Source organism: Streptomyces sp. CNZ287 (genome assembly GCF_007827615.1).
Window position 1 is genome coordinate 252,220 of the sequence record NZ_VISV01000004.1, and the last position, 57,671, is coordinate 309,890.

The 57,671-nt window shown below is 70.7% G+C and carries 37 protein-coding genes, 1 other RNA gene and 5 pseudogenes (1 of these 43 running past the window's edge); 23 read left to right on the forward strand and 20 right to left on the reverse strand.

Annotated elements, in window-relative coordinates:
* The first annotated feature begins 25 nt into the window (after positions 1-25).
* Complete coding sequence (locus FB457_RS11160; protein ID WP_047015455.1) at positions 26-568, forward strand: MOSC domain-containing protein; 543 nt, start codon at positions 26-28, stop codon at positions 566-568.
* Positions 569-587: 19 nt separating this feature from the next.
* On the opposite strand, the gene FB457_RS11165 is transcribed toward FB457_RS11160, so the two are convergent.
* Positions 588-2,171 (reverse strand): arylsulfotransferase family protein, encoded by a 1,584-nt coding sequence (locus tag FB457_RS11165; RefSeq protein WP_347614020.1) that lies wholly within the window; start codon positions 2,169-2,171, stop codon positions 588-590.
* A gap of 132 nt (positions 2,172-2,303) precedes the next feature.
* Here FB457_RS11165 and FB457_RS11170 point away from each other — a divergent pair, with 132 nt between their 5' ends.
* A complete protein-coding gene (locus FB457_RS11170) occupies positions 2,304-3,989 on the forward strand; it encodes an RNB domain-containing ribonuclease (protein ID WP_145781698.1) in 1,686 nt (561 codons plus the stop codon).
* Positions 3,990-4,887: 898 nt separating this feature from the next.
* Here the strand turns inward: FB457_RS11170 and FB457_RS11180 are convergent.
* Complete coding sequence (locus FB457_RS11180) at positions 4,888-5,766, reverse strand: helix-turn-helix domain-containing protein (RefSeq protein ID WP_047015457.1); 879 nt, start codon at positions 5,764-5,766, stop codon at positions 4,888-4,890.
* A gap of 62 nt (positions 5,767-5,828) precedes the next feature.
* Positions 5,829-7,328: an aminotransferase class V-fold PLP-dependent enzyme gene (locus FB457_RS11185; protein WP_145781699.1), complete on the reverse strand. Its 1,500-nt coding sequence runs from the start codon at positions 7,326-7,328 to the stop codon at positions 5,829-5,831.
* 68 nt (positions 7,329-7,396) lie between these two features.
* On the opposite strand from FB457_RS11185, the gene FB457_RS11190 reads away from it, so the two are divergent.
* From FB457_RS11190 to rnpB, 3 genes and pseudogenes are all read left to right on the forward strand, one after another.
* Complete coding sequence (locus FB457_RS11190) at positions 7,397-8,227, forward strand: helix-turn-helix domain-containing protein (protein ID WP_047015459.1); 831 nt, start codon at positions 7,397-7,399, stop codon at positions 8,225-8,227.
* A 120-nt stretch (positions 8,228-8,347) separates the two neighbouring features.
* Positions 8,348-9,064: pseudogene (locus tag FB457_RS11195) on the forward strand (DMT family transporter); the annotation flags it as partial.
* A 155-nt stretch (positions 9,065-9,219) separates the two neighbouring features.
* Positions 9,220-9,621, forward strand: an RNA gene (rnpB, locus tag FB457_RS11200) — RNase P RNA component class A.
* Positions 9,622-9,808: 187 nt separating this feature from the next.
* Here the strand turns inward: rnpB and pglZ are convergent.
* Genes pglZ through pglW form a run of 4 tightly spaced genes read right to left on the reverse strand, consistent with a single transcriptional unit; the run spans position 9,809 to position 24,625 of the window.
* Entirely contained in the window at positions 9,809-12,613 is a 2,805-nt protein-coding gene (gene pglZ, locus FB457_RS11205) for a BREX-2 system phosphatase PglZ (protein WP_145781701.1), read from the reverse strand.
* Positions 12,613-16,467 (reverse strand): BREX-2 system ATPase PglY, encoded by a 3,855-nt coding sequence (gene pglY, locus FB457_RS11210; RefSeq protein ID WP_145781702.1) that lies wholly within the window; start codon positions 16,465-16,467, stop codon positions 12,613-12,615. Before pglY ends, pglZ begins: the two co-directional genes overlap by 1 nt.
* A gap of 26 nt (positions 16,468-16,493) precedes the next feature.
* Positions 16,494-20,108 (reverse strand): BREX-2 system adenine-specific DNA-methyltransferase PglX, encoded by a 3,615-nt coding sequence (gene pglX, locus FB457_RS11215; protein ID WP_145781704.1) that lies wholly within the window; start codon positions 20,106-20,108, stop codon positions 16,494-16,496.
* The gene (gene pglW, locus FB457_RS11220; protein ID WP_145781706.1) at positions 20,105-24,625 is read right to left on the reverse strand and encodes a BREX system serine/threonine kinase PglW; all 4,521 of its coding nucleotides are present in this window, start codon (positions 24,623-24,625) and stop codon (positions 20,105-20,107) included. The genes pglX and pglW overlap by 4 nt, the downstream gene beginning before the upstream one ends.
* A 270-nt stretch (positions 24,626-24,895) precedes the next feature.
* Here pglW and brxD point away from each other — a divergent pair, with 270 nt between their 5' ends.
* The 5 genes from brxD (at position 24,896) to FB457_RS11245 (ending at position 32,374) form a co-directional block, all read left to right on the forward strand.
* Positions 24,896-26,218 carry a BREX system ATP-binding protein BrxD gene (gene brxD / locus FB457_RS11225; RefSeq protein ID WP_145781708.1) on the forward strand — a complete coding sequence of 441 codons (1,323 nt, stop codon included), beginning with the start codon at positions 24,896-24,898 and terminating at the stop codon, positions 26,216-26,218.
* Entirely contained in the window at positions 26,218-28,356 is a 2,139-nt protein-coding gene (locus tag FB457_RS11230; protein WP_145781710.1) for a DEAD/DEAH box helicase, read from the forward strand. The genes brxD and FB457_RS11230 overlap by 1 nt, the downstream gene beginning before the upstream one ends.
* Positions 28,357-28,513: 157 nt before the next feature.
* Positions 28,514-28,795: a hypothetical protein gene (locus FB457_RS11235; protein ID WP_145781712.1), complete on the forward strand. Its 282-nt coding sequence runs from the start codon at positions 28,514-28,516 to the stop codon at positions 28,793-28,795.
* The gene (locus tag FB457_RS11240; protein WP_486588990.1) at positions 28,758-30,692 is read left to right on the forward strand and encodes an AAA family ATPase; all 1,935 of its coding nucleotides are present in this window, start codon (positions 28,758-28,760) and stop codon (positions 30,690-30,692) included. The genes FB457_RS11235 and FB457_RS11240 overlap by 38 nt, the downstream gene beginning before the upstream one ends.
* 590 nt (positions 30,693-31,282) lie before the next feature.
* Positions 31,283-32,374 carry a hypothetical protein gene (locus FB457_RS11245; protein WP_047015467.1) on the forward strand — a complete coding sequence of 364 codons (1,092 nt, stop codon included), beginning with the start codon at positions 31,283-31,285 and terminating at the stop codon, positions 32,372-32,374.
* Positions 32,375-32,613: 239 nt separating this feature from the next.
* Here FB457_RS11245 and FB457_RS11250 read toward each other — a convergent pair whose 3' ends face one another.
* The 3 genes from FB457_RS11250 to FB457_RS11260 all read right to left on the reverse strand — a co-directional run bounded on the left by FB457_RS11250 (position 32,614) and on the right by FB457_RS11260 (position 35,525).
* Entirely contained in the window at positions 32,614-33,495 is an 882-nt protein-coding gene (locus FB457_RS11250) for a universal stress protein (RefSeq protein ID WP_145781714.1), read from the reverse strand.
* A gap of 165 nt (positions 33,496-33,660) precedes the next feature.
* Complete coding sequence (locus FB457_RS11255; RefSeq protein ID WP_047015469.1) at positions 33,661-34,509, reverse strand: DMT family transporter; 849 nt, start codon at positions 34,507-34,509, stop codon at positions 33,661-33,663.
* A gap of 149 nt (positions 34,510-34,658) precedes the next feature.
* On the reverse strand, positions 34,659-35,525 hold the full coding sequence (locus FB457_RS11260; protein ID WP_253911185.1) for a universal stress protein: 867 nt from the start codon (positions 35,523-35,525) through the stop codon (positions 34,659-34,661).
* Between the two features lie 311 nt (positions 35,526-35,836).
* Between FB457_RS11260 and FB457_RS36055 the strand changes: the two are divergent.
* Together FB457_RS36055 and FB457_RS11270 are read left to right on the forward strand one after the other, a co-directional pair.
* A pseudogene (locus FB457_RS36055) lies at positions 35,837-36,061 on the forward strand (dsRBD fold-containing protein).
* Between the two features lie 53 nt (positions 36,062-36,114).
* Positions 36,115-36,559, forward strand: a pseudogene (locus FB457_RS11270) (transposase); the annotation flags it as partial.
* Between the two features lie 22 nt (positions 36,560-36,581).
* Here the strand turns inward: FB457_RS11270 and FB457_RS11275 are convergent.
* Entirely contained in the window at positions 36,582-36,899 is a 318-nt protein-coding gene (locus tag FB457_RS11275; protein WP_145781716.1) for an NIPSNAP family protein, read from the reverse strand.
* Positions 36,900-37,009: 110 nt separating this feature from the next.
* On the reverse strand, positions 37,010-37,480 hold the full coding sequence (locus FB457_RS11280; protein WP_145781718.1) for a nuclear transport factor 2 family protein: 471 nt from the start codon (positions 37,478-37,480) through the stop codon (positions 37,010-37,012).
* Between the two features lie 116 nt (positions 37,481-37,596).
* On the opposite strand from FB457_RS11280, the gene FB457_RS11285 reads away from it, so the two are divergent.
* Together FB457_RS11285 and FB457_RS11290 are read left to right on the forward strand one after the other, a co-directional pair.
* A complete protein-coding gene (locus FB457_RS11285; RefSeq protein ID WP_047015472.1) occupies positions 37,597-38,229 on the forward strand; it encodes a TetR/AcrR family transcriptional regulator in 633 nt (210 codons plus the stop codon).
* 135 nt (positions 38,230-38,364) lie between these two features.
* Positions 38,365-39,142: pseudogene (locus tag FB457_RS11290) on the forward strand (transposase).
* A 236-nt stretch (positions 39,143-39,378) separates the two neighbouring features.
* Here the strand turns inward: FB457_RS11290 and FB457_RS36060 are convergent.
* Positions 39,379-39,470: pseudogene (locus FB457_RS36060) on the reverse strand (DNA-binding protein); the annotation flags it as partial.
* Positions 39,452-39,736 (reverse strand): hypothetical protein, encoded by a 285-nt coding sequence (locus FB457_RS11300; RefSeq protein ID WP_145781720.1) that lies wholly within the window; start codon positions 39,734-39,736, stop codon positions 39,452-39,454. The gene FB457_RS11300 and the pseudogene FB457_RS36060, both read right to left, overlap by 19 nt.
* Positions 39,737-40,301: 565 nt before the next feature.
* Here FB457_RS11300 and FB457_RS11305 point away from each other — a divergent pair.
* A complete protein-coding gene (locus FB457_RS11305) occupies positions 40,302-41,012 on the forward strand; it encodes a helix-turn-helix domain-containing protein (protein WP_145781722.1) in 711 nt (236 codons plus the stop codon).
* Here the strand turns inward: FB457_RS11305 and FB457_RS11310 are convergent.
* Positions 40,994-41,572: a dihydrofolate reductase family protein gene (locus FB457_RS11310; RefSeq protein WP_145781723.1), complete on the reverse strand. Its 579-nt coding sequence runs from the start codon at positions 41,570-41,572 to the stop codon at positions 40,994-40,996. The two genes, FB457_RS11305 and FB457_RS11310, sit on opposite strands and share 19 nt — an antisense overlap.
* Positions 41,573-41,854: 282 nt before the next feature.
* On the opposite strand from FB457_RS11310, the gene FB457_RS11315 reads away from it, so the two are divergent.
* Complete coding sequence (locus FB457_RS11315; protein ID WP_347614038.1) at positions 41,855-42,064, forward strand: hypothetical protein; 210 nt, start codon at positions 41,855-41,857, stop codon at positions 42,062-42,064.
* A 73-nt stretch (positions 42,065-42,137) separates the two neighbouring features.
* Here FB457_RS11315 and FB457_RS11320 read toward each other — a convergent pair whose 3' ends face one another.
* The 3 genes from FB457_RS11320 to FB457_RS11330 form a co-directional block, all read right to left on the reverse strand.
* Positions 42,138-43,127: a squalene/phytoene synthase family protein gene (locus FB457_RS11320; RefSeq protein ID WP_186461960.1), complete on the reverse strand. Its 990-nt coding sequence runs from the start codon at positions 43,125-43,127 to the stop codon at positions 42,138-42,140.
* Positions 43,128-43,208: 81 nt separating this feature from the next.
* Positions 43,209-44,348, reverse strand: coding sequence for a tryptophan dimethylallyltransferase family protein (locus tag FB457_RS11325; RefSeq protein ID WP_486589001.1), 1,140 nt, complete (start codon positions 44,346-44,348; stop codon positions 43,209-43,211).
* A 93-nt stretch (positions 44,349-44,441) separates the two neighbouring features.
* On the reverse strand, positions 44,442-45,275 hold the full coding sequence (locus FB457_RS11330) for a methyltransferase domain-containing protein (protein ID WP_145781731.1): 834 nt from the start codon (positions 45,273-45,275) through the stop codon (positions 44,442-44,444).
* Between the two features lie 378 nt (positions 45,276-45,653).
* Here FB457_RS11330 and FB457_RS11335 point away from each other — a divergent pair, with 378 nt between their 5' ends.
* The 5 genes from FB457_RS11335 to FB457_RS11355 all read left to right on the forward strand — a co-directional run bounded on the left by FB457_RS11335 (position 45,654) and on the right by FB457_RS11355 (position 53,747).
* Positions 45,654-46,496, forward strand: a complete 843-nt coding sequence (locus FB457_RS11335; protein ID WP_047015478.1) for a phosphotransferase — start codon at positions 45,654-45,656, stop codon at positions 46,494-46,496.
* Positions 46,497-46,600: 104 nt separating this feature from the next.
* Entirely contained in the window at positions 46,601-51,130 is a 4,530-nt protein-coding gene (locus tag FB457_RS11340; RefSeq protein WP_145781733.1) for an RHS repeat-associated core domain-containing protein, read from the forward strand.
* Between the two features lie 4 nt (positions 51,131-51,134).
* Complete coding sequence (locus FB457_RS11345) at positions 51,135-51,707, forward strand: hypothetical protein (protein WP_145781735.1); 573 nt, start codon at positions 51,135-51,137, stop codon at positions 51,705-51,707.
* A 115-nt stretch (positions 51,708-51,822) separates the two neighbouring features.
* Positions 51,823-52,587, forward strand: a complete 765-nt coding sequence (locus FB457_RS11350) for a chitinase (RefSeq protein WP_145781737.1) — start codon at positions 51,823-51,825, stop codon at positions 52,585-52,587.
* A gap of 128 nt (positions 52,588-52,715) precedes the next feature.
* On the forward strand, positions 52,716-53,747 hold the full coding sequence (locus FB457_RS11355) for a chitinase (protein ID WP_145781739.1): 1,032 nt from the start codon (positions 52,716-52,718) through the stop codon (positions 53,745-53,747).
* A gap of 73 nt (positions 53,748-53,820) precedes the next feature.
* Here FB457_RS11355 and FB457_RS11360 read toward each other — a convergent pair whose 3' ends face one another.
* Entirely contained in the window at positions 53,821-55,785 is a 1,965-nt protein-coding gene (locus FB457_RS11360; RefSeq protein ID WP_145781740.1) for a right-handed parallel beta-helix repeat-containing protein, read from the reverse strand.
* A gap of 233 nt (positions 55,786-56,018) precedes the next feature.
* On the opposite strand from FB457_RS11360, the gene yaaA reads away from it, so the two are divergent.
* Entirely contained in the window at positions 56,019-56,816 is a 798-nt protein-coding gene (yaaA, locus tag FB457_RS11365; protein WP_145781742.1) for a peroxide stress protein YaaA, read from the forward strand.
* A gap of 143 nt (positions 56,817-56,959) precedes the next feature.
* On the forward strand, positions 56,960-57,616 hold the full coding sequence (gene eda, locus FB457_RS11370) for a bifunctional 4-hydroxy-2-oxoglutarate aldolase/2-dehydro-3-deoxy-phosphogluconate aldolase (protein ID WP_047015483.1): 657 nt from the start codon (positions 56,960-56,962) through the stop codon (positions 57,614-57,616).
* Between the two features lie 32 nt (positions 57,617-57,648).
* Here the strand turns inward: eda and FB457_RS11375 are convergent, their stop codons facing one another.
* Positions 57,649-57,671, reverse strand: partial view of a bifunctional RNase H/acid phosphatase gene (locus FB457_RS11375; protein WP_047015484.1) — the 3' end only. 1,201 nt of this gene lie beyond the right edge of the window; the window shows 23 of its 1,224 coding nt (coding positions 1,202-1,224); its start codon lies beyond the right edge, outside the window; the stop codon is at positions 57,649-57,651.

Below are 57,671 nucleotides of genomic sequence, written 5' to 3' on the forward strand. Positions count from 1 at the left end.
TCACGGCGGAGGGGGCCCGTACGGCATGAACGGCACGGTCACAGCGGTCTGCAGCAGCGGCGGGTATACCTTCCACAAGCCGGCCCGCGAGGCGATCACCCTGCTCGCCGGCCTCGGCGTGGAGGGCGACGCGCACGCCGGCGTCACGGTCAAACACCGCTCCCGGGTCGCCCGCGACCCGTCCCAGCCGAACCTGCGGCAGGTGCACCTGGTGCACGAGGAGCTCTTCGCCGAGGTCGCCGAGGCGGGCTTCGCCGTACGCCCCGGGGAGCTGGGCGAGAACGTCACCACCCGCGGCGTCGACCTGCTCGGCCTGCCCACCGGCACGCTGCTGCACCTCGGTGCCGAGGCGGTCGTGGAGGTCACCGGGCTGCGCAACCCCTGCCACCAGATCGACGACTTCCAGAGCGGGCTGCTGAAGCAGGTCGTCGGCCGGGACGCGGCGGGGAAGGTGGTACGCAAGGCGGGCGTGATGAGCGTGGTGCTGACGGGCGGCGTGGTACGTCCGGGAGACCCGGTCGTCGTGGTGCTGCCGGACGCGCCGCACCGCCCGCTGGAGAAGGTCTGAGCGCCCTTTCCCGAAGCGCTCAGCCCGCGCGGGTCTCCGTGACCGCGGACGCGCCGATGACCTCGCCGTCCGCGTCGAGCGCCTCCGCCTGCACGTAGGCCGCGTCCGCCGCGTCCGCCGGCAGGTCGACGTCCGTGTCGAGCCCGTCCCACGGCTCGCGGGCGACGGGCCGCAGGCCGTCCCGCGCGTCGCCGGCCAGCACCCGCCAGGCGGCGACCTCCGTGGCGCCGTTCCACACCGCGTGCGCGTCGCCGGACGCACCGTCGATCCGTACCTCCGGCGCGGTCCCGGGCTCGCCCTCCCACCCGTCGCGGTAGGTGCGGTACGAGCCGTACTCCTCCGGGAAGACGGCGTCGAACACCAGCCGCCCGGCCGCGTCGAACTCCGAGATCCGTCCCGCGGAACCCCAGCCGACCAGGGTGTTGCCGCTGGGCAGGCCCTGGCTGCCGCCGGTGACGGCGGTGGAGACGCGGTCGGGGTGCACGAGCTGGCGCTCCAGCTCTGCGGTGCCGCGGCGCGGGTCGATGCGCAGCCAGGCGACCCGGCTCTCGTAGCCGTCGGAGTGCAGGTTCTGGTTGTCGAACATGCGGTACGTGCCGTCGCCGACGGCCACGACGTCGTGCTGGGCGATGGTGCGCGCGCCCGCGCCGAGCCGGAAGTCGCTGTTCTTGCCGCCGAGCCGCCAGACGATCTCCCCCGTCTCCCGGTCGAGCTTGTAGACGGTGCTGGTGCCGACGGCGGAGACGAGGAGGTCGCCGTCGGTGTCGAGGGAGACCGAGTTGGTGTGCAGGTAGTCGAAGGGGCGGGTGCCGGCGCGTCCCGTGGGCCGCTCGTCGGACTCCTGCAGCGGTACGTGGTCGAGGCTGCGCCACTCCAGCAGCGGCTCCCCGGTGGCGAGGTCCAGCTCCCACACGACGCTCTCCAGCACGTCGCCGTCCGCGGGGCCGCCGACCGGGGTGAGGTCGTAGGGCCGCTCCTGGTAGCTGACGACCAGGGCGGTGCCCTGCGGGGTGAGCCGGAACTCGTGCAGGTCGATGCTCTGTTCCGGGTCGGGCGAGCGGACGGTGGCGATGATGTCGTAGTTCTCGTCGGCGATGTAGCCGACGCCCTCGCCGAGTCCCGCGCTGTCGCTCCTCCCCTGCCACCAGGTCAGCACCTTGCGGCCGCGGTACTCCTGCACGCGGAAGTCGGCGACGTACTCGTTCTGCGGGATGCGGTGGTACCAGACGGGGCGGCCCCGGTCGTCGAGTATCTGGGGTCCGCGGCCTGCCTCGGGCGGGGGTTCCTCGCCGGGCGGCCCGACCCGGCCGGGGTTCTTCTGCGGTCCGACGAACAGCAGTCCCTCGCCCGTGCCGGGGCGGCGCTCCAGCACGTCGAGGGGCGGGGGCGGCGGCTCGGGCGGCTCCTCGGCGGCGGGTACGGCCGCGCCGCGCACGGCGTCCGGTGCCACGGCCGGCGCCACGGCCTGCTCGGCGGTCTCTTCCGCGGCGGCCGCGGGCGGGAGGGTGGCGGCGAGAGCGCCGAGGACGATCGCGGTGCACGTACGCGACAGCCGACGGGACGCACGGCGGGATACGCGACGGGACGCATGAGGCGTGGGCATGTCTCTCCCGGAGGTGGGGGGCCCTCCACGTCTACCAACCGCGCGGTGACAGAGCGGTCACTCCTGGGGCGCGGGGGCGGCTCCGGCCGTGATGGCGCGCCTGGGGCGCCCGTCCGAATTAGGCTGATATGCGTGCCACAACGCATCCTGCACACCGCCGACGCCGAGGACGCCCCGCTCCACGCCGCCCTGCGCCGGCTGCGCGCCGCGGAGGACGTGTCCGCGGAGTTCCCGCCCGAGGTGCTCGCCGAGGCCGACCGCGCCGCGAAGGCGCCCCGGCTGCCCGAGCGGGACGCGACCGACATCCCGTTCTACACGGTCGACCCGCCCGGCTCCCGCGATCTGGACCAGGCCCTCCACGTCGCCCGCAGGGGCGGCGGCGGCTTCCGTATCCGGTACGCCCTCGCCGACGTCGCCGCCTTCGTGACCCCCGGCGGGGCCCTCGACGCCGAGGCCCACCGCCGCGTGACGACGCTCTACTTCCCCGACATCCGCGTCCCCCTCCACCCCGGGCAGCTCTCCGAGGGCGCCGCCAGCCTGCTCCCCGACCAGACGACCCCCGCGCTGCTCTGGGAGATCGATCTGGACTCCAGCGGCCAGGTCGCCGAGGCCACGGTCGCCCGCGCGCTGGTGCGCAGCCGCGCGCGGCTCGACTACGGCGCCGTCCAGCAGACGATCGACGAGGGCACGGCGGAGGAGCCGGTGGCGCTGCTGCGCGACGTCGGGCTGCTGCGCGAGGAGGTGGAGCGCGAACGCGGCGGGATCTCCCTGGGCGTACCGGAACAGGAGGTGGTGCGGCGCGACGGGCGCTACACGCTGGAGTACCGCGCCCCGCTGCCCGCGCACAGTTGGAACGCGCAGGTGTCCCTCCTCACCGGCATGGCTGCCGCCGATCTGATGCTCGCCTCCGGCACCGGCATCCTGCGTACGGTGCCGCCCGCGCGGCACAGCGCCCTGACGTATCTGCACCGGATCGCCCGCGCGCTGGACATCGACTGGCCCGAGGGCCTGGACTACCCCGAGCTGCTCCGCTCCCTCAACCCGCAGATGGCCAACCACGCGGCGTTCCTCCAGGACTGCACCACGCTGCTGCGCGGCGCCGGATACACGGTCTTCGACGGCGAGCCGCCGGCACGGCAGGACGCGGTGCACGCCGCGGTGGCCGACGAGTACGCGCACTGCACGGCGCCGCTGCGGCGGCTGGCCGACCGGTACGCCCTGGAGCTGTGCGTGGCGGCGGCGGCCGGCGAGCCCGCGCCGGAGTGGGTGCGCGAGGCGCTGGGCGGCCTCCCGGAGCTGATGGTGCGGGGCGCGCAGCGGGCGGCGCGGCTGGAGCGGGAGTGCGTGGACCTGGTGGAGGCGGCGCTGATGAGCGGGCGGATCGGGGAGGTCTTCGACGGGTACGTGGTCGCGGTGGACGAGCGCCGCCCGACGCGGGGGACGGTGCAGCTCTACGAGCCGGCGGTCATCGGCCGCGTCGATACGGAGGACGCGGAGGGCGGCCCGGTGTTCTCGGCGGCCGGGGAGGACGCGGAAGGCGCGGAGGGAGCTGAGGGCGCCGAACCCCCGGGAGGCACGGAACCCCCGGCGCCCGCGGCCGGTGCGCCACCCGCCGGCTCCGCGGAACCCGCGGAGTCCGCGGAGTCCGCGGAGTCCGCGGAGTCCGCGGACGGCGCGGAGCCCGCCGACGCCGCAGGTCCCCCTCTCCGCGCCTGGCCCGCCCCCGGCGAGCCGCTGCCGCTCGGCCACCGCGTACGGGTGCGGCTCACGGCGGCGGAGCCCGGGGTGTCCCCGGTGCGGTTCGCGCCCGAGCCCTGAGCGGGCAGCGGCGCACCACTGGGCTCCTCCTGCCCCTCCGTCCGCTCCCCCGCCTCCTCGCGCGCCGCCCGCGCCGCGCGCAGGGCGTCGACCACCGGCCGCGGGTCGTCCGCGTAGAACCGCAGCACCCGCGCCTCCGCGGGCTTCCCCAGCGGCCGCACGAACGGCAACGGCTCCGTCAGCTCGACGGTCACCGACGTCTGCCCGCCGACTGCAAGGTGCGCCGTGCCGTCGTCGTCCAGCCGCAGCAGCCCGCCCCCGTCGGGGAAGCGGCGGTCCACCCGGGCGTTCGCGATCAGCCCGGCCGGTACGGGGATGTCCAGCAGGACCCCGTACCGTACGCGCAGCGAGCCGTCCGCGCCGACGACGTGCGGCCGTACCACGCAGGCCGCCTGGAGCGCGAGGATGAAGTAGATCCCCCAGATGTCGAGGACGAGCACGACGGCGTGCACCACCGGCCAGGGGATGACGAGGGCGAGCGCCACGGTCTCGATGACCGAGACGAAGAGGAAGCCGTAGAACGTGAACGCCTGCCCGGAGGCGTACGGGACGGCGGTGTCGCCGGGGCCGATCCCGTGTTTCGGGCGGCGGGCGAGCCAGCGCAGGGTGGCGGTGAAGAGCTTCACCTCGTGCACGGTCAGCTTGCGCACGGCGGCGGGGACGCTGTCCCGTACGGCCTCCAGGCCCGCCGCGCGGGGCGCGAGTCCCGCGCCGCGGTGGCGGCGGTAGTCGGCGGCCAGGAGCGTGACCAGGGCGGCGGTGACCAGCAGGACGGCCACCTCGACGGCGACCATCACCGGGTCCGGGATGCGGACGCCCGAGGCGAGGCAGAGCACGAGCACCAGCTCGCCGGGTACGAGCGAGGCCAGGGCCCAGCGGACCGTACGGCGCAGCGCGTTCACGACGCACTCTCCCCGCGCCGCCGGTCCGCGCGCCCGGCCCCGCCCGCCTCGCCGGCCCCGCCCGACCGCTCTTCGAGCAGGGCCATCGCCCGGCGCATGACCTCGGCCTGCGCCGGGGGGAAGTCCGCGAAGAACATCTCCGCGAAGGCTTCCCGGCCTTCGTCGCCGTCCTCCGCCGCACCGGTGCCGGCCGCGTCGGGCCCCGCGGCCATCAGCGCCAGCGCCTCGTCCGACATGACCGCGACGACGTCCCGCGCCAGCTCCGCGACGCGCGGGTCCGTGACCTCGGCGTCGGCCAGTTCGTCGAGCCGGGCGTAGATCTCGTACGCGCGCGTCATCGCGTCCGGGTCGGCGCTGAGCGCGTGCAGCAGCGCGCCGAGCCAGCCCCGGTGCGCGTCGTCCGCGGTGGTGTCCAGCAGCGCGAGCAGCTCCCGCTCCTTCGCGGCGCTCGCCGGCTCCGGGACGCCGAGCGCCGCGGAGGTGCGGGACATGTCCGCGAACACCGCCGCCAGCTCCGGCGACACCGGGCCCTCGGCGGTCAGCCCGCCGCCCTCCGCGTGCCGCAGCAGCCCGGCGAGGCGGGCGCGGCGCTGCCGGAGGGCGGCCTCCTGCCGGGCCAGGTCGGCGTCCAGCTCGGCGAGGATCTCGTGCAGCTCCTTGCCGATGTCGTCGGCGAGCGCGTCGCGGACCTCGTCCAGGCTGAGGCCCAGCTCGGTGAGGCGGCGGACGCGGGCCAGCCCGACCGCGTCGCGCAGCGTGTAGACCCGGTAGCCGTTGGCGCGGCGGGCGGGCTCCGGCAGCAGCCCGATGCGGTGGTAATGCCGCACGGTCCGGGTGGTGACCCCGGCGAGCGCGGCGAGCTCTCCGATTCGCATGACCTCAGTAGAAACGTTGACGTCGCGACAAGGTCAAGCGACCGGCCGGGGCCACCGGCCGGTCAGGCGGTGCGGCTCTCCCCCGCCTCCACCGCGGCCGCGGCGTCGGCGCCGGTCACCGCGTCCGCCGCGGCGCACAGGTCGTCCCACAGCACCCGTACGTGCCGCTCCTCGGTCTCCAGCCCGCCGACCGCGACCCGCAGCAGATAGCGTCCGTCGACCACGGTGTGGGTGACGTACGAGCGCCCGCCCGCGTTGATCCGCTCCAGCACGGCCTTTGTCGCGGCGTTGTCGGCGTCCGTGCCGCGGCCGGTGACCGCGTACAGGCACACCAGCGCCAGGCTCCGCGGCACCCCCAGCGCGAAGCGCGGGTCGGCCGCCGCCCACGACTCCAGCTCCGCGGCCAGCCCGACGTGCCGGCGCACGTGGTCCCGTATGCCGGCGAGGCCGAAGCGGCGCAGCACGGTCCAGAGCTTGAGCGCGCGGAAGCGGCGGCCCAGCGGCAGGTGCCAGTCGCGGTAGTCGACGACGGCGCCGGACTCGCTGGCCGCGTTGCGCAGGTACTCCGGCAGCACGGTCAGGGCGCCGACGAGGGTGGCGGGGTCGCGGGTCCAGAAGAGATTGCAGTCGAAGGCGGTGAGCAGCCACTTGTGCCCGTCGGTGCTGTACGAATCGGCCAGCCCGGCGCCGTCGAAGAGCCCGCGGTGCTCGGGGCAGAACGCGGCGGCGCCGGCCCACGCGGCGTCGACGTGCAGCCAGATGCCGTACTCGGCGCAGACCGCGGCGATCTCGCGCACCGGGTCGACGGCGCCGGTGCCGGTGGTGCCGATCGTGGCGCAGACCATCACCGGGCGGCGGCCGGCCCCCAGGTCCTCGCGTACGGCGGCGGCCAGCGCGTCGGGCGCCATCGTCTGGCCGCCGTCGCCGCCGGGCGGCACGATCCGTACCGCGTCCGCCCCCAGGCCCGCGGCGATCGCCGCCTTCTCCAGCGAGGAGTGGGTGTGCGCCGAGACGTACAGCACCTCGCGCCCGTCCCGGCCCGCCGTCCGCCAGGCGCCGCCGGAGGTGCGGTGCAGCGCGGCGAGGAGCGCGACCAGCGAGGACGAGGACGCCGAGTCCTGGATGACGCCGCCGCCACCGCCGGCGAAGGTGAACTCGGCGGGCAGTCCGGTGGCGTCGGCGAGCTGGTCGAGCAGGTGCTGCTCCAGCTCCGTACAGGCCGGGGACGTCGACCAGAGCATGCCCTGGGAGCCGAGGCCGGTGGAGAGCATGTCGCCGAGGAGGGAGGCGAGGGAGGCGTTCGCGGGGAAGTACGCGAAGAAGCCGGGGTGCTGCCAGTGCGTGGAGCCGGGCACCACGACGCGGTCCATGTCCGCCAGCACCTCGGTCAGCGGCTCGCCCTCCTCCGGCAGCTTCGCCGGCAGCCGCTCGCGCACCCAGCCGGGCTCGACGCCCGGGAGCACCGGCAGGTCGCCGACGCGGGCGCGGTAGTCGGCGATCCAGTCGACGTAGGCGTGGCCGAGCTCGCGGAACTCTTCTGGGGACAGATCTCGCTGCGACATCCGCGCATCGTAGGCAGCCGCGGAATCCCGCTGGCAAGGGGCGTACGGCATCGCGCACAATGCGACGCATGAGCGGTGAGGGGGGCGGGCGGAGCCCCGGGGAGTACGCGCGCTGGACGCGGACACCGCTCGGCGCGGGCCAGTCCCTGTACCTGATGACGGCCTGCTTCACCGCCCACCGCTACGCGCCGCACGCCCACCACGAGTTCGCCGTCGGGGTGTGCACCGAAGGCGCCGAGGTCATCGACTACCGCGGCGAGCGGATCGGGGCCCGGCCCGGCAGCATCGTCGTCCTCGGCCCCGGCGAGGCGCACACCGGCGGCCCGGCGGGCGACGAGGGGTACGCGTACCGCGCGTTCTACCCCTCCATGGCGCTGCTGACCGACGGCGCCTGCACCGACGCGCACTTCGCCGAGCCCGTCATCGACGACCCGGCGCTGGCCGCCGCCCTGCGCGCCGCCCACGTCGCCGTCGACCGCGGCGCGGAGCCGCTGGAGGCGGAGTCGCGGCTGCCGTGGCTGCTCGCGGCGCTGGCCCGCCGGCACGGCCGCGCCCGCCCGGCGGCCACCGCGGCGCTGGGCGGTGGCGTGGCCCGTGCGATTCGCGACCGGCTGGCCGACGAGCTGACGGACCCGCCGTCGCTGGCGGCGATCGGCTGCGACCTGGGGCTGTCCCGGTACCAGGTGCTGCGCGCGTTCCGGGACACCATGGGCATGCCCCCGTACGCCTGGCTGGCGCAGCACCGGGTGGAGCGGGCGCGCGGGCTGCTGGAGGCGGGGCACCGGCCGGCGGAGGTGGCGGGTCTGGTGGGGTTCGCGGACCAGGCGCATCTGACGCGGTGGTTCCGGCGGGTGCTGGGGGCGACGCCGGCGGCGTACAGCAGGAGCGTGCGGACGTAGGGACCGGCCGCAACGGCATTCAAGACAGCGGTGCCTCCACCCCGGAGGCTGGACCGCATGACTGCACGCGGCTGGGCCCTGTTCCTCCTCATGGGCGTCATCTGGGGAGTCCCGTATCTGATGATCAAGGTGGCGGTGGACGCGGTGTCGCCGTCGGGAGTCGTCTTCGTACGATGCGCGCTGGGCGCGCTCGTCCTGCTGCCGCTCGCGCTGCGCGGCGGAGGGCTGGTCCGTACCGTACGGACGCACTGGGCGCCGATGCTGGCGTTCGCCTGCATCGAGATCATCGGCCCGTGGTGGACCCTGACCGACGCCGAACGCCACCTGTCCAGCGCCATGGCCGGCCTGCTGATCGCCGCGGTGCCGACGATCGGCGTGATCCTCTCCCGGCTCCTCGGCGACGAGGAGCGCCTGGGCCGCCGCCGCTGGCTGGGCCTCGGTCTCGGCCTGGCGGGCGTCGCGGTGCTGGCGGCGCCGGAGTTGAGCGGCGGCTCGGCGTGGGCGATCACGGAGGTCATGCTCACCGCCCTCGGCTACGCCACCGCCCCGCTGATCATCGCCCGCCGGCTGAAGGACGTACCGACGCTGCAGCTCATCGCGCCCTGCCTGCTGCTGGCCGCGATCGTCTACGCCCCCGCGGGGATCGCCACCTGGCCGGACACCACACCGTCGGGCAAGGTGCTGGCGTCGCTCGTGGGCCTGGGGGTGCTCTGCACGGCGCTGGCGTTCGTGGTCTTCCTGGAGCTGATCCGCGAGGTGGGCCCGACGCGCGCGGTGGTCTTCACGTACATCAACCCGGCGGTCGCGGTCGCGGCGGGCGTCGCGTTCCTCGACGAACCGCTGACGGGCTCCATCGCCGCGGCCTTCGTCCTCATCCTGGCCGGCTCCTTCCTGGCCACCGCCGCGGGCGCGACGGCGGGCGGAGGCGCGGGCGCGGACCCGGGCGGCAGCGAGGGGACCGTCGCTGCGACTACCATGGGCCGTACGGCGGACGAGCCGGCCGGGCGGTCGCGTCGGTCCCACCCAGGGACCGCCGAGGAACGTCCGGGCTCCACAGGGCAGGGTGGTGGGTAACGCCCACCCGGGGTGACCCGCGGGACAGTGCCACAGAAAACAGACCGCCGGGGGCGTACAGCTCCCGGTAAGGGTGAAACGGCGGTGTAAGAGACCACCAGCGCCCGGGGTGACCCGGGCGGCTAGGTAAACCCCACCCGGAGCAAGGTCAAGAGGGGCCGCGGAAGCGGCCCTGCGCGGACGATGGAGGGCGGCCCGCCCGAGTCCGCGGGTAGACCGCACGAGGCCGGTGGCAACACCGGTCCCAGATGGATGACCGCCTCCCCGGCGGCCGCAAGGCCCCCGGGAGACAGAACCCGGCGTACAGGCCGACTCGTCCGCCTTTACGGCCCTGACCTGGGTGTCTACCTGGATCAGGGCCGTTTCTCCACGCCAGGATACGCAACGCCTCTACCTGCGGTTTCCCGGGAGTTCCCGCGGGTTTGTGTCATGGATGTGTCACGCGATCTCGGTGTCGGGGCAGCGGTGAGGCTGGAGGACAGCTGGACAGCGGTGAGAACCGCCGGCCTACTCCCCGAGCCCGAACTGGGCCTTCAGCCACGCCGGGTTGAGCTTCAGTGTCTTGTTGTCGGGGAGGAGTTCGAGGACCTGTATTCCGTCCATGTTCAGGAGCTGGGTGAGGACGGCGGCGTAGCCGCGGGCCCGGGCCGGCGGCATGCCCGCGGCGGCGGCCACGGCCGTCTGAGGGAGCGTGTTGTTCTCGCAGAGCGCGGCAAGGGCCTGGCGGAGTCTTGCCGGGTCCTGTTTGCGAGGGAGCAGAGCGAGCTGGTCACTGAAGGCCGGCGAGACGAAGAGGTCGTCCAACAGCTGCTCCACCGGCGACTGACCTTGCACGGAGAGCGCTGTTCCCTCGGTCTCGGAGGGCTGGGGGGACACCGCGACCTCAAACAGACCCGCGTCCTGAGGAGCGGACTTCTTCGGGGTACGCCTGGGCTTCGCCGACTGCGTCGTCCCGGTCTTCACGGAGCGAGGTGCCGACGTCGCGTGCAGACGCATCGTGTCCAGTTTCCACCAGCGGGGCTCATATGTGTCCGTGAGTTGCCGCCACCCTGGCGGGATGTGCTCGGTCGCGCCGTCCGGCAGGTACGCGAGCACAGGGATCGTGAACTCGGCCGGGTGCACTCCCCCGTGGTAACCGGCGGCACGGTTGGTGTAGCGAGTGTCGGCCGACCACAAGGCGACGATGGGGCCTCCAACCACGCGCGGCCCGGCGAGCACCATCTCCGCCTCGCTTACCAGGGGTTCAGCGCCACCGTCCGGGACCTCGCGGTAGCGTGCGCTGACCGCCTCGGGGGTGGGTACCTTCACGCCCCGGTGCTCCAGTACGTGCCCGTGGTCGCTGGTGATCAGTACGGCCATACCCTGTCGGCGGGCCTCGTCCAGCAGTGGGGTCAGGGCGTCGATGTCGTCGATCGTCCAGTCCCACTCGTCGAGGCGTTCGTCGTTCTTCAGGCCGTCGTCGACGGTGTTGAGGACGATCGCGAGGTGTGACGCGTCGTCAGCCAGCGCCGCTTCCAGGTCGGGCCCGAAGCGTCCACCCGTGTCGGCGGGGCGGAGGTCGTCTTTGTGGAAGACAGCCGCCTTCTGCCCCGACCACAGCCGCAGGGACGGGAATTCACGCTTCTCGGCCTTCTGGTCGCCGCGTTGCAGCCTGGCGGTGAGGAGGGTGGTACGGCTGACGGCGGTGATGGTGGGCAGCGCGGCGGCCATCGCCTGACGGGTGGGCGGAAGCTTCTTCTCGCCGGTGGGGTCGTACTCGGTCCAGTGCGCCGCGAGTTCCTCACCGAGCTGTCCCGCGAGCGCGGCGCTCATGCCGTCCACGACGAGCAGCATCAGCCGCCGTTGGGACTTCACCACAGGCTTCGCGACCCGCTCCAGGAAGGTCTCGACCGTCAGCATCGAGCCGGGGCCGGTGCCTGCCGCGGTCCACTCGGCGACCTGCTCGGCGAAGGCCCGGTCCATGCGCCGCCGCGTCTCACGCACGTCAGCGGCGAGCGCCTCGTAGGCTCCGGACAGGGCGGGCTCGGTGTCGCCGCCCGCCTCCAGGTGCTCCAACGCGCGGTCGGCCCAGGAGAGTTCGGCGTTGTAGTGGGCCAGGGCACCCGCGACGGTGTCCGGTGTCCACACGGGTTCGGTAGCCAGCCACTGCACCAGGCGCACGGCCATCCGGGCGCGGCCGATCCGGGTACGAGCCGTCTCGGCGAGGTGGTGCGCCTGCACCGCGCGCAGCGCCGCGCGGCAGGCGTCGAGATCGCGGCCGGCGATCGCCGACCCCACGCCGGCCAGGCGCGCTTCGAGCCCGGCGGACAGGTAAGGGCTGTGGCCCATGGCCTCGGTCGCCCCGAGATGCCCGGCGAGCCGTTCGGCGTCCGGGGTGACCTCGGCGAGGAGTTGTGCGTTGCGTGCGACGAGGTTCTCGACGGATTCCCCGTAGCGCCGCATGGCCTCGTCGGGGTACTCCCGGCCGAGGATGTTCTCCGCTCGACCGCGCGCCCGGAATACCTGGGGGCCGGCTGGGGCGTGGTGCCACAGCGCTGCGGCGACGAGCCCGAACGGCAGGGCGACGGACGGCTCGTCGTGCTCCAGGATGGACAGAAGGACGTCGGCGGTCGGCCCGGCCTGGTCCACGTCGGCGAGGAAGCACCGCAGCCCGGCACGCTCCCCGTCGCGCAGTGCGCGGTAGGCGCGCGGCCCTTCGGAGGAGGTGCGGCTCCACAGCAGCAGGGTGTCGATGTCGAGCGGGGCGGCCTCGTCGAGGAGCAGTCGCCGCCGCACGAGGGCGGTGAGTGCGTGCGTGCGGGACAGGACCTGCCGGTTGAGGCCGGGCCAGCCGCCCGCGGGGGCGGCTTCGAGGAGCGCCTCGGCCACCCCCCAGGTTTCGTCGCTGAGCCTCGGATCGATACCGGAGGCGGTGAAGGTCTCGCGGATGAGGTCCCAGTTGTCGACGTGCTGGATGGCGTGCCGGTAGGCGCGGACCAGGATGCCGGGGTCGAGTTCGGCGTCCTCCCGGTCGGTGAGCAGGACGAGAAGGGACGGATCCTCCGCCGAGCCAGGACCAGCGGCGCCCAGGTGGCTGAGCGCCTCCTGGTAAAGGGCGAGCACGGAGGGCGCGGCGGCCACCCGGGCGCGTCGGCCGCCGTTCCAGGGCAGGATCGCCTGCTCCTCCCACGTGGGTGCCGAGCGCAGGAGCACCACCTGGCGAGTCTCGCCGTCCGGCTGCGGTGGCTCTTTGAGCAGCGCGCGCTGACCCGCGAGGTAGTTCGCGACAGCGGTGGGCGTGAGGCGGGCGACCCCCGGGCCGGCCTGAGGCATCAGTCGACCACCTTCCACGTGATCTCGATGCCCTTGCCGGGATGCGCCGCCGCCACCTGGTGCAGGGCCTGCTCGACCTCGGCAGCGCTGCCCTGCAGGGAACCCGTACGCGCAGTGGTGTCGACCTTGGGATGCGAGGTGTCGGTGGTGAGGGGCACCTGGTCCGGGCCGGGCGAGGCCGGAGTGTCGGCCGGTGGTCCGGTCCGCTGCTGTTGCCGCTGGACGGCCAGAGCCTGGGTGATCGCTCGCTGGGCGCGCGGCAGAGAGTCCTGCAGCTTCCTGCTGAACTGATCCTCGCGCGCGTCCTCCTGAAGGGTGGTGAGAGCGTCCATGCCCGTGCCGAGTTCAAGCACGTCCCAGGAGGCGTTCTGCAGGGCGGGCGCCACCACGTCCGCCGTGGTGACGGATGAGCCGAGCCGTTCCGGCGTCAGCTCGCCGAGGCCGAACGCGGCGAGGGCCTCGACGACCCGCTTGGCCCCGCGTCCCTTCTCGGCGAGCAGTTCTTCGAGTAGGGCCAGCCCGCGGCGTGCGGTGTGCAGGCGGCCGGTGACGGCGGTGTCGTCAAGGCCGAGGAAGTCCGCTCGCCGCTCCAGCTCGGCCACCAGCTCGCGATTGGCCGGCAAGAGCATGTCGACGTGGGTGCGCACCAGATCGGCGAAGGAGTTGACGATCCGCCCGCGCCGCTGCACGGGAGCCTTCTTGCCGAAGATCTTCTCGTAGCGCGCGCGGGCCGTCTCCCAGTCCGGCTCGGAGGGCAGGGGCTGGCGGCGTAACGCCCAGCCTTCCTTGATCTCGCCCAGCTTGAGGTCGGCGACGGGGGCCCCGCCGATGACCCACACCCGGTCTTCCATCTCGCCGTACGCGGCCGCGACGAGCTGCTGGACGTGGGTCGCGAGCCCCATCCGCTGCGGTTCGTCCATCCACGCGGTCAGCATGCCGTAGCCGATGTCCGCATCCGGGTCGTTCTTCGCGAGCCGGTTGAAGTGCTCACGCCAGTATGTGCCGAGGGTGAAGTAACTCTCCCCCATCGTGCCGAGCTTGAGCGGCTGTGCGACCGTCTCCATCAGCTCCCGGTCTCCGCGCGGCACTACCTCTGCCTTGCCCTCCTTGGCCCGAGCGGCCTCACTGACATAGCCCAGGACGGTGCGCGCCTGGGCGGGCGTGACGGCCTCGGCGCCGAGGTCGGGGTGGCCCGGGTACTGCCAGGCGAGCACCCTGCCCGCGATCTCGCGGATCGCATCGCGCGGGGCGGCGCCCAGTGCGAGCGCGGGCGTCGTCACGCCCGGCTTGGTGGCGATGTGGTCCGAGAAGTCGTCGAGGACGTCCCCCTCCTGCTTCTTCGCCAGGCCGTATGCCTGCCTGAACGCGGCGACGACCCGGTCGCGCAGGGTGTCGGCCTGCGTGGAAAGCAATCCTCGAGCCCGCACACGGTCGTCGGGGCCGAGGTGGGCGGCGAACCGGCTGTCGAAGTCACCGCCGCTGTTCAGGATCCGCTTGATGACCACGTACCGGTTGAAGTCCCCGTACATCGTCGTCGTCATATGGGTGGGCACCCAGGCGAGGGAGTGCTGGACCTCGGGGTGCCGCTCCCAGAAGCCGTTCATCCGGTTCACGTCTTCGCGCGGCCCGTACGCGCCCTCGTCCCACGGAAGATCTATGACGAGTCGCCAGGTCTCGGTGTCGGTGGGAGTGAGCGTGGAGTAGGGGGTCTCCTCCCGGTCGGCGATATTGGCGAAGACGACCTCGGTACGGCGCTTGCTGCCCCGCCAGGTGAAGTCGAGGGTGTCGTACGCGTCGAAGCCGCCCTGCCCCTTGGCCGCGGTCAGCGCGAACTCCGAGCGCAACAGTTCGACCGCGGCGTCGTGGCGGTAGCGGGGCTTGTCGAAGGCTTCGCGGCCGTTGCGGACGACGGAGTCGATGTCCACACCGGACAGTTCCAGGCGTACGGTCATCGCCACGCCGTCGCCCGCGAGTTTGATCTCGGGAATCCGGCCCGCCCACTCCTTCAGCTTGTTGATCAGGGCGGGGATCTCGCCGCCGGGAAGGAGCGCCTTGATGGTGCCGGCGTTCAGGGCCAGGAGCCGCTTGACCGTCATGTTCTGGAAGGCGGGCGCGGCGGGCGCGAGGGCGGACAGGACGAGGGTCGACATCAGCCGGTCGTCGTCGGTGAACTGCTTGAGCCGACGGGAGAGGTCACCGTCCTCGACGGCGGCGGGGTCCTGCTGGTACGTCGCGACCTGCTCCTCCGTGACCCGGTGCTGGTCGAGGAGGTAGGGGCGCATCCGGTTGCGGTACAGCCGGTCGGCCTCCTCGAAGACGGCCCGCAGCTCGTCGGTGAACGGCTTGTCGCCGCCGCCCGAGATCAGCGCGTAGATGTCGCCGAGCGGCACCAGCTCGCCCACGCGCAGCAGATTGCGGCGGTGGGCGAGGAGTTCACCCATCAGCTTGAGGCCGGTCCGGGAGCGCTGAAGGGCCGAGGACAGGTGGACGAGGGTGTCCATGAAGGCGGGCGAGAAGGGATACGTGAAGCGGAACGCGGTCTCCGTGGCACCCACGTTGTTCCCGTCGCCGCCCAGGAGTTCGTCCCAGAACTTGGCGTTCGTGGACTTCGCCTTCTTGAACGCCTCCCCGATGACCGCCGCCTTCTCGGTCGTGTCCGGTTTGAGGAGGCGTGCGTGGGCGATCTGAGGAAGGTTCCGGTCCTCCAGGCTGATGCGGTCGAACCGGCCCGAGGCGAGCTCCAGGTTGTCGACGATGGCCCGCTGGTAGCGGCCCCCGTCCTCAGCGGATCCGACCAGGTCGCGCAGGTCGCGCTGGCGCGCGATGAACGACACGACGGGGATGGCGCGGCGCTCGTCGCCGCTCTCGACCAGATTCGTGATCTTCGCGGTCTCCCGGGACACGAACTCGGACTCGGATATGCGGGAGGCGAACCACAGGATCAACTCGTCGAGGAAGAGCACGATCCCGTCGTAGTTCAGACTCTTCGCGTGCTGGGCGATCACCGACAGGCCCCGGTCGAGGCTGATGAAGCCGCCGTCCTGTTCGACAGCACGCTCCTCGTAGCCGGGAAGCACCTTGGCCGTGTCCTGGGCGAGCCGGGCCCGCAGCTCGCCGGGGGTGGACGGATCGGCGGGGTTGAACTCCTGCCCGACCTCCAGCTCCTCGGCGGCCATCGCCTGGTCGAGAAGCTCAGTGGTCCAGGCGAAAGCGGCCCCGAACTCGCCCCATTCGCCGCCATCGCCGTCGGCCTCGGCCTCGGCGGACGCGGCACCCGCCAGGAACTTGATCACGTCCTCGTCGCCGAGCCGCTCCCGCATGGACTGCAGGTCGCGGAACATGGCATCGGTCCGGTACACCCGCGGGGTCGGCGCGCCGGGCTCCAACTCCTTGATCCGCTTGACGTATCCGCCGAGGATCCGCTGTTCCATGGACTTCGCGTCCAGCATGTGCACCGGCACCATCAGGAACCGCCGGTCGCCGCCCTGCAGCCACCTGTTCTTCGCGAACACCGGGTCGAAATCGGTTCTGCCGCGAGCTGCCGGCGCCTTGTTGAGCAGGGCGTGCAGTACGGCCATGAAGTGCGACTTACCGGCACCGAACGAGGCGTGCAGATACGCGGCCTTCGAGGAGTGGCTGTCGACGGCCGCCTTGATGATGCCGAGGGCCTCGTTGAAGTGCTTCACGAGGTCGTCGGTGACGACGTACTCGGCCAGGGCCTTCGCCGCGCCGTCGGGGGTGGTGGCGTCGGCGAGCTGCAGGACGTAGTCGGAGCTGGACACCTCCGGCTTGATGTTGATCAGCTCGCGGAGGAGAGGGGTGCCGGGGTTGCCGTTCGCGGGGTTCGCTGCCATGTCTGCTTCTCTGCCTCTGCCTCTGTTCACTTCGTCTTCTTGGCGCGTCCGCCGCGCGCCGCAGCCGCGGGCCGCCAGGCCCGGAGGTCGTCGTCGGTCAGCCCGTGCTCCCCTTGGAGGGCGAGACGGAAGTCGTGGAACGCCCGCGCCGCCGACTGACCGAAGTCGGGGAGGTACTCGCCGTGCCACTGGTCCAGCCAGGGCTGCAGTTCGAGCAGGGCGGCGAGGTACGGGGTGAGTTCGTCGGGCGTCAGCTCGTTCTCGTTGAGGTAGCCGACGATCGCCTGCGCCTGCTGGAGGTGGTCCCAGCCCGCCCAGCCGAGGAGCGCGGGGGTCTGGGTGTTGTGCGCGCCGTAGGAGATGAAGCGCTCCTTGGGGACGTCGAGCTTGCCGCGCTGAGCCCAGAAACTGGTGCGCAGGAAGTCGGCGGAGGCGTACTTGGGCGGCACGTCGGTCGCGGCCCTGATCTTCCGCTTCTCGTCCTCGGAGGCCGCGGCGTCCTCCGCACGCTGCTTCTCCCAGGTCCGCTCCCAGTCGGCACGCTTCTTCAGGCCGGCGGGCTTGTAGCGCAGGGCGGCGGCGGCAGGGACGTGCTGGTCACCGATCAGCTCGGCGACGGTCTTCGCGAAGTCGGCGCGGGGCGCGTAGAGGTTGAGGACGGCTGCGAAGTCGTCGTCCTCCTGGAGGCGGTCGGTCAGGCGGGGCAGGGTGATGAGGGTGGGCTGGTCGGCACCGTCGAACCACAGCTCACGCTTGGCCTCGATCCGGTCGAGCAGCCAGGCACGCAGGGCCCGCTTCTGCATGGCGTCCCAGCCGTCGGTGGCCCAGCGCCGCTTGTACTCGGGGCGCTCGACCATGCCGATGGCGGAGTTCGACTCCATCATCGCGATGCGCTGGTTGACGATGTCCTTGTACGCGGCCGGCCAGTGGTCGGGGAGTTCGGTGATGGGTGTGGAGTTGTGCCGCGTGAACCACTCGGACGACGCCTCGCCGCGCTCGATGGCACGGGCCAGCACGATCTCGAAAGCGCGCTCGCCGAGGGCGAGGGGCGGGACGTCGGCTGGGTTGGCGGGGCGGAGGTCGGTGTCGGTGAGGCCGTAGAGGGAGTAGACCTGCCAGTCCAGCTCCTCTTGGAGGGCGATCATTTGGGCACGGGTGGCTTCATAGGTGGCGCGGGCTTCCCGGAGGGATGCGGCGGTGGGGGTGCCTGCGGTGGTTACGGCGGAGGGGGTGGTGGAGAAAAGTCTCTGCGCGGCGGTGTCCAGGGCGGTTGCGAGATGAGTTGGGTAGGCCGGAGGAAGCGGGAAGTCCTGGAGTTTGGTGCCGGTGAACTCGTACCTGTCGGACCAGGGGTGAATGCTCAGGCGGGCTCCCTCGTCCCCCACGGGATCCCCGCCCTTGGGGTAGCTGACCATGCGAAGCCAGAATCCCGCCGTGGAACTGTTGAGAACGCCGAGCAGATGAAGGTGCTCCTCCTCCGTTGCCCCCTCCCGCAGCTTGATCACCGGTGCGGACTGCTTGAACACCTTCCCGCCCCGGTCCAGCACGAAGTGGTTGTGCGTCGCCACGAAGGCAAACGTGATTGACAGAGGAGTCTTGTACGCCGAGGCCGTATGCTGCATGTAGTCCCACCAACCCAGGCCGGCGTCCGCCATGTCGCCTTGGAATGTGCGCCGCGCGGCGAGCATCGCCCTCAGAGGCCACAAATCGATGCGCAGATCTTCGAGATTGATGCCGTCGGAATAGGGGTACCAGATCGATTCTTCAGCGGCGGCGAGCCAGTCACGAACGATGTCGCCCGTCATCAGTGGGCGAAGCGCTGCTCGATCGGCGACGGTGCGGAGTGTCGGTCGCAGAGGACGAATGTACGCTTCGTCGGCGCCCGCGCGGATTGCCCGGCCGATTGGCGGATCGATGGCGGCCTTCAGCGAGCCAGCGTGCCCAGCGTTGAGCTGCTCGTTGAGCTCCGCACCACCATCTTCAAGAATCCAGGGCGCCTTCGCAAAGTAGCGCTTTCGCTCCAGGTCTGCCACGGATACCCACTGGCTCTTGGAACCAGGAACATCAATCTGTTCGACGATTGCCTGCCAGACCAGCCCCTTCTCCGGAACACGCGGAGCGGACGGCTCACCCTGAACCGACCGCACAGCACGGATAGTGCTCCCACGCTGCTGTGTCCAGTCGCGGTTGCGTCCGACAAGAATGACCGTTGGCGTGCCGTGCCCCGGGATGTAAGCGCCAGAGGTGTCGATGACTTCAGTCAGTTCCACCTCATCGCGGAAGAAGGACTCGATGAGCTTCGTCCCGAACTCCCGCTTCACGAAGGAGCTCGCCGTGATTTGACCGACCATGCCGTAACTCTTGCCATCGGCTCGGCCCTTATTGGCGAGTTCGAAGAAGCGTTGCGCAAACGGCACCGAGAGCGAGTACGTGCCCAAGCAGGCGTCATACAACTCCCGGTAGCGTTGGTTGAGTTGCTTGTCCTTGACTGTGATGTACGGCGGGTTGCCCACCACCACGTCGTACCGGCCCTCGTCCAGCAGGTGCGAACGCTCCTGGATGTCCTCGGTCGCGTACTTGAACTCGGCGAGCGGGTCTGCCTCGGACGTGAACAACTGATCCGTTACCTGGCGCGGCTTGATGAGGGAGTCCCCCACCGCCAACTGCACAGGCCAGTCGTACCCCGCCGCTTCCCCTAACGTCCGCACCCCCGCCGCCGCCATCGCCGCGATAAGCAGCCGGAACCGCGCGATCGCCACCGCGAACGGGTTGATGTCCACCCCGTGCACCGACTCCAGAGCCCCGCGTACCCGCGCGTGCGCGTCCAGCTCCGGCCGCCGCTCAGCCCACCCCCGCACCAGCCGCCGGAACGCACCCAGCACGAAGTGCCCCGACCCGCACGTCGGGTCGATCATCTTCAGGCCCTCGACGCCCCGCTCCCGTACCACGGGGTTCATCGTCCGGTCGAGGATGAACTCCTCCACGAACTCCGGCGTTTGCAGCAGCGCGTAGTTCTTGCGCGCCGCCTCGCTCAGATCCTGGTACAGGTCGCCCAGGAACCGCGTGTCCCATCCCCGCGTACCGTCGCCGTCCTCCTCCAGCGGATCCGTGAAGTCGTGGACCAGGACCGACGTCCCCGCCTCGTCGTCGACCGTCCGCTGCCAGAAGTCCCGCAGCGCCCCCGCCCCCTCGTGCGAGAGCGGTATCTGCCGCAGCGGATTATGCTCCGAGAACAGCAGTGCCCCCGCCGGCCCCTCCGCCAGTTCCTCGAAGGCCCGCTCGAACCAGCCCCGATACGTGGGGTCCTCTGTCCTGTCCACGTACTCGTCGTACCGCGCCTGCGCGACCTCGCGCCCGGCGATGTCGGGCGCGGTGATGTACGGCTCGGGCACCAGGCCGTTGTCCTCGACGAACCGTATGAAGACGGTCCCGAGCACCCATGCCACCGCCACCTGCGTGATCCGCTCATCGAGCCAGGACTGCCAGGTCGCCGCCGTACGGCCGACCTTCTTCGACGCCTCGTATTCGGCGCGGAGCCGGTCGCGTAACCCGTCCTCGCGCTTCACCTGGCCCTCAAGGTCCGTCTCCGCCGCCTTGACCTGTGCCTGCAGGTCCGACAGCAGCGCCTTGCGGTCGATCACGCGGTGACTCCTTCGAGAACGGTCGGTTCGTGCATGCGGGTCCAGGACTTGGGAATGGGGATCCACTCCTGCTGGGCCTCGAGGTACGGAACGGGGCGTCCGGCGAGTTTCGGGACGGCGGTCTCGTCGTCCTGGGCGACAAGGACCCACAGGGGGCGGCCACCGCGCCGGGCGAGCGCGGTCAGCCGGTCGAGGACGTGCATGCCGTCGTAGCGGGCGAAGACGGCGGCGTCGGCGAGGAGGACAGGGGCATCGCGGCCATCACCGGAAGTCGGGGCCGGGGCCGAAGCCGCCAGCTCCGCTTCCAGCACCCCCTGCACGGCCTGCCACACCGCCCCCACCAGGTTGGTGAACCCCGTCGGACGCTGCCCGGCCGGAAGGACGTCCGCCCTCACCACGACCTCCCACGCCGGCATCGCGCGCCCGGGCGTGAGTTCGCCCCGCAGCCCCTTCAGGAACAGCTCGGTCACGGACACCGCCCGCGCGCCGTACTGGCGACGCAGTTCCCGTCCCACCGCCGGGGCGCTCCGCGCGCGCACGGTCAGCACCCGGAACCCGTCGCGCCGCGCGGCGCCCGCCAACTGCGCATCGGCCAGCGCCGCGGCCGACTCCGGGTCCAGCGGGCCGCCGGTCCCGGAACCGCTGCCGCTGAAGGCCGAGGTGTACGACAGGACCGCCTCGAATTTCCGGGGCAGGAACGCCTTCTTGTCGGCCGCGTACTTGAGGTCGAACCCCGCCTCGCGCAGCGCCTTGAGCAGTTCCTCGGGCCTGTCCTTCATCCCGGCGAGCGCCGCCAGAGCGGGGAAGCGGTCGTTGACACGTTCGAGGACCTCGCGCAGGGGCAGCCCCGGCTGCTGCTTCTCGGGCAGCCCCGGCAGGACCCGGACCAGACCCGCCTGAGTGAGTCGCAGGGCGCGGATGAGGCCCAGATCGCGCGGGTAGATCTCGAGCCGCGGCGACAGCGCGGCGTTCTGGCTCGCCTGGGCGGCGAGGGTGGCCACGCGCCGGTCGTCCCAGGAGAAGTCGCCCTCGGGCAGCCTCACCGCGCTCAACTCGGCGAGCACCGTGCTCGAACCCGGCAGGGAGTCCCGTCCCGCGAGCCGGTCTGCGGCGTCACCGAGCCGCTTCACGTAGCTGAGCAGCGCGGGCGCGGCCGGGGTGTCGGGTCCGTCCGCTTCGTTGTCCGGGTCGACCTCCAGCGCGAGGAAGCCCGCGCGGCGTACCGGATCGGTCGCCTTGTACGGGGCGAAGTGCTGGAAAGCCCCGTCGCCCACGGACAGTTGCTGCTCGCGTTCGATCAGCGCGCGTAACACGGCGAAGGCGGCGGCCCGCCGTACCTCCGGGTCTCCCAGGGAGTAGCCGCGGGTGCCGAGCAGCCAGCCGGCCAGCGCGTCCACGGAGGCGACCCGGCCGAGCGTGCGAAGCTGCTCCAGTACCGCCGCTCGCACCTCCAGCAGGCCCTCATCCTCCGCCCACAGCTTGCGGAGCTTCTTCAACTCTCTCGAGAACGTCGACTGGTCGGCGAACCCGACGGCCTGCGCGGCATCCTTCTGCAGCGGCCACACCGGAAGGTCCGGCAGCGTGCCGTCGGCGCCGGGCGCGCGCAGCAGGTGCACGGCCACCTCGTGCAGCCGCTTCTTCCGGCCGGCAGCAGGCGGGACGATCCGGGCGAGAAGGTGGTCGATGTCCTGGACGTCGGGGCCCAGCCCGACGATGTGCTCGATTCGCGCCTCGGGCAGCGTCCTCTCCTGCGGTGACGGCGACGGCTGCGGCTCGGGCTGCGAGCCGAGGCGGGCACGCCACTCCTTCTGCCGCCGCTGGATCTCCGTCCGCGTACGGGCACCGAGCCCTGGCCGGTTGATGAACGTACGGCTGGCCCGGTCGAGGAACTCACCGACCGTGGTGAGCTTCATGTCCCGCAGAATCGAGTACGCGGACGGCGTCAGGCCCGCACGCACCAGAGGAGTGTCACGGGTGGCGACCTCGGCAAGCTGGTTGCGCAGCTCGGCGGTGTCGGCTTCGCCCTCCGGTGCGGAGCTCTGCCCCTGCCGCCTCAGCGACTCGTGTCCGGCGCTGGCGGCCAGGCGTTGCGCGTCCAGGAACACCCGCTGCCAGGACGTGCGCATCTCCCGCAGGTCCTTGTGGCGCTGCTTCGCATCGCGGGCGAGCGCCTTGCGGAAGAACTCGGTGAGCCCGTCGCGCAGTTCGTCCTCGAAGCCCTCCGAGGCGATCGTCGGGTACGGCCACTCCTTCGGCTCCGTCATCCGCGGGGTGACGGACCCGTCGCCCCACTGCGGCAGCTCGTTCGACGCCATCTGGTGCAGCGTCGCGGCGAGTGCGTACCGTTCCGCGGCGTCGTCGTACAGGTTCCGCATCACCGTGCCGACGAACGGGTCGAGATAGCCGGCTGTGCCCGCGCCGGTCTCGCGGGCGGAGACGGAGGCCAGCGAGAAGTCGAGGAGGAGGGCCTGCCTGGTGCCGTTCGGACGGATCCGGATCGCGATGTTGTCCGGTTTGATGTCGCGATGCCAGACGCCCTCGCCCTCCAGGTAGTAGAGGGCGTTGAACAGGTTGTCGCTGTAGCGCTCCAGCTCGTCCATGGTGAGGCGGCCCTGGCGCCCCAGGACGCGCGCCATGGTCTCGTCCCGAGCGGTGCGGTCGTCGCGCTTGTCGTCGGCCTCGGCCTTGATGTTGCCTACGTACTCGGTGGCCAGGACCGTACGCCCGCCCACGGTGAACGTCCCCGGCACGAGCAGCCGGATGATGCTCGAGTCCCGCAGTCGGTCGAGAGTCTCCGCCTCGCGCTGCAACGCCTCCGACTTGTCGTCGTCGAGCGCCACCTTCAGTACCGCGAACGCGTCACTCTTCCCCTGCCGTTCGTCCAGCACCAGGAGGGCACGCGCCGTCGAGCCGGTACCGAGGCGGCGGCGCACCCGCCAGCGCCCCTGCAGGAGCGTGCCCGGCGGGACCTCAAGCGGGTCGGGGTCGTCGGCAGGCTCCTGCTCCGGCTGCTCCTCCTCCTGTACGGCGGCGGGCCTGAGGTCCTCCTCGACCGCCGCCAGCATTTCCAGGAAGTCGCTCACCGCGTCGAGCCGCCGGTCCGGCTGCTGAGCGGTGGCGGTGTCGATCAGGTCGTCGAGGAACGGCGGGATGCCGTCCCTGACCGCCGACGGGGCGAGCCGCTCGCCCCTCTCCGAGCTGGCCTGCAGCTCCGCGCGGGTCCCGGCGGGAGAGCTGCCGGTGATGAGCAGATAGGCGAGCGTGCCGATGCCGTACACGTCCATGCGCGCCGGATCGGCCTTCGGGGCCGTCAACTCCGGCGCCAGATAAGGATCCGAGGCGTCGCCGACGCTCCCGTCCGACACCGTGGACGGTGCCAGGCTCACTCCGCTTGAGGTGATCGTGCGCGAGGCGAGCTGCCAGTCGGATACTTGCATCATGGGCTGCCGCCAGCGCTCCTCCTCGCTCAGTTCTCGCCCTTCCGCAGCCTTGCAGCGAGGGATGACATGGATCGAGCGCGGCGTGAGAGCACGGTGGTAAAGCCGCTTGGCGTGCGCGTACTTGATCGCCTCGGCGATCTGGCGGACGAGTGCGAGCCGGTCCTCCAGGTTCAGCACTTCACCCCACCGGTCGAGGAACTCGTCCAGGTGCAGCCGCTCGGGGTGGTGGTCGAAGGTGAGGGCCGGGCCCGCTTCATGGTCGGAGGGGTAGTAGTCCCGGATGCGCACCACACCGGGGTGGTGGATCCGCTTGAGTGTGTCGGCCTCCCGCCTCGCCGCCTCGACGAGTGCCTTACGCGCCTCGCTGCTCGAGTTGCGGGGCCGCAGATGGACCCGCACGCGCACGGTCTCGGATAACTGCTCGTGTCTGCCCGCGTAGTCGGCCCAGGTGACACCCGTGTCGAAGGGCCGCTTGTCCAGGATGAACGGGCCGACCTTCGCCTCCCTGACCACCTGCTGGATACCGACCTGGGTGAGCGCCCTGCCGATGCCCGTGCTGGCCTGCGACGAGATTCTGAAACGGTCCTCGCGAGGCGGCAGCCGGAGCTCCGCGAGGAGGGCCGGGACGCCGTTGTAGATGTGGGCGTTCAGCTCGTGCGGCGGCAGCGCCAGGTCGAGGCCGTCCTCGGTGAAGCACACGCCCTCGGTGACGTACACCCTCGCGCCGTACCTGCGCAGCAGGGAAGCCAGTTCCTTGGACTTCTGGTTGGTGAGGCGCAGTGGATCGCCGAGGCCCCTCCCGTACCCGCGTCGGTTCCCCGGCGGGATCTGCACCCACTGGCCGCCGCGCCGTTCCACCCGGCCGTGCAGACTCTTCAGCTCGATCATGTGCACGCCACCCGGCGTCACGACCAGGAGGTCGACCTCACGAACGTGACCCGTCTGGCTGACGAAGGTGAAGTTGGACCACGCCCGCCACGGACCGTCGTCCGGTAGAGGCGTGAGGATCCTCTCAAGGGCCGCCTGTTCGTGCGGGTACTCGGAAGGAGCGACGGCCGTCCAGCGATCCTTCTTCATCAGCCTGGCTCTCCGATCCCCCGCGCCCTGCCGTCAGGGCTGGCCTCCGGTGGGTGGTGGGCGGCGGGTGGTGCACCGAGCTGCTCGTGGCCGGCACCCCGACAGGCCACCCTGACGGTTTGTTAGATTGTTGGATTGTACGGGCGCGATCGCCGCCCTCCAGCCCTTTTCAGCTCATCCCGCGCAGAGGCTTTCTGGCACCGCGATCGCGGTACCGAAGTCCTCGCGCAACACCGCCTCCCGGGCAGCGGGAAGGTCAGGTTTGCGAGGATGGTGCCCGTGAATGACGTACGTGGTCAGGTCAGCACCGTACGGCGGCGAAGCGTCGTGGACGCACTGCGGCGGGGAGCCGTGCCCGAGCAGGGGCTTGATCTGCTCGCGACCGGCCTCGACCGGTTCGCCCCCGCTGTGGACGAGGAGCTGGAAACCGTCGCAGGCGGCGGCTCCGTCTTCAAAGCGGTGCGCGGCGAGTACGGCTCCGGCAAGACGTTCTTCACCCGGTGGCTCGCCGAGCGCGGCAAGGCCCGCGGGTTCGCCGTCTGTGAGATCCAGATATCGGAGAACGAGACGCCGCTGCACAAGCTCGAGACCGTCTACCGGCGGCTCATCGAACGGCTCGCCACCTCGGCCTTCCCGCCCAGCGCGCTGCAGCAGGTCGTCGACGGCTGGTTCTACGCACTGGAGGAGGACGCGCTCGCCGACGGAGTGGGCGAGGACGCCCTTGCCGATGCCGTGGACCGGTTGATGTCGGCGCGGCTCGCCGAGGTTTCCCGGCACGCACCGGCCTTCGCCGCCGCACTGCGCGGCTACCGCCAGGCGCTCGAAGCCGGCGATGACACGTCGGCCGCCGCCGTCCTCGCCTGGCTCGGCGGACAGCCGCACGTGTCCGCCGCGGCGCGCAAGACGGCCGGGGTGCGTGGTGACCTCGACCACTTCGGGGCCCTCGGGTTCCTCCAGGGGCTCCTCACCGTCCTGCGTGACACCGGTCATGCCGGCCTCGTCGTCGTACTCGACGAGGTGGAGACGCTGCAGCGGGTCCGCTCCGACGCCCGCGACAAGGCCCTCAACGCGCTGCGCCAGCTCATCGACGAGGTGCACTCCGGCCGGTTCCCCGGCCTCTATCTGGTGATCACCGGCACCCCGGCCTTCTACGACGGGCCGCAGGGTGTGCAGCGACTCGCCCCCCTCGCACAGCGGCTCGCCACCGACTTCACGACCGACCCTCGCTTCGACAACCCGCGTGCCGTGCAGATCCGGCTGCCGGGCTTCACCGGGGAGCGCCTCGTCCAGCTCGGGCTGAAGGTCCGGGACCTGTACGCCGCCGGAGCGGGCGATCCGGTACGGATCCGGGAGGTGGCCGACGAGGCGTACGTCGACGACCTCGCCAAGGCAGTCGGCGGGCGCCTGGGCGGGAAGGTCGGCGTCGCCCCGCGGATCTTCCTGAAGAAGCTCGTCGGAGACGTCCTCGACCGGATCGACCAGTTCGAGGAGTTCGACCCGCGGCTCCACTATCAACTCACCTTGTCCGGGGGTGAGTTGACGGATACGGAACGCAACGCTGCGGCAGCGGACGACATCGGCCTGGAGCTGTGATGGAGCCGGGCCGGTTGGGCCGCCCGGATCCGGTGGACCGGCTGCATCCCGTGCTCCTGCACCACATCGTCAACACCCTCGGCTGGCCCGACCTGCGGCCCCTGCAGAAGGCCGCCATCGACCCGCTGATGGACGGCGAGGACGCCGTGCTGCTCGCCCCCACCGCGGGCGGCAAGACCGAGGCCGCCTCGTTCCCGCTGCTCGCGGCCATGGAGAACAGCAACTGGCACGGCACCTCGGTGCTCTACCTCGCCCCCCTCAAAGCCCTCCTCAACAACCTTGAACCACGCCTTGAGACCTACGCGGGATGGCTGGGCCGTACTGCGGCGCTGTGGCACGGCGACACCAGGGAATCCGCGCGCAAGCGAATGCGGGTCGACGGCCCTGACATCCTCCTGACCACCCCCGAATCCCTCGAAGCACAACTCATCAGCAGGAAGACCGATCACAAGCACATGCTCGGCGGGGTACGGGCCGTTGTCGTCGACGAGGTGCACGCCTTCGCTTCGGACGACCGCGGCTGGCACCTGCTCGCCGTACTCGAACGCCTTGAGCGCCTCGCGGAGCGGCGCATCCAGCGCATCGGCCTGTCCGCCACGGTCGGCAACCCCGAAGACCTGCTGCACTGGCTGCAGGGGGCACAACCACACGAGCGCGTGGGCCGCGTCGTCGCACCCGGCGTTCCTCCCAGGGCACCCGGAGGAAGCGCCCCACCACCCGGCGACATCGAACTCGACTATGTGGGCTCCCTCGACAACGCGGCCAAACTCATCTCCCTCCTCCACGGCGGCGAAAAGCGTCTCGTCTTCTGCGAGTCCCGCGCATCCGTCGAGGAACTCGGTGAGAAGCTTCGTCTCCGCGGCGTGACGACGTACCTCTCCCACTCCTCCCTCTCCCTCGACGAGCGGCGCCGCTCCGAAGAAGCCTTCGCCGAGGCCCGCGACTGCGTGATCGTCTCCACCTCGACCCTTGAACTCGGCATCGACGTGGGCGACTTGGACCGAGTCGTCCAGATCGGTGCCCCTGACACCGTCGCAGCCTTCCTGCAGCGCCTGGGCCGCACAGGACGGCGCACCGGAACGGTACGCAATGCCCTCTTCCTCGCCACCGAAGAGTCCGACCTCCTGAAAGCCGCGGCACTGCTCCTGCTGTGGGGCCGCCACTGGATCGAGCCCGTCGTCCCGCCGCCACAGCCGCGCCACCTCGTCGCCCAGCAGATTCTCGCCGCGGCCCTGCAGCAGCACACACTCGGCGACCGCACCTGGCACGAGGAGTGGAACGGTCTCGCACCCTTCGACAAGAGCGCGACGCCGATCATGAAATACCTGGTCAGCGGCGGATTCCTCGACACCGACGGAGGGCTTTTCTTCATCGGCCCCCAGGCCGAGAAGCACTTCGGCCGCCGCCACTTCATGGCCCTCACCGCGGCCTTCACCGCCCCGCCGCAGTTCACCGTCTACTTCGGCCGCAAGGACCTCGGCACCATCGACCCTCGGCTCCTGCTGGAACAGCATGAGGGGCCGCGCCTGCTGCTCCTCGGCGGACGCAGCTGGCAGATCGGCCACATCGACTTCAACCGCAGACGCGCCTTCGTCGAACCCGCCGAAGGCGGCGGCCGCGCCCGCTGGGACAGCTACGGGCTCAGCGGCCTCTCCTTCCCCCTCACCCGCGCCATGCGCGACGTACTCCTTGGCGCGGACCCGCCCGCCCGCCTCACCCGGCGCGCGCAGGCACGCCTCGCCGAACTCCGAGAGAGCCGGGCCTCGCACGTCGACGCACGCGGGACGCTCCTGCGCCGCGAGGGCGACAAGCTCGAATGGTGGACCTGGGCCGGCTTCCGCGCCAATGCCACCCTCATCGCATCCCTCGGGGCCCTCGCCGACCCCGTACAACAACCAGACGACGCCCGGATCCGCCTCAATACGGCAACGACACCGCAGAGGTGGCAGGCCGCCTGCACCGCCCTCGCCCACCACCTTGTCCTGCCGGACGTCAACCCCCGTGCTGTGCAGGGCCTGAAGTTCTCGGCCGCCCTCCCCGAGCACCTCGCCGCACGCACGGTCGCCGCTCGCCTGGCGGACTTCGACGGCGCCCGGTCCGTCCTTGACGAGGCCGTGCGCTGGGAGACCCGGCAATAGCCTGCCGAAGCCCTGACGTGGGTCCCCACGGGAGCCCCGGGCCCTGAGCTGGGAAGGCCGCACGGAACATGTCGCGGCACGTGTTCGTCCCCCGCTGGTGGGACGCCACCCCGATCGGGGCGCTGCTCTGCGACGGCCGGGCGACCGGTCCAGGTGGATGCGCGCGGCCTACCGTGACGCCACGCTCGTCACCCGCCTCGGCGAACCGCACGCCGACCACGCCAAGACCGACGACCGCCCCGAATGGTGGCCGTCGTCGTCCTCCAGGCTGCCGTCGCGGGTGGTGCAGATGGCCAGGCACCCGCGCCCGGACGAGGGCGTGGACGTGCTCGACGTGGGCACCGGCACGGGCTACGGCGCGGCCCTACTGAGCCGCCCCTGGCGACCGGCATGTCACGAGCGTGGACGTGGACCCGTACCTGACCGAAGCAGCCCGTGACCGGCTCGCCGAGGTCGGCCACCGGCCCGAGGTCGCCACCGTCTCCGTGCCGCGCATCCCCGCCTCGTGGCTCGCCGCGCTGCGGCCAGGCGGCCGACTGGTCACCACGATCACCGGAACCCCGCTGACCACCGGGGCGGACAAGACCCCGGACGGCGGCGCGATCGGCCGCGTGGAACGGGACCGGGCCGGGTTCATGGACGTACGCCCACGGCGCCGACTACCCGCCCCACCTCATGGCCGGGCCCACCACGTACGCGATCAGGACGGAGAAGACATCAGCAGGGGCCGGAAGTGCGCGGTCTCGGCCGTCTTCGCTCCGACCTCGCCTCGCCCCCCGGTTGCACAGTGGTCTCTACGGTCTGAGGACCTCGTAATAGTTGCAGTTATAATAGGCGCAATTATTCTTCTGAAGGTGCGTGCTTCCATGGACAGACCCGCCGAGATGTTCGACCGCGACTTCGAGTGGTCGGAGCTGGCTCGCTTCGCAGCCCTGCCAGGATCCCGGGCCACCCTCGGCGTGGTCTCCGGACGGCGTCGCCAGGGGAAGACCTTCCTGCTCGACGCCCTTATCCGCGCGAGCGGCGGGTTCATGTTCACTGCTACGGAGACCACGGAAGCTGACGCCTTGCGCCAGTTCGGCGCGGCTCTCGCTCACTACCGCGATCAGCCAACGCCTTTCCGTTTCGCCGACTGGGGTGAAGCTGTCACCGAGCTCATGCGTATCGCGGACGGGGGCAGCCCCGTCACGGCGGTCATCGACGAGTTTCCCTTCGTCGCGAAGGCGTCCCCGGCTCTCCCTTCGATCATCCAGCGTGCCCTCGATCCGACGGCCCAGCGCATCAATACCCCCGTGCGGCTCTTGCTGTGCGGTTCCGCGCTGTCCTTCATGGGAGGGCTCCTCGCCGGAAACGCCCCGTTGCGCGGCCGCGCCGGCCTGGAGCTTGTCGTCCCCACTCTGGACTTCCGTCTCGCCGCCGAGTTCTGGGAGATCGCCGACCCGCGCACCGCGCTGCTCACCCACGCCATCGTCGGCGGTACTCCCGCCTATCGCCGCGAGTTCACCCAAGGCGACGCCCCCGTCGACCCCGACGACTTCGACGCCTGGGTCGTCCGCGCAGTCCTCAATCCTGCCCGCCCGCTCTTCCGGGAAGCCCGCTATCTGCTCGCCGAAGAACCAGAACTCCACGACACCGCCCTCTATCACTCGGTCCTGGCCGCCATCGCCGCCGGAAACGCCGCTCGCGGCGGCATCGCCGACTACCTCGGCCGTAAGTCCACCGATCTCGCGCACCCGCTCAGCGTCCTTCAGGACGTCGGCATGATCACGCACGAGGCTGACGCCTTCCGCCGTAACCGCTCCGCCTACCGCATCGCTGAACCCCTCATCGCCTTCTACCACGCAGTCATGCGTCCTGCCTGGGGTGACCTGGAGCGCCCCGGACGCGCCGGCGCGGTGTGGCGCCGCGCCCAGTCCACGTTCCGCAGCAAAGTCGTCGGCCCGCACTTCGAGCAGGTCTGCCGCGAGTGGGCCCGTTGGCACGCCTCAGCCGAAACCCACGGCGGGGTGGCCACCAGAGTGGCGAGCGGCACCGTCAACGACCCCGCCGCGAAGACCAGCCACGAGGTCGACGTCGCCGTCCACGGCGAGACCGAAAACGGCGTCGAGGGGCTTTTGGCCATCGGTGAAGTCAAGTGGAACGACGTCATGGGGCAGAGACATCTGGACCGGCTCCAGCGCATCCGCTCCCTGCTCATGGCACGCGGCACAGCTACCGACGCCACGAGACTGCACTGCTACAGCGCCGCCGGCTTCACCGACGACCTGCGCCTCCGCGCCGAAAGCGACCCCACCATCCAACTGATCGAGCCGCATCGCCTCTACCACGGCGACTGATCAACGCCCGGACCTCGTCACACTGTGCACGGGGTTGTGTAACGCCGTCGCCGAAACACCGCATCTCTTCAGGTCAGAGCGCTACGCCCGAAAGAGAGACAGAACCCGGCGTACAGGCCGACTCGTCCGCCTTTACGGCCCTGACCTGGGTGTCTACCTGGATCAGGGCCGTCTTCCACGCCAGGATACGTACCGTCTCCACCTGCGGCTTCCCGGGGGTGTGGCGTGCGTGAACGGCCCTGCTGTCGCCGTGTAGGCCACTGGGTGGAGCCGCTCGACCATCCCCCAGTCGACCTTCCGGACGAGATCGCCGTACGGGGTCGAGTGTCTCGGCCAGCCGCTTTCCCGGACGCGCCCGGTTCAGCCCGCCCCACCCGGCCCGGGAGCGCCGTAACTTCGGGACGCATAATCCCCGTGACACCGAAGCACCGGGGCACACAACTGCGCTGCCCAGGCCCCCGCACCCCGCGCCGCCCGAGAAGCCCGACCCCGCCGGGCGGCGCGTGGCGCACCCTGTGGTTTAGTCCTGTTCCCCGCTCCCGCGGGGAGGCCGAGGGCGGCCCAGGGGACCGAGGGGATCGGACGCGCGGATGACGGAACAGCGGCTGACACTCGCGGCGGGCACGCGCCTGCTGCACATAGGCCCGTACAAGACGGGCACGACCGCGCTGCAGGGCGCGTTCCACCATTCGCGGGAGCGGCTGGCCGCGGGCGGCGCCGTGTACGCGGGGAAGGGCCGGCAGGCGCGGGTGGCTGCGGCCGCCGTGACGGGGGCGCGGCTCCGCAAGGGCTCGGTGACGCCGACGGCCGCCGACTGGGATGGGCTGTGCGCGGAGGTGGCGGCGGCCGGGGAGCGCCGGGTGATGATCAGCAGCGAGGCGTTCTGTAACGCGGAGGCGGACGCGGCGCGGCGCGCGGTCGAGGGGCTCGGCGGGGAGCGCGTCCACGTGGCGGTGACGCTGCGGCCACTGGTGAAGATCGTGCCCTCTCAATGGCAGCAGGACGTCAAGGACGGGCTCTGCACGCCCTACGAGGAGTGGCTGGAGACCGTCTTCCGCGGCCCGCGGCAGGATCCGGTGGCGGCGACGTTCTGGCTGCGGCACCGGCACGACGAACTGGTGGCGCGGTGGGTGCGGGCGGTGGGCCCCGACCGGCTGACGGTGGTGGTGGTCGACGAGACCGACCGCGACATGCAGCTGCGGGTCTTCGAGGAACTGCTGGGGGTCGCGGCGGGGACGCTGGTGCCGGAGGACGGGGTGATCAACCGCTCGCTGACGCTCGGCGAGGTGGAGCTGCTGCGGCAGCTGAACATCGAGGCGGAGGCCCGCGGCTGGTCGGGCGGCCGTTACCACAAGGTGATCCGCAACGGGGTGATGCGTCACCTCGACCAGACCTACTCACCCCCGCCGGACGCCCCCCGCATCACGACCCCGCGCTGGGCGACGGAGGCCGCGGCGGCGGTGGCGAACGAGATAGTCGCCGGCATCACCGCCGCCGGCGTCCGCGTGGCCGGCAACCTCCACTCCCTTGCCCCGCCCCCGGCACCCCCCACCGCCCCCTCCGCTGCCCCGGCCGCCCCGCCGACGGCGACCCTCCCGGCGGAGGCCGCGGCGGCGGCGCTGTGGGGCGGCCTCCAGGCGGCGGCCCGCAAACCGAAGACGCCCCCCGCGCACCACCGCTGATGACTCGCGTGGAAGCGGAGGACTTGTTCGCATCGGAGTGTCCAGCCGAAAGGTGCTGTGACCTGAGCTGAAGCCATCTGCATCGGATCTGCTGATGCGAGGCGGCCAGGTGGACAAGGCAGAGGGACCACTACTTCACCGTGGAGGGGCCCCCGAACTGAACGTCCGATTGTGTATGGGCGTGATCGAACCGACACCGCCCAGTAGTGCTTCGTCAGACAGAAAGTGACGGGCTGCCGTCAGCTCTCGCCCGAGCGCACCACGGCGACCGGGCAGTGCGCGTGGTGCAGCACCGCCTGGCTCACCGAGCCCAGCAGCAGTCCCGCGAACCCGCCGCGCCCTCGTGCACCGACGACCAGGAGCTGCGCGGTACTGCTTGCCTCGATCAGAGCCTCACGGGTGGGACCGTGCACAACGCGAAGCTCGACCGGGACGTCCGGGTACCTTTCCCGATGACCCGCGAGCGCCTCGCAGAGCAGACGCTCCTCGGCCTCGGCGAGCATGCCCGGCCTGCTCGCGTACGCTACTGCGGGATCCTGCGGCGGAGGCACGGGTGCGTTCCACGTGGTCCATGCATGCAGGGCGAGGACGCTCACGCCGCGCAGCGCAGCCTCCGCGAACGCGAAGTCCACCGCCGCCACACCGGCCGGGGAGCCGTCGGCTCCCAGCACGATCGGCCCGGCCGGCTCCGGCCGGCCCCGCACGACGAGCACGGGACGTCGTCCGTGCGCCGCCAGGTGCACCGCCGTAGAGCCCGCCAGCAGCCCGGCGAACCCTCCTATGCCCCGGGACCCGACGACCACCAGCTCCCCGGCCCGCGACTGTCCTTCCAGCACCGTGAGCGGCTCGCCCGTCACCACAGCATTGGTGACGTCCACCGACGGCGCCACGGCTCTGGCCCGATCCACGGCCTCGGTGACGAGGCTCCCCGCCATCTCCCGGATCTCGCGCTCGTCCGGCGGCGGCACCGGCGGCCCCATCGGCACGCGGTTCGGCGGCCAGCGGAAGGCATGGACGATCCGCAGCCCTGCGCTTCGCCACCGGGCCTCCCTGGCGGCGGCGTCCACAGCGACAAGACTCGGCGCCGAGCCGTCCACTCCCACGATCACCACACCACTCACCGCTCTCCTCCGCTGGGCCCCTTACGCCAAGCCTGACCCTGAGAGAGCCGCACGGCCAACCGGTCGCCGGGGCTCAGCATCCGCGACGTCTGGCGCCGGCTCCCGGCCCGTGCTCCCTGCGGCGCAGCTCTCGCAGGATGACTGTTCCACGCCGTTGTCATGTCCTCACAGGGCCAGCGGCGACCGGCCCAGGAGCACGATGCCTGTCACGGCCGACGCCGCCCCCAGCATCTGCACCGTCAGGGCCCAGTCGGTGAGGGCGAGCTGCTCGCCGAAGACGGCGATGCCGATCGCGACGGCACCGATCGGCTCCAGGGTGTCGATGATCGGCAGGCTGATGGCCAGGGAGCCGGCCTGGAAGGCGCTCTGTGACAGAACCAGGCCCGCCACCCCGACGGTGATCAGCCCATACGGTTCCCAGTGGACGAGTGTTTCGAGGCCGTCGGTCCTGAACCGGGCCGCCGTGCTCTTGGTCAGGCTGTCGAGAAGCGCCAGCACCGATGCCGCGCAGACGGCGTACGCGGCGGCTCGTAACCGTCCGGGGCGCCACGATCCCATGGGCGCCAGTAGTGCCACGACGCCGACCACCGCCACGAGCACAGGCGCCCAGTCCCGGATCCCCGGGGCCGTGGTCCGGGGAGAGAGCGGCAGCACCGTGAGGAAGACGGCCACGCCCCCCGCTGTGCAGATGATCCCGGTCGCCTCCGAACGGGTCAGTCGCTCCCCGCGCCGCAAGGCCAGGAACGGCAGCGCGAAGAGGAGATCGGTTGCCGCCAGGGGCAGGACCAGGGCCAGGGGACCGAAGGCGAGCGCGATCCACAAAAAGGCGAAGGAAGAGCTGGCAAGCCCCAGCCCTGCCAGCCATCGCGGCCGCCGGGCCAGGTCGAGCAGGAGACGAAGCCGCAGCGACTTGTGCATCGGCGCCTGCCGCGCCGCTTCATGCTGCAGCACCGACCCGATACCGAAACACAGGGCGGCCAGCAGGGCGCTCGGCACCGCGACCGCGATGTTCATGTGCCAAGGATCCTCACCGGCGCTGGATGGTCCACGTCCGACACACAGGAGGGCGGCCTGAACAGGCCGATCGGTCTCGCGAGCACGCTGGGCGCCGCCGGGTGTGCGCGACGGCCCTCGGCGAGGGCACGGTCCGGGCGGCGAACGGGTCAATCATGAGCGATGACGGCGACGGGCACGGGGCAGTGGTGGATCACGGCATGGGTGACGGATCCGATGTGCGCCCCCCAAGGGCCCCTGCGCGCACGTCGGCCGACCACTACGAGGTCCGCGTTGCCCGTGGCGTGCAACAGCAGTTGCGCCGGGCTGCCGATCGGCGATCGTTCGGCGACCTCGACCGAAGGGAACTTCCGCCGCCACGGTCTCAGGGCTTCCGCGAGGCGCCACACGATGTCCGGGCTCACCTCCCGCTCGGCTGCGACGAGCGCCGAGGCGTCGCGGACCACGGGTCGGATCGACCACCCGTACAGGACGACGACGCGGTCGCCACGGGGCGCGGCCTCCTGGAAAGCGAAGTCGAGCAGCGGGGCGAAGCCCTGGTCGATGTCCACACCCACGACCACGTCGCGCGTGGGACCGGCCGGGGCGGCCCGTTCCGGAGTGTATGGCCCTCCCGGCGCCCGTACGAGCACGACCGGTCGCTCCGTGACGCTGATCGTCGCCATGCCGACCGACCCGAGGAGAAAACCCCTCACCCCGCCCAGTCCGCGCGAGCCGAGAACGAGGAGACCGGCCTCGGCCGCCTCGTCGGCCAGGACGCCGGCGGGCCGACCGGACAGATGCCGGGTCTCGATCTCCAGAGCCGGGTGCTCGCGCCGCCCTGCTTCCGCGGCCTCGTCCAGTAGCTCTTCAGCCCAGCGGCGCCGTGCTCCGGGGCTGCTGTGCTGAATCGTCTCCGCATCCGGCCACTCATCTGCGTAAACGATACGCAGATCCACTCCACGCAGCGCGGATTCCCGCGCAGCCCATCCGGCAGCCGCGACGGCCTCCGGGGACCCGTCCACACCGACGATCACGGGACGGGACATGCGGCTGCGCGCTTCCCTCGTACGGTGGGTTGCCGCGTCCTCCCCGGCCTCACGGTCATGACCCACGCGACGTGACTCCGCGCGCCGGGGGAAGTGACAAGCGGCTCCCTTCCTGCTCCCATATGCCCAGTATGTTCATGGAATCTCCCGCGGCGCACCCTGCTCGTCCGCGCTTGCTCACCAAGCACCGAGTGCAGGGTGCGGGTGCCTGGGCCGGTCAGGGGAAGCCGCGAGCGTACCGCGGGTGGCGCAGTGGAACGAGGCGCCTGAAGGCGGGGTGTCGCCCTGGCCCTCGACCCGTGAGCGCGAGCGCACTCGCGGTGCCGGACACCGCGAGTGCGCAGCTCACCCGGGCACGGGAACGCGCACCGGAACCCCGCGGACATGGACGTACCGGAGATCGGCGACAAGCTGGCGGCCGGCAACTGACGAACGTTGCCCGGCGGTACATCGAGGACGTGGACGCGGCTGCGGATGACGGGCGGAGTGCGCGCCCGGGAGCCGGCCGGCCGTCGCCGCCATGAGCCGGGGACGGAGCGTGCTCGCAGTCGGGCCCGCGCGAGTGGTCACCGATTCCGACGCCGTCGGCCTGCGGCTCACCGCGTTCGCCACCACCGATGGCCCGATCGCCGCCCTCGAACTGCGGCACCGCCAGCGCGCGAGGGCCGAGGACCGCATCCGTGCCGCCCGCACCACCGGCCTTACCAACCTGCCCCGCCCCTGCACGACACCGCCCAGAACCAGATCGGCTGGAGATCGTCCAGATCGCCCTCGACCTCCTCGCCTGGATGCCCATGCTCGCCCTGACCGGCGAACCCCGCAGGTGGGAGCCCCGTCGCCTCCGGCCCCGCCTCTTCTCCGCCGCCGCCCAGACCGTCACAACCGCCCGCCGCCGACACGTCCAGGTCGTTCACCAGCTCGTCCTCGACCGCCTCACAGCGGCGCAGGTGCGTCAGCTGCGCGCTATCAGCCGGCGGATCACGACGGCGATCCGCGAGCAAGGTGCCTGGGCGCCGCCGTGAGACACGGGCCGGGCCGTGCGGTTCACGCCAAGGGGGATCCTGCGACCGGATCGAGCAGCAGTTCCTCAGCGCCGGTGATGTCGTCCAGGTCGAAGCCCTGCATGTCAGCCGCGAACTCTGGGCTCGCCACGTAAGCGGTGGTGAACTCGGCGGGGTCGATGCCCTTCCGGAAAGAGAGCAGGGCGATCAAGCGGTGCGCATCAGCTTCATGATCGATCCATAGGCCGCGCACGGTGACGCCGAATTCGCGCATGCTCGCGATATGACGCGGCCAGTGCACCGTGGCGTACTTCTCGAGCGCTTCTGTGGTACGCAGGGTGTAGATCCTGATCTGATCCATGGCCGGAACTCCGTTCGGGTGTGGGCCGGTGGCGTATCCGGGTTCGCTTGCCGGGTGCGCGGCCGTCAGCAGCGCCCGCCGCGCGCCCGTCCGGCGCCGCGGGGCCGCGACTACGCCCCGGCGGAGGCGGTCTTGGCGGCCTCGATTGCCGACTCGAAGTCGGGGCTGGCCCCGAGCTGAGCGAGCCACACGTTCGCCGCGTTGTAGCAGTTGAAGGACTCGATCTTTCCCTCACGCAAGTACCAGAGATCCGCCGTCGGAACATCGATACGGTGACCAGTCGGACCGATCTCTCCGATCGGTGTCGGGAAACCGCCGAGGTGCGTTCCCTGGATCCGCAGCTCGACGGCGACAACATCACCGATCGCATGCACCGCGAGGAGCTCACGGTGGATGTCGGGGAAGGCGCTGGCGAGGCCGGCCAGCGCCTGAGGGATCTGGTCCGCGAGGAAGGTGAGCGCGTTCGGCACGTCGTTGAACGTTCCGTCCTCCGTGAACAGGGCACGGAACCCCTCGCCGTCCAAGACGCTCCCTTCCGCCAGCCGGTAGGCCTCGCGGACAACCTCTTCGTTGCTGGTCACTTCTGCTCTCCTCATGTCGCCGACTCATCGTCCGTCGAATCCGGCCATTATTGACCGCGTCGTCCATAACGGTAGAGGTTATGGACCGAACCGTCAAGTATCGGTATGCTTGAGGAATGGCCAGGCCGAGAGAGTTCGACGAGGAAGCGGTCCTCGACGTCGCACGCGAGCAGTTCTGGACCAAGGGTTACGCCGGTACGAGCATGGACGCCATCGCCGCCGCGACCGGCCTGGGCAAGGGCAGCCTGTACGGCGCTTTCGGAGGTAAGAAGCAACTGTTCCTGCGGATCTTTGACACATACTGCGCGCGCATCGCTGACGCCATGGCGAGCGGGCTAACCGGGCCGGACGACCAGGCCTACGCTCGACTATGTGCCCACATACGCGCGGCAGCGGCTGGCGTCGCCGCCGACAAGCGGCATCACGGATGTCTCCTTGCGAAGGGCGCGGCCGAGCTCTCCGAGCACGACCCCGATGTCGCCGTCCGAGCCCGCCGCACCTTGGAGGGCATCGCCACGACCCTGGCCGAGGACATTCGCGCTGCGCAGCGTCACAGCGACCTCGACCCGGCGGCCGACGCCGACCAGCTCGCCACCCTCGTCGTGGCGGTCCTTCGAGGCATCGAGGCCCTCGGCAAAGCCGGGATCGACGCCGACCGGTTGGAGAGCGTCGCCGAGACGGCCATCGGCCTCCTTCCCCGGACAGGCAAGGCACGCGACCTGGCGATGCCCACCGGCTCGGTGTTCTGACCAGGGACGTTAGCCTCGGGCTTTCATGAGGCGGGTTGTCCGATGGGTGGTCAGGTACGCGGAAAGTGCCTCTGACCAGCAAGAATGCGGATTGTCGAGATCCTTGTTCCGGCCACCGTCGGAGGCACTTCCCAGATGAAGAAGCGTATCGGGTCCTACCCACGTGTCCGTTTTGAGGGCGGCGGCGGGGCGGTGGTGTCGCGGGCTGGTGGCGTGCTGCTGGTAGAGACGGTCCGCAAGGCCGGGCTGGACCGGGCGCCATCGGCTGCGCTGGTGCCGTGGCGACCTCCGCGTGCGGTGCACGATCCGGGGAAGATCCTGCTGGACGTGGCCGTGGCGGTCGCGCTGGGCGGGGACTGCCTCGCGGATGTCGGGATGCTGCGGGCCGAGCCGGCTGTGTTCGGCGCGGTGGCCTCCGATCCGACGGTCTCCCGGACTCGTCGACGTGCTCGCCGCGGCCGGGCCGAAGGCCCCGTCCTCGATACGGGCCGCACGGTCCGAAGCGCGTGAGCACGTCTGGAACACGGCCAAGAGCGCGGCTCCGGATGCGGACGTTCCGATCGCCGCACTCGAACTGCGGCACCGCCAACGCGCGAGAGCCGAGGACCGCATCCGTGCCGCCCGTGCCACCGGCCTTACGAACCTGCCCCGGCACGACACCGCCCAGAACCACATCTGGCTGGAGATCGTCCAGATCGCCCTCGACCTCCTCGCCTGGATGCCCATGCTCGCTCTGACCAGCGAAACTCGCAGGTGGGAGCCTCGCCGCCCGAGGCTCCGCCTCTTCTCCGCCGCCGCCCAGACCGTCACCACCGCCCGCCGCCGGCACCTGAGATTCGCACGCCACTGGCCCTGGACCGACGTGATCACCGCCGCCCTCGCGCGGCTCTACGCACTCCCGAACCCAGGCTGACCAGCACGTTCCCGTGCCCGCGAGCAGCATCACCCGACCGGAGCCGTGGAACCCGGCGCCCACCCGACGCGACAGCCGGGCCCCACCATGCCCACCCACCAAGACCTCCAGGCACGAGCAGACAGAAAGGGTCCGTCAGTATGCTGACGGGCCCTCATGCAAGATCGAGGCTGACGGAAATCACATGGCCACGAGCCGGACCGGATCGCCACAGAGCTTGGTCATGTCGTCGGTGTCGCGAGGTCCTGCTCATCGTCGACGAGCAGCTTCGAGAGCCCTTCACTGTCGAGGACCAGCGTTCCTCGTGACTCAGCCTGCGGCGGCCCACTCGGCCTCCTCGGCGAACACCTTGTCGAAGACCTCCCGCGCCCGCTGTCGTGCCGGCTCGGAGATCAGCCCCTTGCGGCTCTCATCGTCCGCCAAGTACTCGTCAAGGACCTGCCCACACAGCTCACGCTCGACAGCCTCGGCGATGAACGCGGAGAATGCCCGCTTGCCGACGCGCGCCCAGATCGCCGCTGCGGTCCCTTCGGGCACGACAGGCTCACTCGCATCGCCGATGCCTTCCCCCATGCTTTGCGTCGTTTCACCCATACCCCGCAAAAGCACCACGATCGATACAAGGCCAGCCGACCCCGACGAGCCAGACCCTCGCTGACCTGCATGTTTGTCAAATCAGCGACGTGGCGCTAAGGCACCCGCCACACCCTGAGGCGGAACTCCACCACGTTCGCCACCACACCTTCCACGAGGACACCCTCGAAGATCCACACCCGCACCTGCCCCGCGTCATGGCCGGCCTCTGAAGGTCCTGACGAACCCGGACATGAGATCACTCCTCAAAGACGCTGCACACGCCTGGCGCCTCTGTGTTCGACAGCAGCGCGTTGTGCCGTAGGGCGTTCTGCCTGATCGACGGCAAATGCTTTCACGGACAGTCCGCTGTGTGTAATAGGTGGGTAATGGACCGTAGTGAAGCATGAGAAACGCCAGGTCAGGCGCAAGAGTGCGAGAGGCCCACCTGTCCCCGGCGTACAGGCCGACTCGTCCGCCTCTCCCTGCTCCGGCCTGCCGGTTTCCTGAGGCCAGGAAGATCCGGCGGGGATGCGCGATCCGGCCGGCGGGGTACGTCGGCCGCGGCGCGCCGTATCCTTCGCCCGTGGAGCTACGCTTCGAGACCCGCCGGTCGGACTCGCCCTGGGTCGACACCGTGTGGAGTTGCACGAGCGAGCAGGTCACGGCGATGACGTCCGTCGCCGGAGTGCACTGGGGCCTGGTCTTCTGGAGGCAGGACGGCCGGGCGTACGCGGGCGTCACCGGTCCCGGGACCCGGACCGGGACGGCGCCGGTGCCGGAGGGCGCGGCCTTCACCGGCATCGAGTTCGCCCTGGGCACCTCGTTGCGGGCCCTGCCCACGCCCGCGCTGGTCGACGGCGGCGTCGAGCTGCCCGACACCACCCGCCGGACGTTCCGTCTGGACGGCGCACGGTGGGAGACGCCCCGCGCCGACGACGCCGAGGCCCTGGTCGGGCGGCTCGTCCGGGCCGGGATCGTGGTCCGTGACCCGCTCGTCGCCGAGGTGCTGCGGGGTCACCGCCCGGCCGTCTCGGAGCGTACGGTCGAACGCCGGTTCCGCGCCGCGACCGGGCTGACACGGGGGGCCGTCCGGCAGATCGCGCGGGCCCGTACCGCGGCGGAGCTGCTGGCCCTCGGCGCGCCGGCCGCTTCCGTCGTCGCCAAGCTCGACTACTTCGACGAGCCGCACCTGGCCCGGGCGCTGCGCTCCTACGTCGGACGCACGGCGCGGCAGTTGCGCGAGGGCGCCGGCGGCGCGATCGCCCTCCACCCGGATCAGCGCGTGACGTCGTAGATCAGCTTCATGATCCCGTTCGAGTAGGTCTCCGACTCCCGCAGCGTCAGCATCTGCTTGTCGCGGTCGGCCCGGCCGAACAGGCTCTTCCCGGCACCGAGCAGCACGGGGAAGACGAGCAGGTTGTACTGGTCGATCAGGCCCGCGTCCGACATCCGCCGGGCCAGCTCCGCGCTCCCGTGGATGAAGATCGCGCCACCCTCGCCCTCCTTGAGCGCGGCGACGTCCTCGGTCGAGCGCAGGATGCTCGTCGGCCCCCACCCGTCGACGAGGTCGTCGTCGGACAGCGTGGTCGACACCACGTACTTGGGCAGCTCCTTGTAGGCGGCGTGGTCCTCCGAGCCGGGCCAGACCGGCGCGAACGCCTCGTAGCTGCGGCGGCCGAACATCAGCGCCGTCGTGTCGGCGAGTTCCTCGCCCTTCAGCGACCAGGCTTCCGGGACGAACTCGAGGTCCTTCACCACCCATCCGCCGCTGCGGTGCTCCTCTCCCGGCCCGCCCCCGGGCGAGTCCACGACGCCGTCAAGGGATACGAAGGCTGTGTAGACCAGGTCGCGCATGGTGCTGTCTCCTCATGATCAGGCGAGTACCGGGCCAGGCTAGATCGCGGCCGCGGCGGCCGTCTTGGACGAAAACGACAGCACGTCCAGCCCTCGGGGCACCGCTCACGGTCGTACGCCGGGGGCGTGGATGCGGCATTCGGTGCAGTCGAGCCGCGGGTGCCCTCGGTGGACCGAGTGGGGTTGACGGGATCCGCAATGCCCGCGCGATCAGCGGGGACAGGGAGAGTGATCACATCACTCCGGGGAGCCGTGTCTCCCCTGTGACTCCTGGAGGACGCCGTGCGTCGTCTCACTCTGTCCCTGGCCGCCGCGGCGCCGGGTCTCGGTGCCGTACTCGGCGCGAGCACCGCCGCCGCGGCCCAGCAGCCTCCCATCCCCGCCGGACTGTGCGTCGAGGGCGGCGGGAAGGTCGTCCACGACGGCACCACCCCGCCCGTCGGCTACCCGTGCGAGGGCGGGAGTTTCGACGGGCTCCCGGTGATCCCCTGACCCGTCACGCCAGGTCTGCTGCTGCCTGAGGCGCGCCCCGGGCAGCAGCAGCTCACCGTACGAACGTGGGCTGTTACGTGGCGACAGCGGCTGAGCTACGGGCATGCCTGCGGTGGTCCCTGCGGGCCCTGAGATAGGAAACCCCGGTACCGGTGCGGGCGCGGGCTGTGGCGAGAAGCCAGCCTCGCGGACGGCTCCGGAAGACGTCGTAATCAGAGCGGATGAGCTGCTGGAGGCTGAGGCGTCCGAGGGCCAGGTACTGACGGGGCAACTCGCGCGAGGAGGGGTGGACGTGGCGCCACCACGCATCGGCTGTCTCGAAGTACTGTCCCACTCGGACCGTTTCGAATCGGACGAGTTCGCGCAAGGACGGCGCCATGACGCCACGTGAGACGATCTGTTCAAACTCGGCACGATCCAGTCCAAACCGCGCGAGGTCTTCCGTCGGGAGATAGACGCGCCCCAGTGCGAGGTCTTCGCGGAGATCGGCGAGGAAGTCCAGGAGGTATACGCCGTATCCGAGCGAGGACGCGATGCGCTGGGCGTCATCGTGACGTGTCTCCAAGAGTGCGTTCATCCATCCTGCATGCACGCCGCTGATGCCGCTCATGTACCCGTTCAGGTCGGCGTAGGTGGCGTAGGACGTGACATGGAGGTCCCCGCGCATCGTGTGGAGGAACTCGCGAACGCTATCGAGTTCGATGCCGTAGGTGTCGATGACGTGCCGGAACGCTCGGGAAATCAGCCGTCCCTGCCGCCCGTCGAGAGAGTACGCACCGTCCGTGTCCGGCTCGTAGGAGCCGTCGAAGAACGCCGCCGTCCAGGCATCGAAGGCGGCCTCCCGCTCGCTGATCGGTGTCGCCTCGTCATCCAGGAGTTCGTCGGCGTACCCGCAGAAGGCAAGAATGGCGTCGTAGTACGGCCGAATCGCCGGGTACAGCAGTGCCCGCGCCGCCGGATACGCTGCCGAGTTGTTCCTGGACAGGAATTTGCCGCAGCATGTATAGGCTTCGACGAGCGCTCCCGTGCGCACCCCGGCAGCTACGAGTTCACGAGTTCGCACGCGTTCTCCCAGATGATGTATCGGCCGTTTCACTTGCGATTGACGATCGGATGAGTGCACACCTCGGGTGTGGTGAAGCCGTCAGGTCTCATCGAGGTCGGGGAACAGCTCAGTGATCTCCCGCCGGGTGATCAGACTCTTGCCGTAGAACATGGGCGAGAGGTAGACCGTGATCGGTGATCCACTGCGGCCGGTGCGCATGGAGGCGAAACTGTGAATTCCCCAGCTCTCGTCGAGCGGCTTTCGAGCCACGTGCGAGAGCAGTGCCTGGTAGTCCTGGTCGGGGATTTCATTGGCCGCGAGCGCACGCCTGACGCGGTCGCAGGCGACCTGGTCGTCGGGGACGTAGTGCCAGAGCGGAACGTACGCCGTGGCCGATTCAGGTCGCTGCCCGCCCCGCGCCGTGAAGGTGAAGTTGGTGATCACCGGCTGCGCCCCGGTGTACTGGGTGAGTTCGGTGGCGAACTCTTCCACCGAGCCCGCGCGGTGCTCCGGGAAGGCTGCCAGCTTGCTGTCCCACAGGGCAGGGGTGATGGTGCGATGCAGGAAGTAGACCTTGACCCGCGCGTCGGGTGCGTCTGAGAGATCCAGACTGATGTACACGACGGGGTCGAGGTCGCTGCCGCGGTCGGCGAAGGCGCGAAGGGGCTCCCACACCTGGCCGAACCCCAGCCTCTCAAGTGCGACCCGTACGCGGTCATCCGGTGTCATCGCGGGCGAAGCGTTTGCATTGAGGTAGACCTTGTATGCCGGGGCTGACTTTTCGGAAAGGCCCACGGCGTGTGCCATGGCCCACCCATGGGCGTCCTGCTCAGGGAGGAACAGGTCCCGGATCACGTCGAGTTTGCGGGTGGAGATGCCGGCATGGTCGACGAGGCGGCGGGTGAGGCGGGATGCGGTGTCTTGCGCGTCGGCCGTGGTGGCGCGAGAAGGCTGCGCTTCGACGCAGACCCGCACTTCGGTGCCGCTGCGACCGAACGCGGCGGAGAACTCCACCGGTGACGTGTCGGTGGTGATGAAAGATCCCCAGACCGGTTCCTTTCCGATGGGCTGATCGCCCCAGGATGCGAGCATGGTACGCACCGTCGCCGCTCCCGACTCGGCGTCGAGCCCCGTAGCAGCCAGGAGCCGCTTCAGCGTGGGGATCGTGTACTCGGTGAATGTGGTCTCGGGACGCAGCCGGGCGTCAGGAATCCGTGAACTCCTGGCATCCATTCGCATGTTCACCTTCCGGTTTCTGTCGACATCACCCTGGTCCCCAGGGGGCCCGACGGGTCTGGCCCGGCGACGGCACGCCTCCGCCATGGGCTGTTGTCAAAGCCCTCTGCGTTCCGCGGTGAGCAGCACGTACCCGAAGATCTCCGCGGCATCGGCTTCTTTCAGGCACTCCATGAGGTGCGTGAAGGCCGCCTCCCCCAGCACGTGGGCGAACTCCGGCGATCGCGCCCGCAGGGTCTCGGTCAGGTAGCCGATCGAGCGCCAGGCGTGGTCGGAGAGGTCGAGGCTTTCGAGAGTTCGGAGGCCGGCCGCGGTGAAGAGATCTTCGTATCCCGTCAGAGTCGGAGGGGAGTGCATACGAAACGCCGTACACATGGTGTCCATCAGGGCACTGCTTGCCTCTGGGCCGGCGCCGCGGTGGTATCCGTCTGCGATCACCAGCCGGCCCCCGGGAGCAAGCACACGGCCGACCTCGCAGAACACCCTTCCGCGGTCCGGCATGTGGCTCATCGACTCGATCGCCCACACCGCGTCGAAGGATCCGTCGGCATACGGCAGCGACATGGCGTCCGCACTCTCGAAGCGCACTCGGCGCGCCAGCCCTTCACGTCGGCTGCGCTCGTTGGCGCGGTCGACTTCGCGCGCGCTGACGGAGACGCCGACCACCTCCACGCCGCAGACGTGGGCGAGGCGCAGCGCGGGCGCACCGGTACCGCAGCCGATATCGAGCACCCGCTGCCCGGCGCGCACCCGGGTGCGCTTGATCACCTGATCCGTCATACATGAGGTAGCCGCGGCGAGCGACCCGTCCCCGGAGGCGTCCCAGTACCCGAAATGCAGATGGCTGCCGTACGCCTCGGCGAGAATTCCTGTGAGCGTGTCGAAGAATTTATCGTCCGATTCCTCCGTGCGCTCGGGACGTCGGGCCATCCGGCTCTCCTCAAGAGAAGAAGTAAGTGCACCGTCGTTGCGACAGATTCGAAGCCGGCTTCGATTCCCTCTTCCGTAGGGAAAATCGGTGAACGTCTCACCCGCGCCAGCGACACTCTCCCCTGAAGGTATTCACTCGGATATCACGCGTGACACATGGAAGCGGAGTCACTTGGTTCCCTTGCGCGCCCGGGGCGCACGACGGAGGTGCCACCAGGTGTGGCATCACTTCCGGACCACTTGATCGAGGGGTTTGGCTCGATGCCGTGCCGGGTGCCGGTCTCGCTCCCGGCCTACGGCCGGCGCCACTGGAGCCGCCGTGCTCGACTACTCTCGGCCTGGGGTGCGCGGGGAGCGTGGACATGAGGGGAGGGCGGTGTGGAGCCGTGGGAACACGGTCGCGCGGTCGACGCGGCCCAGGCGACCGCTGCGGAACTGGGCCTTCGGGCCGACGACACGGTCGTCATCCACAACTCGGACCGCGTCGTGCTGCGCCTGCTCCCGTGCGATGTGCTGGTTCGGGTGGCGCCTTCGGAGCACCTGGCCGATTCCCGCTTCGAAGTAGAGGTTGCTTGCCGTCTCGCCGACGTCGACGCCCCGGTGGCCGGGCTGGAGCCTCGGGTCGACCCGCGCGTATACGTGCACGGCGCCTTCGCGGTCTCGCTCTGGCGCTACTACGAACCTGTGGGTGCAGAGATCGCACCGGCCGATTACGCGGACGCCCTCGTACGGCACCATGCCGCCCTGCGCCGCATCGACCTGGACGCACCGCACTTCACCGATCGAGTCGCAGGGGCGCTGCGAGAGGTGAACGACACGGAGCGTTCCCCGGAACTGCCCGACGCCGACCGGGAATTTCTCAGGAGCACACTCAGCGGACTGAGCGCCGCGATCAGCGCCGGGAGTTCCGGCGACCAGCTCCTGCACGGCGAACCGCACCCGGGCAACCTCCTCAACACCAGGAGGGGCCCGCTTTTCGTGGACCTCGCCACGTGCTGCCGCGGACCGGTCGAGTTCGACCTCGCCCACGCGCCGGAAGACGTGGGGAAGCACTACGCGGGAGCCGACCCCGCCCTGATCCACCGATGCCGCGCCCTGGGCTGGGCGATCTTCTCCGCCTGGCGCTGGCGCCAAGAAGACCAGATGCCCGACCGGGCCCACTGGCGGACGGCAGGTCTCCAACGGGTTCGTACCGCACTCGAGCGCCGCGGACCCGGCTGAACGCGGAACAGCGGTACCACAGCCGCCGTCGCGCGGCGAAGGAACCGCCCCAACCCGTGTGATCGTCAATAACTACGGTGACCGAGCGGCGAGGGAGAGCCGGCGTGGGAAATCGGCCGACGGACTGGCATGTACTCGATCTCGATGACGACCCGACGCCGGGTGATCCGGAGCGGGTGAAGCAGTTGGCGCGTGAGCTGCATGATTTCGCCGATGATGTGGCGGATGCGTTGCGGCAGATCAAGGGTATGGCCGGTGAGGACGCGCTGCTGCGGTGGGCGGGGAAGACGGCGAAGGCGTTCCAGGACGAGTTCGACGAGGTCCCGAAGAACCTGAAGAAGCTTCAGCGGTCGTATGACCTGGCGGGGGATGCGCTGGCGGCGTACTGGCCGAAGCTGGAGCGCGCGCAGTCGCTGGCGGACAAGGCGCTGGCCAAGGGCCGGGAGGCGCAGAGTGATCTCACCGCGGCCAGCGGGCGTCTTGATGCGGCGAATTCGTGGGTGGAGCGGGCGACGAAGAAGACGGAGGAGTACGACGGGAAGGAGGGCAGGGAGAAGCCCGACGAGTCCGAGGTACGCGCCGCGACCCGCAACGCCACCGACGCCAAGTCCGCCCGCGCCTCCGCCCAGACGGCTGTCGACAACGCGCAAGGCGGTCTGGAAGCGGCGAAGAAGATGGCCGCGGATGCGAAGAAGATGCGTGAGGACGCCGCTTCCGCAGCGAAGGACAAGCTGGAGGAAGCTTCGGATGCCGGTATTCAGAACCGGAAGTGGTGGGAGAAGGCGGTCGACTGGGTCAAGGACAACTGGGACACCATCGTCAACGTCTGCAAGGTCATCGTCGCCGTCCTCGGCATCGTCGTCCTCATCATCGGCGGACCCCTCGCCTGGGTGGTACTCGCCGCCGCCCTCGTGGTCCTGGCGGACACCCTCTACAAGTACATGAACGGCCAAGCCTCCCTCTGGGACGTCGCCTTCGCCGCCCTCGACTGCATCCCCGGCATGAAGGGCCTCACCACCCTGGGCGGGCTGGCGAAGATGGCCAAGGGCGGCATGAAGGCCATGGCGGGCCTGAGGGCCATGAAGGCCGGCGTCCTGGGCCTGGCCAAGCGTGGCGGCGACATGCTCGCCGGTGCCGCAAAGGGTGCACACAACAGGTTGAAGAACATCGTCTCCAAGCTCACCGACCCCGTGGACCTGGCATCGGGGACGATGTATCTGTCGCTGACCGACATCGAGTTGCCTGGCCTGCTGCCCCTGGACTTCACTCGCCGGCTGGGGTCGACCTACCGGTGCGGCTGGTGGTTCGGCCCGACGTGGGCCTCGACCGCCGATCAGCATGTGGAGGTGGACGAACGCGGTGTGGTGTTCGCCACCGAAGACGGCCGTGTGCTCGCCTACCCCCACCCGGCCGGACCCGGCACCCAGTCCCTCCCGGAGTCGGGTCCCCGCTGGCCACTGACGCAGCTTGAGGGCGGCGGCTACGTGGTAACCGACCCGATCACCGGCCACAGCCGCACGTTCGCCTGCCCCGATGCGGAGGGGCTGGCCCTGATCGAGAAGATATCCGACCGCAACGGCCACACCATCACCTTCGCCTACGACGACGAAGGCACCCCCACCGATATCCGCCATTCCGGCGGCTACCACCTCAAGCTCACCACCGACTCCGACCTCGGCCGCATCACCGCCATCTCCCTTGCCGACGCCGCCGACGATGGCAGCGACGTGGTCGTCAAACGCTTCGGCTACGACGGCGACGGAAACCTGACCGAGGACATCGACTCCTCCGGCAACGCGCTGGCCTTCACCTACGACGAACGGCTCCGGGTCACGTCGTGGACCGACCGTATCGGCCACCGCTACGACTACGTCTACGACGCTCAGGACCGCTGCATCGCCGAAGGCGGCGAGGCCGGCCACCTCGCCGTCACGATCGACTACGACGGCATCGATCCCGACTGGCCGGGCGCCACCGTCACCACCCTCACCACCGCCGAGGGCCACGCCACCCGCTTCATCGTCAACGACAACAGTCAGATCATCGCCGAGGCAGACCCCCTCGGTCACCTCACCCGCACCGAGTACGACGAGCACCACAACCTGATCGCCGAGTCCGACCCGCTCGGCCACACCACCACCTACGCGTACAGCGCCGCCGGCCGGACGGAGCGCGTGACCTGGCCGGACGGTGCCACCGCGCGCTTCACGCACGGTGAACTCGAACTGCTCACCCGCGCCGAGCTACCCGGAGGCATCGAATGGCGGTGGGAGTACGACGAGCGCGGAAACTGCCTGGCGTCGATCGACCCGACGGGTGAGATCACGCGGTATGCGTACGACGGGAACGGACTCCTCACCTCCGTACATGAGCCGGACGGTGCCACCACAGCCGTGCGCTGCACGCCGACGGGGCTGCCGGCCGAGCTCACCGACCCGCTCGGCGGCACAACCCGCTACCGCTACGACGGGTTCGGCCGCATCAACAGCCAGACCGACCCCCTGGGCGCCACCACCCGGGCCCGGTGGTCCGTGGAGGGCAAGCTGCTGCTCTGGTCGACCCCCGACGGCGCGGAGAACAGCTGGGCGTACGACGGCGAGGGCAACTGTGTCCTGCACACGGACGCCGCCGGCGCCACCAGGCGCTACGCGTACACCCACTTCGACCTGCTGGCGACAAGGACGGACCCTGACGGAGGGGTCCACACCTACGAGTACGACACCCAGCGGCGGGTGACCTCCGTGGCGAACCCTCTCGGGCAGACGTGGAGGTACGTCTACGACCCCAGCGGCCGTCTGGTCGAGGAAACCGACTTCGACGGCCGGCGCACGGCCTACACGTATGACGCCACCGGAGCCCTTGTCCGTAGGGAGAACGCCCTCGGCGAGACCGTGGAGTTCGAGTACGATGCCCTGCGCCAGCTCACCGCCAAGCGCTCCGGGGGCGCCGTGAGCACCTTCGAGTACGGGCCGTCCGGAGAGCTGTTGCGGGCTACGGGCCCGGAGAGCCGGGTCGAGTGGGAGCGTGACGGCCTCGACCGGATTCTCAGCGAGACGACAGACGGCCGGACCACGACCTTCACCTACGACGCCGTGGGCCGGCCCATACGGCGTGCCACACCCGCGGGGCAGGAGACCCACTACCGTTACGACCCGGCCGGCAACCTGGCCTCGCTCACCACCGCCGCCGGGCCCGCCCTGGCGGTTACCCATGACGCACTCGGCCAGGTGCTCTCCCGGAGACTGGGGGGCCTCACGCTGCAGCAGTCGCGGGACCCGGTCGGGCGACTGAGCGGCCAGCAGTTCCACGCCGGGAGCCGCTCGATAGGAGCCCGCAGCTACCACTACGGTCCCGCCGGCGCACTTACCGCCGTGGACGACCCGGCTCGGGGCCGGACCGCCTTCCAATTGGACGACTCCGAGCGCGTCACCGCCGTCGACGGTCCCTACTGGCAGGAGACCTACGCCTACGACGCGCTGGGCAACCAGATCGCCGCCACGTGGCCCGAGCAGCACGGCGACGCGACGGCCACGGGCGCGCGCACGTACGCGCCCAACCTGGTCACCGCGGGCGGCACCCGCTACGAGTACGACCGGGCGGGGCGGGTCACCGCCCGCATCCGGAAGCGGCTGTCGCGCAAGCCGGACGTCTGGCGCTACGAATGGGACGCAGAGGACCGGCTCACCGCCGTCACCACTCCGGACGGAACCCGCTGGCGTTACCTCTACGATCCGCTGGGGCGCCGCACCGCCAAGCTCCGCATGGCCGCCGACGGGACGACCGTCGTCGCGGAGACTCGCTTCACGTGGCACGAGACCACCCTCATCGAGCAGACAAGCCTCGGCCCGGAACTCCCCCACCCGGTCACCCTCACCTGGGAGTACGAGGGCGGGACGCCGATCGCACAGGCTGAGCGGCTCACCGGCCCGGCCCCGCAGGAGGTGATCGACTCCCGGTTCTTCGCCATCGTCACCGACATGGTGGGCACGCCCACCGAACTCGTCGACGAACACGGAACCGTCGCCTGGCACAGCCGCAGCACCCTGTGGGGCCGTACGGCGTGGGCAGCCGACAGCACGGCCCACACCCCGCTGCGCTTCCCCGGCCAGTACGACGATCCCGAGTCCGGCCTCCACTACAACGTCCTGCGCTACTACGACCCCGACATCGCCCGGTACCTCAGCCCCGACCCCCTCGGGCTGGCTCCCGCCCCGAACCCCGCCGCGTACGTCGACAACCCCCACGTGTGGACGGACCCGCTGGGCCTGGCGCCGTATGGCAAGCCGGTGCGGATGACGTTGAACAAGCTGCAGCTCAAGGGGCCGGAGTACAAGCTGACGGATGTGGAGAAGGACTTCGTCAAACAGTTGCTGGAGCGCCGGGGCAACCTGCAGGTCTACCGGACGGATCAGAAGGCCGGCATGGGCGACTTCGCCATCGTGGACATGTCCGACGCGACGAAGAAGGTGGGCTGGATCGTGGACCACAAGATGGGTGGCGGAGCCCTCCCGGGTCACCAGTTGCGCAACGCCGCCCAGGCCGCCGCAGACCTGGGGCTCGTCAAGTTCGACCTGGCGGCCGGAGACACACCCAAGCTGCTGGAGATCCTCAGCAAGCCGCGCAGGGCATGGTAGGTACGTGATCATCATTCCCCGGGTGCTCGCCACTCTGCTCGCCGAGGCCGACGAGCACCATCAGCGCGCACTGGCTCTGGACTTCGCCGAGCACGCCTTGGAGGTCTGCGGCGACCGGCTCACCCCGCCCCTCCGGGCGACTTGCACCGAACTCCTCGCCGCCGCCCGCGAGGCGGTCGGCCTGGGCCGGGCACACGAGCGGCTGGGGCGTGCGTACGACGACTTCCACGCGGTGCGTGTCACCCCCACCGGCGGCGGTGTGAGCGATGACGCCAGCGGGGTGGCCCTGATGGCCCTGTTCAGCAGCACCCAGCCGCTGATGGAAGCGGCCGGCCTCGTCGTCCGTATGGGGTCCTCGCCGCCGAGTTGCACGGACGTGGCTCGCGACGCACAAGCCGCGGTCGGCCGACGGCGGGCCGAGGACGCCGGCGACCCCGCCGCCGAGACCTCCCTCGCCCGCAGCGCGCGGTGGGAGGAGGCGCGCTGGCAGCTTGTCCGCGTCATCGAGACCGCCCCCGACCCGAGCATCTTCCGGCCGGGCAGCGCCGACCGAGGTGAAGGCGACAAGTCGACCTGACCAGAAGTCATTGGTCTACACCTTGTCTTGGTGCAGACCAAGGTGATTGACTGCGCCCCGTCAAGCTCCAACGCCGGCGTTCGCGCCGGTGACCCCCCACCAGGAGAGTGATGAGGTGCTGAGGAAACTCGGAACGAAGGTCAAGGCCATGCTCGCGATCGGGGCGCTGGCCGCCGCGCTCGCCGTCGTGGTGCCCGTGACCGCGTCGGCAGGCGAGGGCGGCACGGCGGGCGAAGGAGGCGCGGACAGGGCGGTGGCCGCGGAGTTCATGGTCAGCGAGGCGCAGTTCGAGCAGATGTTCCCGGGGCGGAACGCCTTCTACACGTACCAGGGGCTGACCGACGCGCTCAGCGCGTACCCCGCGTTCGCCAATACCGGCGACGAGACCACCAGGAAGCGGGAGGCCGCCGCCTTCCTGGCGAACGTCAGCCATGAGACCGGCGGGCTCGTGCACGTCGTCGAGCAGAACCAGGACAACTACCCGCACTACTGCGACGCGTCGCAGCCCTACGGCTGTCCTGCCGGGCAGGCCGCGTACTACGGGCGCGGGCCCATCCAGCTCAGCTGGAACTTCAACTACAAGGCCGCCGGCGACGCCCTCGGCATCGACCTGCTGAACGACCCCTGGCAGGTGGAGCGGAACGCCGCCGTCGCGTGGAAGACCGGCATCTGGTACTGGATGACGCAGTCCGGGCCCGGGTCGATGCCCGCGCACGATGCGATCGTCGGCGGGCACGGGTTCGGCGAGACCATCCGGGCCATCAACGGATCGCTGGAGTGCAACGGCGGCAACCCCGGCCAGGTGCAGAGCCGGATCGACAAGTACACGCAGTTCGTGCAGATCCTCGGCACGACCCCCGGCGACAACCTGAGCTGCTGACCCGGCCGGGCCCGACCGGCCCGGTCTGACCGATCCCGGCCGGGTGCGCGGCCCGGTCCCGCCCTTCCCGGGTGGGTCGCGCGCCCGGCCGCTCCCCCCTCGTAACCACCCCCCACCCGGAGGCAGTTGTGGCACGCGCACGTACACACAAGTTCCGGAAGACACGCAAACGCCTCGTCGGCTCCCTCGCCGCCGCGTCGCTCACCGCCGGCGCGCTCGCCGCCGCGGTCGTCACCGAGGCCGCCGCCGACCCCGAGCCGGTCACCCACGGCGCCGCCGCGGTGCCCGCGCACGCCGTCACCGGCTACTGGCAGAACTTCGACAACGGCGCCACCGTCCAGACCCTCGCCGACGTCCCCGAGGCGTACGACATCATCGCCGTCGCCTTCGCCGACGCGACCGGTACGCCCGGCCAGGTCGACTTCACCGTCGATCCCGCGCTCGACTACACCGAGGCCGCCTTCAAGGCGGACGTCGCCGCGAAGCAGGAGAGCGGCAAGTCGGTCGTGATCAGCGTCGGCGGCGAGCGCGGCGCGGTCTCGGTCAACGACGCGGCGTCCGCCGAGGCGTTCGCCACGAGCATCCTCGGGCTCATGGAGGAGTACGGGTTCGACGGCGTCGACATCGACCTGGAGAACGGGCTCAACTCGACGTACATGACGCAGGCTCTGGAGGCGATCCACGCGGGCGCCGGCGACGGCCTGGTGGTGACGATGGCGCCGCAGACCATCGACATGCAGTCGCCGGAGAACGAGTACTTCAAGACGGCGCTGAACATCAAGGACTTCCTCACCGTCGTCAACATGCAGTACTACAACAGCGGTTCCATGCTGGGCTGCGACGGGAAGGTCTACTCGCAGGGCACGGTCGACTTCCTCACCGCCCTGGCCTGCGTCCAGTTGGAGAACGGGCTCGACCCCTCGCAGGTCGGCCTCGGCACCCCCGCCTCGTCGCGGGCGGCGGGCGGCGGATACGTGGAGCCGGGCGTGGTGACCGACGCGCTCGACTGCCTCACGCGGGGCACCGGCTGCGGCTCCTTCACGCCGGAGACGACGTACCCGGAGCTGCGCGGCGCGATGACCTGGTCCACCAACTGGGACGCCGCCGACGGCAACGCCTGGTCGGACACGGTCGGGCCGCACGTCGACCAACTGCCGTAACCGTACGGGAGCAGACAGCGGGGCCGGCCGGGACTTCCCGCCCCGGCCGGCCCCGCCCCCGAACCGCCGGCCCTCAGTCCCTTCCGCTCCGGGCCGGCCTGCCGTTCTCCGCCCCCGGCCAGCCGTTGATCACGAACTGCGACCCAGGCTCGACGACCACGTCGCCCTCCGCGGAGCCGGTGATGGTGACGTTCGTGAGGTTCGCGCTGCCGCGGGCGCCGCCCATCGCGAGGATTCCGGCGCCGTTGTTGGACTTCTCGACCGACACGTTCGAGATGGTCACGTTCGGCATCTCGCCGCCGCCCGTCTTGAACTGGATCCCGTCGTACGTCGAGTCATGGATGTCCGTGTCCTTGATCGTCACGCCCGGGATCGGCTGGCCCGCGGGGAAGAGCGTGATCGCGCCGAACTCCTGCGCCTCGCCCCAGAACGCGCCGCCGCAGCGGTGGAGCGAGTTGCCCGAGATCACCGTCTCGCCGGTGAACGGCACCGGGTCGTGGTCGGTGGCGAGCATGATGCCCGGGTAGTTCGCGGTGTCGGAGATCTGGTTGTTCTCGACGGTGTTGCCGTAGCCGCCGTAGATCGCGACCCCGTTCGCGCGCCAGGGCACCTGGATGGTGTTGTTGCGGAAGTGGTTGTCGTGGCCGATGTCGACGGCCTGGTCCTTCACGTACTTGCTGGCCCAGACCGCGAGCGAGTCGTCGCCCGTGGTACGGAAGGACGAGTTGACGACCTCGGAGTTGCGGGTGCCGTTGGTGAAGTTGATGCCGTCGGCGTACGTGTTGCGTATCCGCATCCCGCTGAACGTCAGCCCGTCGGCCGGGCCCCACAGCTCCGGCTTGTCGGAGTAGTCGCGGCCGACCCAGACCCCGACGTTGGCGTGCTCGATCCACACGTTCGAGATCTCCGTGCCGACGCCGAACCGGCCGTTGAGGCCCACGCCGCCCTCCTGGCCGCCGTCGCCGCCGCGAATGGTGCCGGAGCCGAAGATGGCGAGGTCGGAGATCTTGGTGTTCTTGTCGATGTCGAAGCCGAAGTTGCCCTCGTGCGGGTGGTTGATGCCGCCGGCCTCGTGCGGCGGGGTCAGCGTGGAGAACTGCGAGTGCCACATGCCGGCGCCGCGGATCTCGACGTTGCTGATGCCGACCTGGTTGTACTGGCCGCCCTCGGGGTCGTCGGTGAGGATCTTCTGCTCCTGCCGCCACTGGCCCGGCGGGATCCAGACGCACTCGATCTCGCCGTTCTGGTCGGCGGTGACGGCCGCCTGGAGCGCCGCGGTGTCGTCGTTGCCGTCGTCGGGCACGGCGCCGTACTCGGTGATCGACGTGCACGCGGCCGGCTTCTCCTTCGGCGGCGCGACCTGCTCCAGGTCGATCAGGTCGATGACGTAGAACGCGGCCTCGTCACCGGCGTCGCGCTGGAGGCGGAAGGTGGTGCCGGCCGGGTAGCTCTCGTCGAGCAGGGCGTGGGACTCGTCGAAGAGCCGGCGGGCGTCGGTCTGCGGGGTGTTGGTCAGGCCCTCGGGGTCGTCGGTGTTGCCGTACAGCCAACTGTGCTTGGACGACAGGTCCAGCTTCTGCACGAACGCGCCGTCGGCGTAGAGGCTGAGGGTCGCCTCCGTGCCGCCGCCGCCCGGGGCGTCGGGGATGGAGTTGCGGACGACGACGGAGTTGGCCGGGGAGGTGGAGGTGAACTCGACGTACTGTCCGGTGTTCTCCAGCCGCACCGACGTGCGGCCCGAGGACTCGGACGCGAAGTTCGTGTGCCCGAAGGTGCGCTTCGCGTCGGCCTCCAGCAGGATGCCGTCGTACGTGCCGGCCTCGGCCTCGTACTCGACGTAGGGCAGCTCCGCGCCGGCCGCGGCCGCGCCGCCCGGGGCCGCTTGGCCGGAGGCGGCGGTGTCCGCGGCGGCGGTCCCGTCACCCTCGGGGGCGACGCCGGCCATGGCCTGGCCGGAGAGGGGCAGGACCCCGATCGCGACGAGGCCGAGCGCCGGTATCCCGACGGCCACACGCCGTCTGAGGTGCTTCCACTTCATGGTGTCCTCTGTTCTGTGGGGGCTGACAGAGTGCGCATGCCGTTTCCTTGCAAGAAATCAACGCAAGTTTGCGTAATAGAGTCGATGTCTTGCTGATTGGCAGTCAGAGTTTTGAGGCACCCCGCGGGTTTGTCAATGGTCCGCGCACGGCGCCCTGTCCGGGCCGCCCGCGCCGCGCGGGTAGGCTGCCGGAGGGCGGAGGGGGAACCGGAAACGTCACCGCGGGAGGATTCGTGCTCGTACTGCTGCCACCGTCCGAGGGGAAGGCCGAGGGCAGGCGCGGCGCCCCGCTGAAGCTCGACTCGCTCTCCCTGCCCGGCCTCACCGCCGCCCGCGAGACCGTCCTCGACGAGCTGGTCGCACTCTGCGCCGCCGACGAGGAGAAGGCCGCCGACGTGCTGGGCCTCACCGAAGGGCTGCGCGGCGAGGTGGCGCGCAACGCCCGGCTGCGGACCGCGCCCACCCGCCCCGCCGGGCAGGTCTACACGGGCGTGCTCTACGACGCGCTCGGCCTCGCCACGCTCGACACCCCCGCGAAGCGGCGTGCGTCGGCGTCGCTGCTGGTGTTCTCGGGCCTGTGGGGCGCGGTGCGCATCGGCGACCGCATCCCGGCGTACCGCTGCTCCATGGGCGTACGGCTGCCGGCCGCGGGCGCGCTCGGTGCGTACTGGCGCGGGCCGCTGGACGCCGCCCTGCCGGCGGCGGCCGGGCGCGGGCTCGTGCTCGACCTGCGCTCGTCGGCGTACGCGACGGCCTGGCGGCCCCGCGGCGAACTGGCCGCGCGCACGGCCGCGGTGCGGGTGCTGCACGCGACGGTGGTGGACGGGGTGGAGAAGCGCTCGGTGGTCAGCCACTTCAACAAGGCGACGAAGGGCCGGCTGCTCCGTGACCTCCTCACCTCCGGCGCGAAGCCCCGCACCCCGGCGGCGCTGCTGACGGCGCTGCGCGACCTGGGATACCGGGTGGAGGGCGACCCGCCGCGGCGGGCGGGGCAGCCGTGGGAGCTGGACGTGGTGGTGACGGAGCTGTAGGACGTCCCGCCCTCCCCGCACTCCCGCCCCAGGGTAGGCCGCCCCGCTGACAGACAGGGCCGGCGCGCACCGGCCGGAGAGCCCGTGCTGCACGGTACGCAACGTGCGTTGCACCGGCGTGGTCGCGGAGGCACGATGACCGCGTGACCACTGACTCCGCCTCCACCTCCGCGTCCGTCCCCTCCTCCGTGCTGGGCCTCGCGCCCGTCATCCCGGTCGTCGTCCTCGACGACGCCGCCGACGCCGTACCGCTGGCGCGCGCGCTGGTGGCCGGAGGGCTGCCCGCGGTCGAGGTGACCCTGCGCACGCCGGCGGCGCTCGACGCGATCCGGGCCATCGCCGCCGAGGTGCCGGACGCCGTGGTCGGCGCCGGCACGGTGCTGGACGCGGCGGCCGTGGACGCCTCCGCCGCCGCGGGCGCCCGGTTCCTCGTCAGCCCCGGCTCGACGGACGGACTGCTGGCGGCGATGGCCGCGTCGGGCCTGGCGTACCTGCCCGGGGTGTCGACGGTGTCGGAGGCGATGGGCCTGCTGGAGCGGGGGCTGACGGAGATGAAGTTCTTCCCGGCGGAGGCGTCGGGCGGCATCGCGTACCTGAAGTCCCTCGGCTCCCCGCTGCCCCGCGCCCGGTTCTGCCCGACGGGCGGCGTCACGGCCGAATCGGCGCCGCGGTACCTGGCGCTGCCGAACGTCGGCTGCGTGGGCGGCACATGGATGCTGCCGAGGGCGGCCCTCGCGGCGAAGGACTGGGCGACGGTCGAGAAGCTGGCGGCGGAGGCCGCGGCGCTCGGCAGGGGTTGAGCCCGCGGGGTGCGATCAGCGAAAAGGGAGTCTCAGCGCAGGTGCGACGTGTCGT

Bases quoted from the DNA above. Each gene is read 5' to 3' on its own strand.
- FB457_RS11245 (WP_047015467.1), top strand. From the start codon at position 31,283: ATGACGGAACAGCGGCTGACACTCGCGGCGGGCACGCGCCTGCTGCAC.
- FB457_RS11325 (WP_486589001.1), bottom strand. From the start codon at position 44,348: ATGCGAATGGATGCCAGGAGTTCACGGATTCCTGACGCCCGGCTGCGT.
- FB457_RS11275 (WP_145781716.1), bottom strand. From the start codon at position 36,899: ATGGATCAGATCAGGATCTACACCCTGCGTACCACAGAAGCGCTCGAG.
- FB457_RS11235 (WP_145781712.1), top strand. From the start codon at position 28,514: ATGCGCGCGGCCTACCGTGACGCCACGCTCGTCACCCGCCTCGGCGAA.
- FB457_RS11285 (WP_047015472.1), top strand. From the start codon at position 37,597: ATGGCCAGGCCGAGAGAGTTCGACGAGGAAGCGGTCCTCGACGTCGCA.
- FB457_RS11180 (WP_047015457.1), bottom strand. From the start codon at position 5,766: ATGCGAATCGGAGAGCTCGCCGCGCTCGCCGGGGTCACCACCCGGACC.
- pglY (WP_145781702.1), bottom strand. From the start codon at position 16,467: ATGGCAGCGAACCCCGCGAACGGCAACCCCGGCACCCCTCTCCTCCGC.
- FB457_RS11165 (WP_347614020.1), bottom strand. From the start codon at position 2,171: ATGCCCACGCCTCATGCGTCCCGTCGCGTATCCCGCCGTGCGTCCCGT.
- FB457_RS11330 (WP_145781731.1), bottom strand. From the start codon at position 45,275: ATGGCCCGACGTCCCGAGCGCACGGAGGAATCGGACGATAAATTCTTC.
- FB457_RS11360 (WP_145781740.1), bottom strand. From the start codon at position 55,785: ATGAAGTGGAAGCACCTCAGACGGCGTGTGGCCGTCGGGATACCGGCG.
- pglW (WP_145781706.1), bottom strand. From the start codon at position 24,625: ATGAAGAAGGATCGCTGGACGGCCGTCGCTCCTTCCGAGTACCCGCAC.
- brxD (WP_145781708.1), top strand. From the start codon at position 24,896: ATGGTGCCCGTGAATGACGTACGTGGTCAGGTCAGCACCGTACGGCGG.
- FB457_RS11230 (WP_145781710.1), top strand. From the start codon at position 26,218: ATGGAGCCGGGCCGGTTGGGCCGCCCGGATCCGGTGGACCGGCTGCAT.
- FB457_RS11160 (WP_047015455.1), top strand. From the start codon at position 26: ATGAACGGCACGGTCACAGCGGTCTGCAGCAGCGGCGGGTATACCTTC.
- pglZ (WP_145781701.1), bottom strand. From the start codon at position 12,613: ATGCCTCAGGCCGGCCCGGGGGTCGCCCGCCTCACGCCCACCGCTGTC.
- FB457_RS11310 (WP_145781723.1), bottom strand. From the start codon at position 41,572: ATGCGCGACCTGGTCTACACAGCCTTCGTATCCCTTGACGGCGTCGTG.
- FB457_RS11190 (WP_047015459.1), top strand. From the start codon at position 7,397: ATGAGCGGTGAGGGGGGCGGGCGGAGCCCCGGGGAGTACGCGCGCTGG.
- FB457_RS11255 (WP_047015469.1), bottom strand. From the start codon at position 34,509: ATGAACATCGCGGTCGCGGTGCCGAGCGCCCTGCTGGCCGCCCTGTGT.
- FB457_RS11300 (WP_145781720.1), bottom strand. From the start codon at position 39,736: ATGGGTGAAACGACGCAAAGCATGGGGGAAGGCATCGGCGATGCGAGT.
- FB457_RS11185 (WP_145781699.1), bottom strand. From the start codon at position 7,328: ATGTCGCAGCGAGATCTGTCCCCAGAAGAGTTCCGCGAGCTCGGCCAC.